Source organism: Streptomyces sp. M-16 (assembly GCF_052114405.1).
GTDB lineage: Bacteria > Actinomycetota > Actinomycetes > Streptomycetales > Streptomycetaceae > Streptomyces.
Genome location: NZ_JBFRER010000048.1, coordinates 1 through 56,496, shown reverse-complemented (window position 1 = coordinate 56,496; position 56,496 = coordinate 1). Strand labels below are relative to the sequence as shown.

Below are 56,496 nucleotides of genomic sequence, written 5' to 3'. Positions count from 1 at the left end.
GCCGCCGTGACGAACAGGGGCAGTAGCCCCGTACGCACAGCATCGTGAGGGGACGGCCGCCCTGCTGCGGCGGTCCCCTCACCCCTTTCGCCCACGGGCCGCCCGTCCTGCGACATGATGCCCGTGTGAGTGTGCTCCCCCTGGTCTTCACCAGCGGCTGGGCCAGCGGGATCAACGCCTACGCCGTGGTCCTCCTGCTCGGCGTCTTCGGCGCGACCGGCCTGACCGACGAGGTCCCGGCCTCGCTCCAGCGCACCGACGTCCTGATCGTCGCGGGCGTGCTCTTCCTCTGCGAGGTGGTGGCCGACAAGATCCCGTACGTGGACTCCCTCTGGGACACCGTCCACACCGTGATCCGGCCGCTCGCGGGTGCCGTGGTCGGCGCCCTGCTGGCCGGGCAGAGCGGCTCCCTCACCGACATCGCGGCCGGCGCGGTCGGCGGCTCCACCGCCCTGGCCAGCCATTTCGTCAAGGCCGGGACCAGGATGGCGGTCAATACCTCGCCGGAGCCCTTCAGCAACATCGCGGTCAGCACCGCCGAGGACCTCGGGGTGGCCGGCCTGGTCACCTTCGCCATGTTCAACCCGCAGGCAGCCGCCGTCATCGCCGCCGTCCTGCTCGCCCTGGGCCTGGCCCTCGTGGTCTACCTGTGGAGCCGCATCCGTCGCTTCCGCCGCCGCCGGGCCCGGCGCCGGGAGGAGAAGCACCTGGGGGCCGAGGTCCGCGCGGCCGCCGGCCCCCACCCGCCCGGCCCCGGGGGCACCACCGGTCCGACCCCCTGACCTCGCTCGATAGGCTCAGCCGCATGGCGAGAATTGCGGTGATCGGCGCCGGCATGGGCGCGATGGCGACGGCGGCCCGGCTGGCCGTGGCGGGGCACCAGGTGACGGTGTACGAGCGGGGGGACTCCTACGGCGGATCGGTCGGCCGGTACGAACAGGACGGCTTCTCCTTCGACACCGGCCCCGGGCTGCTGCACCTGCCCGCCGTCTACCGCGACCTGTTCGTGAAGACCGGCAAGCGGCCCCTGGAGGACCTCGTCGACATGGTCCAGCTGGACCCGGCCGTCCGCCACGTCCTCGGCGACACCACCGTCACCCTGCCGGGCGCCTCGCGCGGCGGGGTCGCCGCCGCCCTCGACGGGGCCTTCGGGAAGGGCGCGGGCGAGCGCTGGAACGCGGTCCTGGGGCGCGCCCGCGACACCTGGGACGCCACCCGTCGCCCCTTGCTGGAGGAGCCCCTGCGCCCCGACTGGCAGGTCCTGGGCCGCGACCCCTACCCGGCGCTCCGCGGCAGCGGCCTGCTGCGCCGCCGCTCGCCCTCGCTGGCGGAGGTGGCCTCGCGCGAACTGGGCGGCCACCTCGGGGAGCTGCTGGCCGGCCGGGTGCGGGCGTACGGGCTGGACCCGGACGCCGCTCCCGCATCGGCGGCCGCGCTGCCGTACATGGAGCAGACCTTCGGCAGCTGGTACGTCCGGGGCGGCATGCGCGAGCTGGCCACCGCGGTGTACGAGCGCTGCCTGGAGCGGAAGGTCACCTTCGCCTTCGGCACCCCGGTGCGGGAGGTCCTGGCGCGGGGCGGCCGGGCGGCCGGGGTCCTGCTGGGCGACGGCACCGAGGCGCCCGCCGACTCCGTCGTCTGCGGGATCGACCCGCGGCGGCTGCCGGCCAAGTCCGTGTCCTGGCCGCACGGCGGCGCTCCGGCCCGCGGGGACGGGGTGCCCGCGCGGCTGACCCTGCTGCTGGCCCTGCGCGGCTCCCGCCCGGCCGACGCCGTCCACCGCACCCTGGTGCACTCCCCCGGGCTGGACGTGACCGTGCTGCGCCCGGACGACCCGGCCACCCGGCCCGACGCCGACCACGAGGCGGTCACCGTGACCGCCGTGTGCGGCCCCGCGGGCGGGGCGCCGGTCCCGGACCCCGAGGAGCTGCTGGACCTCGCCGCGCGGGCCGTGCCGGGGCTGCGCTCACGGATGCTGTGGATGCGGGTGCGCACCCCGAAGGACGTGGAGGCGGCCACCGGCGCGCTCGGCGGTTCGGTGCCCCCGCCCGCCCTCGCCGGAGCGGGCGGTCGGCTGCTGTACCCGGCGAACACGACGGCCCTGCCGGGGCTGTACCTGGCCGGCGGCTGGGCCCACCCCGGCGGCGGGCTGGCGCACGCCGGGATGACCGGGGCCCTGGTGGCCGGGCTGATCGTGGAGGGGGCGGAGTTCCGGGGCTCCCAGTGAGCCCCGGAGCCCGGCGTCAGTAGCGGTACTGCCCCTGGTCGCCGTTGCCGTGGGCGTTGCCGTTGTTCTGGTACGGGTAGCCCTGCGGGTCCTGCTCCGGGTAGGGCTGCTGGTTGTCCGTGGCGCGCTGCTGCGGCACCCAGACCCCGCCGGGCGGGGTGTCCGTGGAGTACTGCTGCGCGGGGTCGGAGTACGCCGGGTAGGCGGTGTAGGCCGTGTAGTCGGGGTAGTTGTCGGGGGCCGGCGGGGTGACCGCGCCGCCGGTGCCGATGTACGGGTCCGAGTAGGCGGCGTAGACCTGCTGTTCGCCCGCCGGGTAGCCGGTGTAGTCGTAGCCGCCCTGGCCCTGCCCGGGGTCGTAGGAGGCCGCGTACTGGTGGGCGTCCTGTTCCGCGCCGGTGAAGGGCGAGGCGAACGGAGCGGTGGCGTCCGGCCGGTCCGGGGCGAAACTCTGTATCCCGTACGAGCCCGTCTCCTCGGGCACCGGCTGCGGGGTGAACACCTCGTCGGCGGGGCCGGGGCCCGCGTCGGCGGAAGTGCCGTCCGGGTCCTGGGATCCGTATTCCAGGTCGCTGACCTTGAGCTCCGGTGCCGGGCGCGGCGCTCCGCCGCTCCGGCGCCTGCCGCGCTGCTGCCGTACGGGCTCACCGCCGCGGCGCAGCGCCCAGCCGGCCACGAAGCCCTTGCGGAAGGACAGCGTCACCAGGGTCTGGCCGACGGCGAAGGCGGTCGCGCCCGCGGCGATCACGAGGACGGAGGGCAGTACCACCCCGGCCACCACGCCGAGGAACCCCGCGAAGGCGAGCAGGCGCCAGCGGAGCCGGGCCTTGTACTGCATCAGGACCTCGGCTAGCAGCCACAACGCGACGATGCCGAACGCGATGTAGAGGACCGTCATTCCCATGCAAGGCCCCTCTCGGTACGGCCGTCGGCGCGGGAACGGGGGACGGCCGCTCAGGCCCGCTGGTGCAGGCCCAGGTTCTCGTAGATTTCGAGGGTCGCCGTGGAATTGTTCAGCGTGATGAAGTGCAGCCCCGGGACACCCTCGGACAGCAGCCGCGCGCAGAACTCCGTGGCGAACTCGATGCCAATGGAGCGTACAGCGGCCGGATCGTCCTTGACGGCGAGCATGCGCTCTTTCACGTCCGCGGGGAAGACCGCGGTGCTCAGTTGCGGCAGCCGGTCGAGCTGCTTGATGCCCACAACAGGCATGACCTCGGGGATGATCGGGGTCTCGCAGCCCGCCTTGGCGACGCTGTCGCGCAGCCGCAGATAATTCTCGGGATCGAAGAACATCTGGGTGATGGCGTAGTCGGCGCCCGCACGGCACTTGTCCACGAAGTGCCGGATGTCCGTGTCCCAGTCCTCCGAACGGGGGTGCATCTCGGGGAAGGCCGCCACGCCCACGCAGAAGTCGCCGGACTCCTTGAGCAGGCGCACCAGGTCGGCGGCGTAGTCCACGCCCTCGGGGTGCTTGACCCAGGGACCCATGGGGTCGCCCGGCGGGTCGCCGCGCAGGGCGAGCATGTTGCGGATGCCGGCGTCCGCGAACTGGCCGATGACGTGGCGCAGCTCGGCGACGGAGTGGTCGACGGCGGTCAGGTGCGCGACGGGGGTCAGGGTGGTGTCGGCGGCGATCTGCTCGGTGGCGCGGACGGTGCCGCCCCGGGTGGAGCCGCCGGCTCCGTAGGTGACGGAGACGAAGCTCGGCGAGACCGCCTCGATGCGGCGGAGGGCGTTCCAGAGGTTGCGCTCGCCCTTCTCGGTCTTCGGGGCCCAGAACTCGAAGGAGTACGAGCGCCCGGACGCGAGGAGGTCGCGGACCGTGTGCGCACGGTCCGACCAGGTGGAAGCGGTACCAAAGGCCATACCGGCAGGTTAGACGCGCGCTCGTGGACTCCGAAGCGGTGTCCATCCATTGGACACGTTTTTGGACACTAGCCCAGTCGGGAGCGGATCCGCTTGGAGAGTTCGTGGGCGGCCGCGTGGGGATCGGCCGCCTCGGTGATGGCGCGGACGACCACGACGCGGGTGGCTCCGGCGTCCAGCACCTCGTCCAGGTTGGTGCCGTCGATGCCGCCGATGGCGAACCAGGGGCGGTCCTGGCCGAGGGAGGCCGTGTACCGGACGAGGTCGAGGCCGGGGGCGTGGCGGCCGGGCTTGGTGGGGGTGGGCCAGCAGGGGCCGGTGCAGAAGTAGTCCACGCCGGGCTCGGCGGCGGCGGCGTCGACCTCGGACTCGGCGTGGCAGGAGCGGCCGATCAGGACGCGGTCGCCGAGGATGGCGCGGGCGGCGGGGACGGGGATGTCCCCCTGGCCGAGGTGCAGGACGTCGGAGCCGATGGCGTGGGCGACGTCGGCGCGGTCGTTGACGGCGAGGAGCCTGCCGTGGCGGCGGGCGGCCTCGGCGAAGACCCGCAGGTGTTCGAGCTCCTCGCCCGCTTCCATGCCCTTCCCGCCCCCCCCCCCCCACGCCTGTGGATCAGCCGGTCAGAGGGCGAGCGCCTGGGCGCGTCGCTTCACCTCCGTGCCGCGATTCTCGCTCAGCGCCTGAGCGGGGGTGCCCGGCAGGGTGGGGTCCGCGGTGAACATCCACTCCAGGATCTCCTCGTCGGAGAACCCGTCGTCGCGCAGCACCGTCAGCAGGCCGACCAGGCCCTTGACGATCTTGTCGCCGTCGATGAAGGGGGCGGGCACCTGGAGGGAACGGTTCTCGCCGCGGCGCACGGCGAGCAGCTGACCTTCCTTGACCAGCTGGCGGACCCGGGTCACTTCGATGTCGAGCATCTCCGCGATGTCGGGGAGGTACAGCCAGGCGGGGACAAGGGCATCGATCTTTGCGTCAATCTCGGTCACGGGGACAAGCCTGCCATCTCGGGCCGACAGCCGGTACCCGAGCCACCCCGTCCGGGGACGGGGCGGGCCGGGCGCGGGTTCCGCGCGGGGCTCGCGCGGGCCCCGCGGGGGTCCGGCGCGGCGGGTCGGGACCGGGCGGAGCGGCGGTGGAGGGACGGCGGAGGCGTCCGGGAAGGCGCGCCCGGGAGGCCGTCCGGACCCCGCGAGGGGGCCCGTCAGGCGGTGGCGGACTTCAGCGGGACGTCCGGGTCGGCGACCTTGGACGGGTCGACGGGGACGGCCGATTCGATCAGCCTGCGCCCCTGCGCGAGGTCGCGGGGGCGGCCCACGGCCAGGACGGCGACCAGCGCGCCCTCCCGCAGCCAGCACACCGACCAGCCGGCGTCGTCCGGGCCGCCCCGCCAGAGCAGGGTGTCGGCGCCGCCGTGGTGGCCCGCGTACTGCACGAAGCGGCCGAACTGCTCGGACCAGAAGTACGGGACGGGGTCGTAGGCCTGGACGGGCTCCCCCGCGACGATGTTCGCCGCGACCGCCCGGGGGCCCTGCAGGGCGTTGTCCCAGTGGTGGACCAGCAGCCGGGCCCCGTAGCGGGCGGAGGGGAAGGAGGAGCAGTCGCCGACCGCGTACACCCCGGGCACCGAGGTGCGCAGGTACGCGTCGGCGGTGACCGAGCCGTCGGGCCCGCGCTCGATCCCGGTGCCGTCCAGCCAGCCCGTGGCGGGCCGGGCGCCGATGCCGACGACCACCGCCCCCGCCGCGAGCTCCCGGCCGTCGGCGAGCCGGACCAGCCCCTCCTCGATCCCGGCCACGGCGGCGCCGGTGATCAGGGTGGCTCCGGCCTCGGCGTACCACCGGGCCATCGGGGCGGCCACCTCGGCGGGCAGGGCCCCGGCCAGCACCCGGTCCGCGGCCTCGACCACCGTGACGGCGCAGCCGGCCCCGCGGGCCGCGGTGGCGAACTCGGCGCCGATCCAGCCGGCCCCGACGACCACGAGGTCGGGGGCCGCCGCCAGGACGGGGCGCAGCCGGGCGGCGTCGTCGAGGGTGCGCAGCAGGTGCACGCCCGGGACGCCGCCGGAGCCGGGCAGGGTCAGCGGTTCGGCTCCGGTGGCCAGGACCAGGGCCTCGTAGGGGACGGGTCCGGCCGGGGTGTCGAGCTCGTGCGCGGCGGGCCGTACGCCGGTGACCTCGGTGCCCAGGCGCAGGTCGATGCGGAGTTCCTCGAAGTCCACGTCGAAGGCCACGTCGAAGGCGGAGTCCTCGGCCTTGCCGAGCAGCACCGCCTTGGACAGCGGGGGCCGGTCGTAGGGCTGGTGGGGTTCGGCGCCCAGGAGGGTCACGGGGCCGGTGAAGCCCTGTTCGCGCAGGGCCACGGCGGTCTGCACGCCGGCCATTCCGGCGCCGACGATCACGACACCGGGCTTCGTCTGTTGCGTCTGCTCGCTCACCCGCCCCACCCTAGTGAACTGACGGTCCGTCAGGAACAGGGGGCGCGGAAGTGCCGGGGCGGCGCCGGGGCAGGCGCCGGGGAGTCAGCCTTACCCGGCACCCCCGCCGGGGTTAGTCTGGCCACCGTACCTATCGCGGGAGTCCGGGCGCACCGGGCTGAGAGGGAGGCTGGCCGGCCTCCGACCGTACGAACCTGATCCGGGTCATGCCGGCGAAGGGAGGGGCTGGACGCCCATGCACTCATCTCGGAAGGGATCCGCGGGAACCGCGGGATCCACCGGATCCGACGTCCTCGTCATCGGGGGCGGGATCATCGGCCTGGTCACCGCCTGGCGGGCGGCCCGGCGCGGACTGCGCACCGTACTGGCCGACCCCGACCCCGGCGGGGGCGCCGCCCGGGTCGCGGCGGGCATGCTCGCCGCCGTCACCGAACTGCACTACGGCGAGGAGACCCTGCTCGGGCTCAACGTGGCCTCCGCCGCCCGCTACCCGCAGTTCGCCGCGGAACTGGCCGAAGCCAGCGGCGGCCTGGACATCGGCTACCGGGCCTGCGGCACGCTCGCCGTCGCCCTCGACGCCGACGACCGCCTCCACCTGCGGGAACTCCACGCCCTGCAGCGTCGCTGCGGCCTGGAGTCACAGTGGCTCACCGGCCGCGAGTGCCGCCGCCTGGAGCCGATGCTGGCCCCGGGGGTACGCGGGGGGCTGCGCGTCGACGGGGACCACCAGGTGGATCCGCGGCGGCTCGCGGCCGCGCTGCTGGCCGCCTGCGAGCGCGCCGGGGTCGGCGTCCACCGGACGGCCGCCGCCCGGCTGCTGACCGGGGCCGACCGCGCGCTGGGCGCCGTACTGGAGGACGGTACGGAGCTCCGCGCCGACCAGGTCGTACTCGCCGCGGGCTCCCTGAGCGGGCGGCTGGAGGGGGTGCCGCCGGAGGTGGCGGTGCCGGTGCGGCCGGTGAAGGGCCAGGTGCTGCGGCTGTCGGTGCCGCCGGCGTACGCGCCGTTCCTGTCCCGGACCGTACGGGCCGTCGTGCGCGGCAGCCACGTCTACCTGGTGCCCCGCGAGAACGGCGAGCTGGTCGTCGGAGCCACCAGCGAGGAACTCGGCTGGGACACCACCGTCACCGCGGGCGGGGTCTACGAGCTGCTGCGCGACGCCCACGAGCTGGTCCCCGGGATCACCGAGCTCCCCCTGGTCGAGACCCGGGCCGGACTGCGCCCCGGCTCCCCCGACAACGCCCCGCTGCTGGGCCCGACCGACCTGCCGGGGCTGCACCTGGCCACCGGCCACTACCGCAACGGGGTGCTGCTGACCCCGCTCACCGGCGACGTGATGGCGGAGCTGCTGGCCACCGGCACCGTGCCGGAGGTCGCCCGCCCCTTCAGCCCCCGCCGCTTCTCCACCACGCGTCAGGAGTCCTACGCATGACCATCTCCGTCAACGGCGAGCCGCGCGAGATCGCGGCCGGCACCACCCTCGACGCGGTGGTGGCCACGCTGACCCGGGCGCCCAAGGGCGTCGCCGCCGCCCTCAACGAGACCGTCGTCCCGCGCGGCCAATGGCCGCACACCCCGGTGGGCGACGGCGACCGGGTCGAGGTCCTCACCGCCGTGCAGGGGGGCTGAGGACGATGGCCGACGACCTCTTCGCCCTCGGCGGACGGACCTTCTCCTCCCGCCTGATCATGGGCACGGGCGGGGCCCCGAGCCTGGACGTCCTCGAACGCTCCCTGGTCGCCTCCGGCACCGAGCTGACCACGGTGGCCATGCGCCGCCTGGACCCGACGGTGCAGGGCTCGGTCCTGTCCGTCCTCGACCGGCTCGGCATCGCGGTCCTGCCGAACACGGCGGGCTGTTTCACCGCGGGCGAGGCCGTGCTCACCGCCCGGCTGGCGCGGGAGGCCCTCGGCACCGACTGGATCAAGCTGGAGGTCGTCGCCGACGAGCGGACGCTCCTCCCGGACGGGGTGGAGCTGCTGGACGCGGCGGAGACCCTCGTCGACGAGGGCTTCACCGTCCTGCCGTACACCAACGACGACCCGGTCCTCGCGCGGAAGCTGGAGGACGTGGGCTGCGCGGCGATCATGCCGCTGGGCTCCCCCATCGGTTCGGGACTCGGCATCCGCAACACGCACAACTTCGAGCTGATCACGGAGCGGGCCGGGGTGCCGGTGATCCTGGACGCCGGGGCCGGCACGGCCTCCGACGCCGCCCTGGCGATGGAACTCGGCTGCGCGGCGGTGATGCTGGCCTCGGCGGTCACCCGGGCGCAGGCGCCCGTCCTGATGGCGGCCGCCATGCGGGACGCCGTCACGGCGGGGCGCCTCGCCTTCCGCGCCGGGCGCATCCCCCAGCGGCGCTTCGCCGAAGCGTCCTCACCTGCGGAGGGGCGCGCCGCCCTCGACCCGGAGCGGCCGGCGTTCTGAGGGGGGCCGGGGCGCGAGCGGGGCTTCGGGCGCGGGCGGGCCATCTCCCCCTCGCCCCCCGGGCCCGGGCGGCGGCTGCCCACCCCCCCTGGCCCGCGGGCCGGGGCGGCGGGGGAGGGACATCCCCCCGGACCGTCCGTTGGGGGGGTCCCGGCAGTCTTCGGCTTTTCGTGGCGGGCCGGTCTGTCAAGGGTGGCCGAAGGCCACCGCGAAGCGACGCGACGAAGGAGCGCCCTTGACAGCCCGGCCCGACGCGGAAGGACGATGGGACTGACGGGAAACCCCCAAACCTCCCTGAGACCGCCCAAGGGGACACCGCTCCCGGACACCCACCCGCACCCGGGAGGCCGGTGGGCAGCCGCCGGCCCGCCCCGGGGGGTCGAGGGGGAGATGGCGGGCCCGCGCCGCAGGCTCCGTACCGGCCCGCCATGTCACGGCTGCGCTGCAAGCGTGGGTACCCCGGACGGCTCAAACGCGTCGCCTCGTAGAATCGCCGGGTGGATACGACCCTGGAAGACCCCCTCGTCGGGCGCGTGCTCGACGGCCGCTACCGCATCGACGCCCGCATCGCGGCCGGCGGCATGGCCACGGTCTACCGGGCCGTCGACACCCGCCTGGACCGTGTGCTCGCGCTGAAGGTGATGCATCCGGCGCTCGCCGCCGACGCCGCCTTCGTCGACCGCTTCATCCGCGAGGCGAAGTCCGTGGCCCGCCTCGCCCACTCCAACGTGGTCGCCGTCTTCGACCAGGGCACGGACGGCCCGTACACGTACCTCGCCATGGAGTACGTGTCCGGCTGCACCCTGCGCGACGTGCTGCGCGAGCGCGGCGCGCTCCAGCCGCGGGCCGCCCTCGACATCTTCGAGCCGGTGCTGGCCGCCCTCGGCACCGCGCACCGGGCCGGTTTCGTCCACCGGGACATGAAGCCCGAGAACGTCCTGATCGGCGACGACGGCCGCGTCAAGGTCGCCGACTTCGGTCTCGTCCGCTCCGTGGACGCCGCGACGAACACCACCGGCTCGATCCTCGGCACCGTCTCCTACCTGGCGCCCGAGCAGATCGAGAACGGCGTCACCGACACCCGGGTGGACGTCTACGCCTGCGGCGTCGTCCTGTACGAGATGCTCACCGGCTCCAAGCCGCACACCGGCGGCACCGCCGCCCAGGTGCTCTACCAGCACCTGCACGAGGACGTCCCGCCCCCGTCGGCCGCCGTCCCCGGACTGCCCGCCGCCCTCGACTCCCTGGTCGCGGCCGCCACCGCCCGCGCCCCCGAGCTGCGTCCCACCGACGCAGCGGCCCTGCTCGGGCTGGCCCGGGAGGCACGGGAGCGGCTCAGCGACGCCGAGCTGGACGCCGTACCTCCGCAGGCCCTGGACGGGGAGCGGGCGGCCACCGAGGACCGCACCAGCGTGATCCCCCGCCCCGTGGAGGCCCCGCAGCCGGTGCACCACACCTCCCGGCTGGAGCGCCCGCAGCCGCCCGCGGCCCCCACGCCCCCCGCGTCGGGCCGCCCGCGCCGCGGGACGCTCCTGGTCGTCGCCGGGATCCTGCTGGCCCTCGGGCTGGGCGCCGGCGTCTGGTACATCAACTCCGGCCAGTTCACCAAGGTCCCCAACCTCCTCGGCAAGACGGAGGCACAGGCCCGCTCCCAGCTGTCGGCTGCCGGGCTCGGGGTGAAGCGGGTGGACCGGAAGTTCAGCGACGCCTTCGACCGCGGGACGGTCATGAACAGCGACCCGGCGGGCGGCCAGCGGATCCGCGGCAACGGGGCGGTCGTCCTCACCGTGTCCCGCGGCCCCGAGATGGTCAGCGTCCCCGACCTGAAGGGCCGGCCGCTGGAGGAGGCCAAGGCCGAGCTGACGAAGGCGGGCCTGGCGCCCGGCATCGTCACCCAGGCCTTCAGTCAGGATGTCGCCCAGGGCTCGGTGATCGAGACCAACCCGGCGGGCGGCAACAAGCGGGCGCCGGACACCGCGATCCCGCTCGTCGTCAGCAAGGGCCGCCCGATCCCGGTCCCGCCCGTCACCGGCAAGCCCCTCGACCAGGCGCGGGCCGCGCTGGAGGCCGTCGGGCTGACGGTGCAGACGGCGCCCGACCAGGTCAACTCCGCGTCCCCCGCCGGCACGGTCGCGGGCCAGTCGCCCGCCTCGGGTGCCTCGGCGGCGGCCGGCGACACCATCACGCTGACCGTGTCCAAGGGCCCCCGGCAGGTCCTGGTGCCGGACGTGACCAACCAGGACGTGGACCCGGCCCGCAAGACCCTGGAGGCCCTGGGCTTCAAGGTGAAGGTGGACCGGCCGTTCCTCTCCTTCAGCAACACCGTGGACACCCAGTCGGTGCCCGGCGGCCAGGGCGCCCCCGAGGGCAGCACCATCACCCTCAAGACCAAGGGACTGTGACGGACCGTGACGCGCAACCCCGTGGGCGGGCACGTCCCCGTCGCCGGCGGCCTCGCCTCCGTCGGCCTCCCGTACGCCCGTGAGATGGGCGCCGAGGCCCTCCAGGTCTTCGTCGCCAATCCGCGCGGCTGGGCCACGCCGACCGGCAACCCGGCGCAGGACGAGCTGTTCCGGGCCCAGTGCGCCGAGGAGTCCCTCCCGGTGTACGTGCACGCCCCGTACCTGATCAACTTCGGCTCGCACAACGGGGCCACGGTGGAGAAGTCGGTGGAGTCGCTGCGCCACTCGCTGCGCCGGGGCCGGGAGATCGGCGCACTCGGCGTGGTCGTGCACACCGGCTCGGCGACCGGGGGCCGCCCGCGCGAGGAGGCGTACGCGCAGGTCAGGGAGCACATGCTGCCGCTGCTGGACGAGCTGACGCACGAGGACGACCCGTTCCTGCTGCTGGAGTCCACCGCCGGTCAGGGCTCCTCGCTCTGTTCCCGGACCTGGGACTTCGGGCCCTACTTCGAGGCGCTCGACCACCACCCCCGGCTCGGCATCTGCCTGGACACCTGCCACATCTTCGCGGCGGGCCACGACCTGGCCGAGCCGGGGGGCACCAAGCAGACGCTGGACCTGCTGGTGGACACGGTGGGGCCGGGCCGGCTGAAGCTGATCCACGCCAACGACTCCAAGGAGGGCGTCGGCGCGCACAAGGACCGGCACGCCAACATCGGCCAGGGCCACATCGGCCGGGAGGCCTTCGCGGAGCTGTGCTCGCACCCCGAGACGGAGGGGGTGCCGCTGATCATCGAGACGCCCGGCGGCAAGGAGGGGCACGCCGCCGACGTGGCCCTGCTGAAGGAGCTGCGCGGCGCCCACTGAGCCGAAGATCCCTTGAGGGAATACCCCAGGGGGGTATACGGTTCCGTCCATCGGCAGAACCGTCACCCGGCTGTTTCCACCAGGGGGTCGTCATGGATCAGGCACACGCCCACCACGAACACGGGCACCACGGACACCACGGACACGGCAACCCGGAGCACCAGGAGCACGGCCACCACGGCCACGGGACCGTCGGCTGGGCCATGGCCGCCCGCGCCACCCTCCACTGCCTCACCGGGTGCGCCATCGGCGAGGTGCTCGGCATGATCATCGGAACCGCCCTGGGCTGGGGGAACGTTCCGACGATGGTCATCGCGATCGCCCTCGCGTTCTTCTTCGGCTACGCGCTCACCCTGCGCGGCGTCCTCGCCGCCGGAGTGGACTTCCGTTCGGCCGTCCGGGTGGCGCTGGCCGCGGACACCCTGTCGATCGCCGTCATGGAGCTGATCGACAACGGGGTCATCGCCCTGTGGCCCGGCGCCATGGACGCACAGCTCTCGGACGCCCTGTTCTGGGCGGCGCTCGCGCTCTCCCTCGCACTGGCCTTCGTCGTGACCACCCCGGTCAACAAGTGGATGATCGGCCGCGGCAAGGGCCACGCGGTCGTCCACCAGTACCACTAGGCCCGGCAGGGCCTAGAGCTCGGGGCCGTCGCCCGGTTCCTCCTGGTAGGAGTAGCGCTGCTCGCGCCAGGGGTCGCCGATGTTGTGGTAGCCCCGCTCCTCCCAGAACCCCCGGCGGTCCGCGGTCATGTACTCGATGCCGCGGACCCACTTGGGGCCCTTCCACGCGTAGAGGTGCGGGACCACCAGCCGCACCGGGAAACCGTGCTCGGCCGTCAGCAGTTCGCCGCCCATGTGGGTGGCGAAGACGGTCCGGTCGGAGGCGAAATCGGCAAGTCTCAGGTTGGAGCTGAAGCCGTACTCGGCCCACACCATCACGTGCGTGACCTGCGGCGCCGGCGGGGCCAGCGCCAGCACGGTGCGCGCCATGACACCGCCCCATTCGGCGCCCGGCATGCTGAACTTGGTGACGCAGTGCAGGTCGGCGACCACCGAGTCGAACGGCAGGGCCGCGAAGTCCTCGTGGTTCCAGCAGTGCTTCTCACCGTCGGCCGTGGCGCCGAAGACGCGGAACTCCCAGCGCTCCGGCTTGAACTTGGGCACGGGACCGTAGTGGGTGACCGGCCAGCCCCTCTGCAACCGCTGCCCCGGGGGGAGCTCGAACTGCTCTGCTCCCGGAGATTCCCGGCTTTCCGGCTGACCCATGTCTCCATGGTGACAGACGCGGCGGGGTGGTCACGACCAGCTCCGGCCCTATTCGGGCAAGTCGCAGCAACTCCCACTAAGGAGGCACTTACTGGACGCTCCCGGGTGGCGGTGCAAAGATGCGCGCACCTGCCCAGTCACCTAGCTGACATTGCTTGGAAGGAGCCTCTGCGATGCAGGGCGACCCCGAGGTCCTTGAGTTTCTCAACGAGCAGCTGACCGGCGAGCTCACGGCCATCAACCAGTACTGGCTGCACTACCGCATCCAGGACAACAAGGGCTGGACGAAGCTCGCCCACTACACGCGCGCCGAATCCATCGACGAGATGAAGCACGCGGACAAGATCACCGAGCGCATCCTGATGCTCGACGGTCTGCCGAACTACCAGCGCCTCTTCCACGTGCGCGTCGGCCAGACGCTCACGGAGATGTTCCAGGCCGACCGGCAGGTCGAGGTCGAGGCCATCGACCGCCTCAAGCGGGGCATCGAGGTCATGCGCGGAAAGGGCGACGTCACGTCCGCCCGGCTCTTCGAGGAGATCCTGGAGGACGAGGAGCACCACATCGACTACCTCGACACCCAGCTGGAGCTCATCGAGAGCATCGGCGAGCCGCTCTACATCGCCCAGCTGATCGAGCAGCCGGAGAGCTAGGCCGCTTCGGCGAGCGCGGGCTCGGGCGCAGGCTCGGAGCCGGCCGCGATCGCGGGAACGAGCCGCGAGTCGGCCGCCAGGACCGCCGCCCCGTCACCCTTCTCCAGCAGCTCCCGGCGCGGGCAGGCACCGCGGCCGAGGAGGCCCTGGATGGTGCGCACGCAGGAGCCGCAGTCGGTGCCGGCCTTGGTGGCCGAGGCGATCTGGCGCGGGGTGCAGGCCCCGGCAGCCGCGTGTTCCTTGACCTGCTTGTCGGTGATCCCGAAGCAAGAGCAGACGTACACGCGGTTCACCTCCCTGGTGCGGAACGGTTCTGCGAGCCATCCCCATTCGGTGAGGCTTACCTAACCGTACCCAAACCGCGGGTCGCCTGAAAGACCCGGATACGACGATGGGGCGCGGATCACATCGATCCGCGCCCCATCGTCGTAGGAAGCCACTTACTGATCGCGGTACATCTCGGCGACCAGGAACGCCAGGTCCAGGGACTGGCTGCGGTTCAGGCGCGGGTCGCAGGCCGTCTCGTAGCGCTGGTGCAGGTCGTCGACGAAGATCTCGTCGCCGCCGCCCACGCACTCGGTGACGTCGTCACCGGTGAGCTCGACGTGGATGCCGCCCGGGTGGGTGCCCAGGGCCTTGTGGACCTCGAAGAAGCCCTTGACCTCGTCGAGCACGTCGTCGAAGCGGCGCGTCTTGTGGCCGGAGGCCGCCTCGAAGGTGTTGCCGTGCATCGGGTCGGTGACCCAGGCGACGGTCGCACCGGACGCGGTGACCTTCTCGACCAGCTCCGGGAGCTTTTCGCGGACCTTGTCGGCGCCCATGCGGACGACGAAGGTCAGCCGGCCGGGCTCGCGCTCGGGGTCCAGGCGGTCGATGTAGGTGAGCGCCTCGTCCACCGTGGTGGTGGGGCCGAGCTTGATGCCGATCGGGTTGGCGATCTGCGAGCAGAACTCGATGTGCGCGTGGTCCAGCTGGCGGGTGCGCTCACCGATCCAGACCATGTGGCCCGAGGTGTCGTACAGCTTGCCGGTGCGCGAGTCCGTACGGGTCAGCGCGCCCTCGTAGTCGAGGAGCAGCGCCTCGTGGGAGGCGTAGAACTCCACCGCCTTGAACTCGGCCGGGTCGGTGCCGCAGGCCTTCATGAAGTTCAGCGCGTTGTCGATCTCCCGCGCGAGCTGCTCGTAGCGCTGCCCGGAGGGGGAGGACTTCACGAAGTCCTGGTTCCAGGCGTGCACCTGGCGCAGGTCGGCGTAACCGCCGGTGGTGAAGGCGCGCACCAGGTTCAGCGTCGAGGCGGAGGCGTGGTACATGCGCTTCAGCCGCTCGGGGTCCGGGATCCGGGCCTCTTCGGTGAAGGCGAAGCCGTTGACGGAGTCACCGCGGTAGGTCGGCAGGGTGACGCCGTCGCGGGTCTCGGTGTCCTTGGAGCGCGGCTTGGAGTACTGGCCGGCGATGCGGCCGACCTTGACGACGGGCACGGAGGCCGCGTACGTCAGGACGGCGCTCATCTGGAGCAGCGTCTTCAGCTTGGCGCGGATGTGGTCGGCGGACACGGCGTCGAAGGCCTCGGCRCAGTCGCCGCCCTGGAGCAGGAACGCCTCGCCCTTGGCGACGGCTCCCAGACGGGCGCGCAGCTGGTCGCACTCACCCGCGAATACGAGGGGAGGATACGACTCGAGGTCCGCGACGACAGCGCGCAGTGCCTCGGCATCGGGGTACGAAGGCTGCTGCGCCGCGGGAAGGTCTCGCCAGGTCGCCTGATGGGCGGGGGCTTGGGTTTCAGCGTTCACGGTCACCTCGTACACATTACGGCGTCACACGTCCCGTCCGGCCCCGCGCCCACCTGGTGAGACGGTGTCGCTCGAAGGTACGGGCCGCGAAAATGAACGGAATCCATGGTTCACATGTCGGTATAGAACGGATGCAGCGGGATCCCGTCCGCTTGGGCTAGGGTGCCTCGCATGTACGCACACTCCGACCAGAACTGGTGGTGGCCCGCTCCCGGCGGCCCACCCCTCGTGCGTACCCACTGACACGAGCGACGCGAAAGGCCGCCCCGAGGGGCGGCCTTTCGCGTTCGCGCGACCGGGCCGTCCCTCCCGCCGACAAGCCACCGGATCCGCAGGCCGCGGATCCACCGGAAGGACGCCCACACCATGCCCCAGTCCCAGGATTCACCGCTGCGGGTCCCCCGCTCCCAGGACGGCCCCTTCGACCCGAGCCGGCTCCTCGACGAGTCCTGCCCGCCGTTCGCGCTGCTCCGCCGGCGCACCCCGGGCCGTGACCACGACACCGTCGAGGTGCTGATCGGGCCGGTGCACGAGGCCGCCCGGCTGGCCGACCTGCCGGTCCGCGACCTGCCCACCCTCGCCCTCGTGCCCTTCCGGCAGATCCGCGAGCGCGGCTTCGACGTGCGCGACGACGGCACGCCGCTGAGCGTGCTGACCGCCGAGGAGGCCTACGAGATCCCCCTCGCGGCGGCGCTGGCGGCGCTGCCCGGCCACGACGTGCGGGTCGAGGACGGCGGCTTCGACGTCACCGACGAGGACTACGCGGCCACCGTCGAGCGCGTGATCCGCGACGAGATCGGGCGCGGCGAGGGCGCGAACTTCGTGATCCGGCGGACGTACGGGGGCCGGATCGACGGTTTCGGCCGGGCCGACGCGCTCGCCCTGTTCCGGCGGCTGCTGGAGGGCGAGCGGGGCGCGTACTGGACGTACGTCGTGCACACCGGGGAGCGGACCCTCGTCGGGGCGAGCCCGGAGGTCCACGTGCGGATGTCCGGCCGCACCGTCGTGATGAACCCGATCAGCGGCACCTACCGCTATCCCGCCGGGGGTCCGACCGCCGAGTCGCTCCTCGCCTTCCTCGGGGACCGCAAGGAGACCGAGGAGCTGTCGATGGTGGTCGACGAGGAGCTCAAGATGATGTGCACCGTCGGCGACATGGGCGGGGCCGTCGTCGGACCGCGGCTGAAGGAGATGTCCCACCTCGCGCACACCGAGTACGAGCTGCGCGGACGCTCCTCGCTGGACGTCCGGGAGGTGCTGCGGGAGACCATGTTCGCGGCGACCGTGACGGGCTCCCCCGTGCAGAACGCCTGCCGCGTGATCGAGCGCCACGAGAGCGGCGGCCGCGGCTACTACGCGGGCGCTCTGGCCCTCCTCGGCCTGGACCCCTCCGGCGGCCAGACCCTGGACTCCCCCATCCTGATCCGCACCGCCGACATCGCCCCGGACGGGACCCTGCGGGTGCCGGTCGGCGCCACCCTGGTGCGCCACTCCGACCCGCACGGCGAGGTGGCGGAGACCCACGCCAAGGCCGCCGGGGTGCTGGCCGCCCTCGGCGTGCGGGAGGCGGCGCCCCGCCCGGCCTTCGAGGGGACCCGGCTGGCCGACGACCCCCGGGTCCAGGCCGCGCTGGCGGCCCGGCGGGCCGGTCTCGCGCCGTTCTGGCTCCGGATGCAGGAGCAGCCCGCGTCGCTGACCGGCCACGCGCTGGTGGTCGACGGGGAGGACACCTTCACCGCGATGCTGGCCCACCTGCTGCGGGTCACCGGGCTGGAGGTGACCGTACGCCGCTACGACGACCCCGGCCTGCGGGCCGCGGCCCTGGCGTGGGAGGGCCCGGTCGTCCTCGGCCCGGGTCCGGGCAACCCGGCGGAGTCCGGCGACCCGAAGATGCGGATGCTGCGCGCCCTGGCCGGGGAGCTGCTGGCCTCCCACCGGGGCGGGATCCTGGGCGTCTGCCTGGGCCACGAGCTGCTGGCCGCCGAACTGGGGCTGCCGCTGGTCCGCAAGGCGGAGCCCGCGCAGGGGGCGCAGACGCGGATCGGCCTCTTCGGGGCCGAGGAGGTGGTGGGCTTCTACAACACCTACACCGCGCACTGCTCCGACGAGCTGGCCGTACGCCTGGCCGGCGAGGGGGTCGAGGTCGCCCGGGATCCGCAGACCGGCGAGGTGCACGCCCTGCGGTCGGCCGCGAGCGGGGTCGCGGGCGTGCAGTTCCACCCGGAGTCGGTGCTCACCCTGCGGGGCGCGGACCTGGTCCGGGACCTGCTGACGGGGGTCATGACCCCGGCCTGACCCGGCCCGGCCCGGCCCGGCCGGCCGGATCGGGCGGCCCGGTCAGGCGGACGGCACCAGCGTGTTCTCGGAGCGGCGGCCGGCCAGGTAGTCGGCGACGTTGCGGACGGTGGTGTCGATGATCTGCCCGACGGCGTCGGCCGTGTAGTAGGCCTGGTGGCTGGTCACCACGACGTGCGGGAAGGTGACCAGCCGGGCCAGGGTGTCGTCCTCGACGGCTTCGAGGGACTTGTCGAGGAAGAACACCCCGGCCTCCGCCTCGTACACGTCGAGGCCGATCCCGGTGAAGCGGCCCGCCCTCAGCTCGTCGACCAGGGCGGCGGTGTCGATCAGGCCTCCCCGGCTGGAGTTCACGAGGATCGCGTCGTCGCGCATGGCCTTCAGGGCGGCCGCGTCGATCAGGTGGTGCGTGGACTCCAGCAGGGGCACGTGCAGGCTGATCAGGTCGGACCGGGCGAGGAGCTCCTCCTTGTCCACGTACGTCATGCCCAGCTCCAGGCAGGCCGGGTTCCGGGCGACGTCCCAGCCCAGGAGGCCCATCCCGAAGCCGTGGGCGATCCGGGCGAAGGCCTCGCCGATCTTGCCGGTGCCGAGGATCCCCGCCGTACGGCCGTGGAAGTCGCGGCCCATCAGCCCGTTCAGCCGGAAGTCGAAGTCGCGGGTGCGGATGGCCGCCCGCACGACCTTGCGGTTGACGGCCAACGCCAGGGTCCAGGCGAACTCGGCCACGGAGTGGGGGGAGTAGTACGAGACGCGGCCCACGGTCATGCCGAGCCGGCGGGCCACGTCCAGGTCGATGTTGTTGAAGCCCGTCGACCGCTGGGCGATCATCTTCGTCCCGCCGGCGGACAGCGCGTTCAGGACCCTGGCGCCGAGGTCCGCGTTCACGCTGGAGGAGACGATCTCGTAGCCGGCGGCGATGGGGGCGGTGTCCTCGCTCAGGAAGACGTCGAGACAGCGGACCTCGTGGTGTCCGGCGAAAGCCCGCTCCAGGAGCGGCTTCTCGTCGGCGGTCACTCCGAAGGCCAGGATCTCCACGCGTGCTCCCGTACGTCGAACCAGTCGGACCATGGGTCGTTCGTCACGATACGACCCGTGGTCCGGCGGCGCCGGAAGGCTCGGCAGCCCTCAGCCGAAGAAGACCCCGACCTCCTCGTACAGCGCGGGATCGACCGTCTTGAGCTTCGCGGTGGCCTCCGCGATCGGCACGCGGACGATGTCCGTCCCCTTCAGCGCGACCATCGTGCCGAAGTCCCCGTCGCGCACCGCGTCGATCGCGTGCAGCCCGAAGCGGGTGGCCAGCCAGCGGTCGAAGGCGCTCGGGGTACCGCCGCGCTGGATGTGCCCGAGGACCGTCGTGCGGGCCTCCTTGCCGGTGCGCGCCTCGATCTCCTTGGCCAGCCATTCGCCGACGCCCGAGAGCCGGACGTGCCCGAAGGAGTCCGTGGTGGCGTCCTTGAGGACCATCTCCCCGTCGGTGGGCATCGCGCCCTCCGCGACCACCACGATCGGCGCGTAGCTCGCCTTGAAGCGGGAGGTCACCCAGGCGCAGACCTGGTCCACGTCGAAGCGCTGCTCGGGGATGAGGATGACGTTGGCACCGCCCGCCAGGCCCGAGTGCAGGGCGATCCAGCCGGCGTGCCGGCCCATCACCTCGACGACGAGGACCCGCATGTGGGACTCGGCGGTGGTGTGCAGCCGGTCGATGGCCTCGGTCGCGATGCCGACGGCCGTGTCGAAGCCGAAGGTGTAGTCGGTGGCCGAGAGGTCGTTGTCGATGGTCTTGGGCACGCCCACGCAGGGGATGCCGTGTTCCGCGTGCAGCCGGGCGGCCACGCCCAGGGTGTCCTCGCCGCCGATCGCGATGAGCGCGTCGACCTCGAACTTGGCGAGGTTCTCCTTGATGGCCCGTACGCCGTTCTCCGTCTTGAACGGGTTGGTGCGCGAGGAACCGAGGATGGTGCCGCCGCGGGGCAGGATCCCGCGGACGGCGGGGATGCCGAGCGGGACGGTGTCCCCCTCGACCGGTCCCCGCCAGCCGTCCTTGAAGCCGACGAACCCGTATCCGTACTCCTGCGTGCCCTTGCGGACGACCGCCCTGATCACCGCGTTGAGCCCGGGGCAGTCGCCGCCGCCCGTGAGCACTCCGACCTTCATGGAATCTCCCTTCGCCATGACGGTCACGCTAGTGGTGACGCAGGTCACGACAAGGGCCCTGGAGGGACCAATTCCGGTGAAAGTACGGGGCGTTGCGTACGCGTGTTCACTCGTACGGGGAAGTACGTACGACCGGTGTCACCCGTTATGCGTCGGCGTCGTCGAGCCCGCGCTCGATCGCGTACCGGACGAGCTCCACCCGGTTGTGCAGCTGGAGCTTGCCCAGGGTGTTCTGCACGTGGTTCTGCACCGTGCGGTGGGAGATCACCAGCCGCTCCGCGATCTGCTTGTACGAGAGCCCCTTGGCCACCAGCCGCAGCACCTCGGTCTCCCGGTCGGTCAGCTGCGGGGCCTTGGGCTCGTCGGCGGCGGGCGCCGGGACGGTGGCCAGGCGCCGGTACTCGCCGAGGACCAGGCCGGCCAGGCCGGGGGTGAACACGGGGTCGCCGGCCGCGGTGCGGCGCACCGCGTCGATCAGCTCCTGTGCCCCGGCGGACTTCAGCAGGTAGCCGGTGGCCCCGGACTTGACCGCCTCCAGCACGTCCGCGTGCTCCCCGCTGGCCGACAGGACGAGCACGCGCAGCGCGGGATCGGCGCCGACGAGCTCCTTGCAGACCCGCACGCCCGGCATGCCCGGCAGGTTGAGGTCCAGGACCAGCACCCCCGGGCCGGCGGCACGGGCCCGGCGCACGGCCTCCGGTCCGTCCCCGGCGGTGGCCACGACGTCGAACCCGGCGGCGGCCAGGTCGCGGGCGACCGCGTCCCGCCACATCGGATGGTCGTCGACGACCATCACCTTGATCTCGTGGAGGTCGTTCGGCTCGGTCACTGGGTTGTCCCCCTCGGTACTTTCAGTTCCACTTCGGTGCCCTGTCCGGGGACGGACACCAGCTCGGCGCTGCCGCCGAGCTCGCGCAGCCGTCCGCGGATGGACAGGGCCACGCCCATCCGTCCCTCGCCGGCCGCCTGGTCGAGCCGGCCGGCCGGGATGCCCGGACCGTCGTCCCGTACGGTCACGATCACCTCGTCCCCCCAGTCCTCGACCAGGATCCAGGCGCGGGCGCCCTCCCCGGCGTGCTTGCGGACGTTGTCCAGGGCCGCCCCGACCGCCGCGGCCAGCTCCCGCGCGGCGGGCACCGGCAGCGGCACCGGGGCGCCCGGCTCGGCGAAGCTGACCCGGGAACCGGCGTGCGGGGCGAGCAGGGAGCGCAGGTCCAGCTCGCCCTCGTCGGAGGAGCCGGGCTCCTCCACCTCGTACGTGTCCACCAGCGCGCCCAGCGACCCGTCGCGCGAGACCCGCGAGGGGTGCACCAGCCCGCTGGAGACCAGGGTGCGCAGCGCCACCTCCTGCTCGCCCGCCATCCGGCCGAGCTCGGCGGCCTCGCCGCCCAGCTCGGTGCCGCGCCGCTGGACCATGGCGAGGACCTGGAGGACCCCGTCGTGGATGTCGCGGGCGAGGCGTTCGCGCTCGCGGGTGGCGGCCTCGATCTCCAGGGCCCGGGCGAGGGTCGCCTCGCTGGCGCGGGCGACCTCGATGACGTAGCCGAGGGCTATGGAGGCCACCCAGACCAGCAGGACGTTGTGCAGGGTGTCCCGGGTGGGGTCGCCGCCGTGGATGACGATGTTGGCGACGGCCACCAAGGTCGAGGCGACCCCGGCCCAGCGCCAGCCGCCCTTGAGGGCGAAGGCGAGGACCGAACCGGCCGTCCAGATGCTGGGGAGGGTCGGGCCGCCCGCGGCGATCCGGGCGTGGGTGTCGGCGAGCGGGGTGAGCAGGACGCCCACCAGGGCGACGGTGAGGTCGGCGACGAGGAACCGGCGGGTGCAGGACGCGGCGCCGGCCGGCTTGCGCCGGGTGGCCACGGTCCAGACGGCGAGGACGGCGAGGTAGCCGGCCGCCGTCCAGGGCTGGTCGAACTTCCTGTACGCGGAGGCGAACAGCAGCACCGCGTAGACCATGGTGAGCAGCCGGTAGGCCGTCAGGGCCTGCCACAGCGGCTGCTCGACCGACATGCGCACGACGCGCTCGCGCTTCGCCATCTCCCCCACCCCCGGTCGGGCGGCACCGCCGCCCGCCCGTCCTACTGCCCGGCCTTGTCGCCCTTGTCCGCCTTCTCGGCCTTGGCGGCCTTCTCCGCGTCGGCGATCTGGCGCTTCGCGGCGGTGGCGTAGATGTCCACGTACTCCTGGCCGGAGAGCTTCATGATCTCGTACATGACCTCGTCGGTCACGGAACGGAGGATGAAGCGGTCCCCGTCCATCCCCTGGTAGCGGCTGAAGTCCAGCGGCTTGCCGATCCGGATGCCCGGACGCATCAGCTTCGGGACGACCTTGCCGGGCGGCTGGATCTTCTCGGTGTCGATCATCGCGACCGGGATCACGGGGGCGCCGGTGGCGAGCGCCACCCGGGCCAGGCCGCCAGGCTTGCCCCGGTAGAGCCGACCGTCGGGTGAACGCGTCCCCTCGGGGTAGATACCGAACAGCTCTCCGCGTTCGATGACCTCGATGCCGCTCTTGATGGCGGCCTCGCCCGCACCGCGCGCGCCGGAGCGGTCCACCGGGAGCTGGCCGACGCCCTTGAAGAAGGCCGCCGTCAGCTTGCCCTTGACCCCCGGGGAGGTGAAGTACTCCGCCTTCGCGATGAAGGTCACCTTCCGGTCCAGCACCGCGGGCAGGAAGAAGGAGTCGGAGAAGGACAGGTGGTTGCTCGCGAGGATCGCCGGCCCCTCCGCGGGAATGTTCTCGAGGCCCTCCACCCACGGCCTGAACGCAAGCTTCAGGGACCCGCCGATGGAGAACTTCATTGCGCCGTAGATCAACTCGAAAGCCTTCCTGTGTCTGTCGAACAGACCTTAACCCCTGGCTCCGCCCGGAGCGGCCCGACGACCCTGGTCGGTACCACCCCGGTCGCGTACGGTGAAGTCACACAGAGCAACGCACCCGCCAACCCCTCATGACCTAGGAGACCCTGGTGCCCGTCCTCCCTGGAGCCGAGCCGTTCCGCCACGAGGGCGGAGAGGTCGGCGTCCTCCTCTGCCACGGTTTCACCGGCTCCCCGCAGTCCCTGCGCCCCTGGGCCGACCACCTGGCCGCGCGCGGGCTGACGGTCTCCCTGCCGCTGCTGCCGGGACACGGTACGTGCTGGCAGGACATGCAGCTCACCGGCTGGCAGGACTGGTACGCCGAGGTCGACCGCGCGCTGCGGGAGCTCCTGGACCGGTGCGAGCAGGTCTTCGTCTTCGGGCTGTCCATGGGCGGCGCGCTGACCCTGCGGCTGGCCGCCAAGCACGGGGACTCGATCAGCGGGATCGTCCTCGTCAACCCGGCGAACAAGGTCCACGACCCGCTCGCCGTCGCCCTTCCGCTGGTCAAGCACGTCATCCGGTCGACGCCGGGCATCGCCAGCGACATCGCGAAGCCGGGCTCGGAGGAGGTCGGCTACGACCGGGTCCCGACCCGGGCCGCCGACTCGCTGCGCCAGCTCTTCCGGCTGGTGGACGCCGAGCTGCCGCAGGTGACGCAGCCGGTGCTGCTGCTGCACAGCCCGCAGGACCACGTCGTGCCGCCGGTGGACTCGGCGCGGATCCTGTCGCGGATCTCCTCGACGGACGTCACCGAGACCCTGCTGGAACAGAGCTACCACGTCGCGACGTTGGACTACGACGCGGAGCGGATCTTCGCGGACAGCTATGCGTTCGTCGGGCGGCTCGCGGAGAGCGTCGGCAGGGAGGGGGCGGCCAGCGGTGGCTGAGCACGAGGAGTCCTCGGGGGGTGTCCCCCCGCTGGACGAGGAAGCGGCGTGGGCCGCGATCGTCGCCGGGTACGGGCAGGAGCCGCCGGACCCGCCGGGGGCGAGGCCGTTCCGGCCGATCGAGAACCTGATGCTGCCGGAGGAGGACGTCAAGGCGGTGCCTCCGGTGACGGAGCGGGATCCGAAGGCGCCCCCGAAGCCGGAGCCGGAGCCGGGATCGGGATCGGAGCCTCCGGCGCTCGGCAGCTCGGTCACCTTCGCGCCGGGCGTGGGGACGGGCTCCCCCGCCGCCGCGCCGGGGCCGCGGGACCACGCGCCGGCGGAGCCGAAGGACGACGAGGGCCACTTCGTCCCCCCGGAGCCGGAGCTGCCGCCCGCGGACACGACGGCCAAGTTCGCGTGGCTCGCGGTGGTGGGCGGGCCGGTGCTGCTGCTCCTCGCGGTGCTGCTGCAGTGGGACATGACCTGGTGGCTGACCACCCTGGGCATCGGCGGCTTCCTGGGCGGCTTCGCCACCCTGGTGGCCCGGATGTCGCAGGACGACGACGAGGACGACGACCCGGGCCGCGGCGCGGTGGTCTGATCCTCCGACGCGCCGCTCGCACGGCTCGGCCCCGGCGGGGCTGGAATCGCCCCGGGGGCGATCCGGCCGCCGCCGGTCGGCATCCGGCCCCGGTCCGCAGGACCCGGCCCGCCGGCGTGTGAGGCGCGGGGGTCCGGGGCCGCCCCCCGCACCGGCGGGCACGGACCGCCCCTCCGGGGTCACGGGCTCACGGGGTGGCCGGGAGGCGCAGGGTGGCCAGGACCGGGAGGTGGTCCGTGGCCGTGTGGAGGTCGCGGGGTGTCACCCCGGCCAGCCCCTCGGGAACACCGCACGCCAGCACCTCCACCCCCGCCGAGGCGAAGACGGCGTCGATGCGGCGGTCCGGCGCCACCGCCGGGAAGGTGTCGGCGCCGCCCCACGGGGCCACCGTCCAGCAGTCCCGCAGGGTCTCGGTCAGCCGCCCGAAGGCCGGCCCCCCGGGGGCTTCGTTCACGTCGGCGGCCACGATCGCGTGCGGTGCCCCCAGTGCGGCGGCCCGTTCGGCCAGCATCCCCGCCTGAGCGGACCGTTCCGCACGGTCCAGGGACAGGTGCGCGCTGACGACCCCGACCCTCGCCGCCCCGAAGCGGACCACGGCGGTCGCGAAGCCCCGCCGGTGCAGTCCGGGGGTCAGGGGCAGCAGGACGTCCTCGGTCCGCTCCACGAAGGCCCGGAGGGAGCACATCAGCAGCGGACCGGCGGCCGTCGCTCCGCCGCTCAGCACCACGAGGTCGGTCTTGGCGGCCAGCCGGGCGGCGTGCTTGCGCCACCGGAAGAACCGCGGGGCTTCCTGGACGAAGACCAGGTCGGGCGCGCAGGCCCGGATGACCCGGGCCAGCGCCTCCTCGTCGTCGCGCAGGGAGCGGACGTTGTAGCTGAGTGCCCGGATCACGGCAGAACCGTCGGGCTCCGTAACAGACTTCGGCAACATGCCAGGCAACTTACGCAGTTGCCCGCCGCTCCCCCCAGGGCGCGACGGGCGGTCATGCGAAAGGATCAGCCCTGGCGGGCCAGGTCCGCGGCGCCGACGAGCCCGGCCTCGCCGCCGAGCTGCGCGGCCAGGACCTGCGCGTGCGGGCGCCAGGCGCCGCCGACCAGCCAGCGCTTGAAGGACTTGCGGATCGGGTCGAGGACGAGGTCGCCCTCGTCCGAGACCCCGCCGCCGACGATGAACGCCGACGGGTCGAAGAGGGAGGCCAGGTCGGCGAGGCCCGCGCCGGCCCAGCGGGCCAGCTCGCGGAAGGCGTCGACGGCCACCAGGTCGCCCTGCCGGGCCGCCTCGCTGATGTGCTTGCCCTCGATGCCCTCGGCGGTGCCGTCGCCGAGGGCGAGCAGGAGGGCCGCGTTCTCGGGGGTGGCGTTGGCGCGCTGCTTGGCGTAGCGGACGAGGGCACGGCCGGAGGCGTACTGCTCCCAGCAGCCCTGGCTGCCGCAGCCGCACAGCAGGCCGTCGGGGACGACCCGGATGTGGCCGAACTCGGCGGCGACGCCGAAGCGTCCGCGGCGCAGCTTGTTGCCGATGATGATGCCGCCGCCCAGACCGGTGCCGAGCGTGATGCAGATGACGTCCTCGTGGCCCTGGCCCGCGCCGAAGCGGTACTCGCCCCAGGCCGCGCAGTTCGCGTCGTTCTCGACGACGACCGGGAGGCCGATGCGCTGCTCGACCTTGTCCTTCAGCGGCTCGTGGCGCCAGTTGATGTTCGGCGCGAAGAGCACGGTGGCGCGCTTGTCGTCCACGTATCCGGCGGCGCCGATGCCGACGGCGTCGATGGTGTGGTTGCTGCTGACCTCGGACACGGCTGCGCAGATCGCCTCCGTCACTCCGTCCGCCGTCGGCGGGGTGGGCACCTTGTACGTCTCAAGGATGGTGCCCTCTTCGTCGACCACGCCGGCCGCGATCTTCGTGCCGCCGATGTCGACGCCGATGGTGAGTCCCATTAGTCCCTCGGTTTCCGGTCAAACCCCGCCACGGCCAACCGTACACGGGGCCGGCGGAGGTTCAGTCGAGATCGATCCGCTCGGCCGGCCCGGAATCGGGGCCCTCGTCGTCGCCCCGGCCGTCCCCTGCGCCGTCTCCTCCGGCGGGCCCTGCGGCGGGCCCCCGCGGGGCGGGCGGCTGGTCGCGGGTCCAGCGGCGCTCGTGGCCCTCGACCGCCGAGCGGTAGGCGGCGAGCAGCTCGGATCCGGCCGCGGCGAGGTGGCCGAAGACCTCGGGGTTGCGCTCGACGACGGGCTTGGCGGCGGTCTTCGCCTGGTTGACGAACTGGCGCACGGCGCCCTGGGCGGCGGCGCCGAGGAGCGGGTTGTCCAGGGAGGAGACCTTGTCGGCGACGGCCTCGAACAGCTTGAACAGCTCCTCGGCGGCCGTCCCGGTGCCACTGCCCCGCCCGGCTCCCGCGCCCTCCCGCGCCGCGCGACGGCGCTCCTGCTCGGCGGCGAGGTCCTCGGCACAGGCCTGCGCCCAGGCGTCGTCGGTGGGGCGGTCGGTGGCCTCGCTCATGGCGGACTCTCCTGCGGCGGCGGAACGTGCGGTACTGGCTACTTCCGACGGTACCCGAACGGTGGTACGGGCCTCAGCGCGCGCGGGGCCACAGCTGCGGGTCGGGGGTGAAGCGGACGCGCAGGACGCCGTCGTCGAGGGCGGCGCCGGAGACGGCGCAGCGGCGCAGGGCCGAGGGCAGCGGAACGATCCTGCGGTACGGGCCCACCGCGAGCAGCAGCTCGTCCCCGCGCCGGACGAGGTCCAGCTCGTCCTTGCGGGCCCGGGGCAGCGGGACCGCCCAGACGAGGATCCCGTCCTCGGCGAGCCGGTCCTCGACGCTCCAGCCCGCCCCGTCGCCGGTCCCCGGGGCCGGGGCCATGCCGTCGGCGGAGGCGAGGGGGGCCAGGCCGTCGGGGCCCCACGGGTCACGGCCCAGGTGCGCCGCCCCGACGACGGGCACCACCCGCTCCCATGCGTCCAGGAAGGACCGCTGCGCCGCCGCGATCCCGGCCACCCAGGGGTCGGCGGAGTCCCGCGGCACGAGCCGGTTGGCGACGAGGTCGTGGACGCGCAGCTCGTGCAGGGCGAGGCCGAGCACCCCGGTGCGCAGGGCGGCGTCGGCGGCGGGTCCGGGTTCGGCGACCAGCCGGACGGCGGTGGTGCGGGCCTCCACGACGGCCTGGACGGCGGCCAGCTCCTCGTCCCAGCGGGCGGCGGCCTCGTAGAGCCACTGCGCGGGCTGCGGCAACCCGGCGAGCTGGGCCAGTACGGGGCGCAGCGCGCGGGCCGCCTGCCGTTCGGCGGGGAGCAGCCGGGCGAGGTAGCGGCGCAGCTGGGCGGGGAGGGCGAGGGTGGTCAGCGCCTGGTGCAGCGGGGGCATGTCCACGACGACGAGGTCGGTGCCGGGGGCGGAGGCCGCCCGGCGCAGGGCGCGGAGCAGGGAGAACTGCTCGGCGCCGGGCAGTTCGGTGATCTCCTCGGCGCCGAGCGGGCGGCCGCCGAGCATGCCGATGAAGGCGGCGCCGCGGTCCTGGAGGGCGGCCAGCTCGGTCCGGAACTCCGCGCCGGAGTCGATCCGGGCGAGGCGCAGCCCCTCGGGGGCGGGGGCCCCGCGCAGGGGGTCCTCGGCGGACAGCAGGGACACCCGCCGCCCGTCCCGCACCGCGGCGAGCGCGGTGGCGGCGGCGACGGTGGTCCGCCCGGCCCCACCGGGCCCGGTGATCAGCAGGGTCTGCGGCATGTGGTGCGGGGCCTTCCTCGTTCTGGACGCGTCCGGGTCCGGACGCGCCGTGCGCGACGCGTCCGGGGCGGGGTCCGTCAGGAGGAGCTGGCCTCGACCCGCTTCTTCAGGCCGGCCAGCGCCCGGTCGATGATGACCTTCTCGGCCTTGCGCTTGATCATGCCCAGCATCGGGATCTTGACGTCCACGGTCAGCTGGTAGGTGACCTCCGTGTGCCGCCCGCCCTCCAGGGCCGCCAGCCGGTAGGAGCCGTCCAGCTGCCGCAGCATCTGGGACTTGTCCAGGGTCCAGCTGACCTCGTCCGCGCCCTTCCAGCTGTAGGCGAGGGTGTGGTCGTCCTTGATCGCGCCCGCGTCCAGCAGCAGCCGGACCTTCGCGGCGCGGCCCTCGGCGTCGGTGGCCAGTACCTCGGCCTCCTTCACCTCGCCGGTCCACTCGGGGTAGCGGGCGAAGTCGGCGATCACGGCCATGACGTCGGCCGGCGCGGCCTCGATCGTGATGCTAGAGCTGGTGTGTTCCGCCATCGCGGTCGCTCCTCCGGGGAGTGTTCGACAAGTGTGCGGGCGGCCCCCGGCCGCCGCGTGAAGGCTACCGCGCGTGCGGGTCCCGCCACTCCAGCGCCTCTCACCACTCCAGGGCCCACGGTCGCCCGGTGGCCGCGAAGTGGCCGACGTTGACGCACTCGGTGCCGCCGATCCGGGCCCGTCGCGCCAGCGGCTGGTGGACGTGCCCGAACAGCGCGTACCGCGGCCGGGTCCGCCTGATGGCCGCCAACAGGGCCTCGCTGCCCCGCTCGAAGCGGCGCGCGACGGTGTCGTAGCAGAGCTCGGGAACCTCCGGCGGGATGTGCGAGCACAGCACGTCCACCTCGCCGAGGGCCTCCACCTTGGCGGCGTACTCGTCCTCGTCGATCTCGTAGGGCGTGCGCATCGGCGTGGGCAGGCCCCCGCCGACGAAGCCGAAGACGCGGCCGCCGATCTCCACGCGCTGCCCGTCGAGCACGGTGGTACCGGGTCCGGCGTACTCGGGCCACAGACCCGGCATGTCGACATTGCCGTAGGTGGCGTACGTGGGACTGGGGAAGGCGGCGAACATCCGCGCGTACTGGCGGCGTACCGCTTCCTCGATCAGCCGCTCCCTGTCCAGCCCGTCCCACAGGCTCCGGCCGAATTCCCTCGCCTCCGCGAAGCGCTTCGCGGTGCGCAGGGCGACGATCCGGTCGGCGTTCTCGACGCCGAACAGATCGGGGAAGATGCCGCGCGAGTGGTCGGCGTAGTCGAGGAACAGCACCAGGTCACCGAGGCAGATGAGCGCGTCGGCGCCCTCGCCGGCCCGGGCCAGGGCCTCGGTGTTGCCGTGGACGTCGCTGACGACGTGGACCCGCGTACGACTCTTCGTGCCACCCATGCCGCCACCCTAGGGGTGGCGGGCCCGGCCCCGGTAGAGGGTGCCCCGGAGGCGGCCGGACCTGCGGTTACTTCCGAGTCTCGAACCGCGTCGACTACTGTCGGCAGGGCGGTTCCGGGCCTGGCGGTGTCTGGGCAATGGAGGGCGATGTACAGAATGTGACGCACGGAACATCTGGCCGGTTCCCTCTATCCGGAACCCACTACCGGTGGGTAACGTCCGGTCGGTCCACACGGTGGCGATGGCGCCCAGAGGAGCAGCAGTCTTGCGCGAGTTCAGCCTTCCGGCCCTGTACGAGGTCCCTTCGGACGGGAACCTGACGGATCTCATCCGCCGCAACGCCGCCCAGCATCCCGACACCGCCGTCATGAGCCGCAAGGCCGACGGCCGGTGGCAGGACGTCACCGCGACGCAGTTCCTCGCCGAGGTGCGGGCCACCGCCAAGGGCCTGATCGCCGCGGGCATCGAGCCCGGCGACCGGGTCGCCCTCATCTCCCGCACCCGTTACGAGTGGGTGCTGTTCGACTTCGCGATCTGGAGCGCGGGCGCCGTCACGGTCCCGGTGTACGAGACCAGCTCCGCCGAGCAGATCCAGTGGATCCTCGGCGACTCCGGCGCCGTCGCCGTCATCACGGAGAGCCCGGCGCACAGCGCGAACGTGGCCGCCCTGCGCGACCGGCTGCCGGAGCTGCGCGAGGTCTGGGAGATCGACCAGGACGCCCTGACCACGCTGAAGACCGCCGGAGCCGGGGTCACCGACGCCGAGGTGGACGCGCGCAGCGCCCTCGCGAACGCGGACGACCCGGCCACGATCGTCTACACCTCGGGCACCACCGGCCGACCCAAGGGCTGCGTGCTGACCCACCGCAACTTCTTCGCCGAGTGCGGCAACGTGGTGGAGCGCCTGAGCCCGCTCTTCCGCACCGGCGAGTGCTCCGTGCTGCTCTTCCTGCCGGCCGCGCACGTCTTCGGGCGCCTGGTGGAGGTGGCGGCCGTGCTGGCGCCGATCCGGCTGGGCTGCGTACCGGACATCAAGAACCTCACCGACGAGCTCCAGTCCTTCCGGCCCACCCTGATCCTCGGTGTGCCGCGCGTCTTCGAGAAGGTCTACAACTCGGCGCGCGCCAAGGCCCAGGCCGACGGCAAGGGCAAGATCTTCGACGCGGCCGCCGAGACGGCGATCGCGTACAGCCGCGCGCTGGACGCGCCCGGCGGCCCGTCCTTCGGGCTCAAGCTCAAGCACAAGATCTTCTCGAAGCTGGTCTACGGCAAGCTGCACACGGTCCTCGGCGGCCGCGGCGAGTACGCGATCTCCGGCGGAGCCCCGCTGGGCGAACGCCTCGGCCACTTCTTCCGCGGCATCGGCTTCACGGTGCTGGAGGGCTACGGCCTGACCGAGTCCTGCGCGGCCACGGCCTTCAACCCGTGGGACAAGACGAAGATCGGTACGGTCGGACAGCCGCTGCCCGGCTCCGTGGTGCGCATCGCGGACGACGGCGAGGTGCTGCTGCACGGCGAGCACGTCTTCAAGGAGTACTGGAAGAACGAGACGGCCACCGCCGAGGCGCTGACCGACGGCTGGTTCCACACCGGCGACGTCGGCACCCTCGACGAGGACGGCTACCTCGCGATCACAGGCCGCAAGAAGGAGCTCATCGTCACGGCGGGCGGCAAGAACGTCGCCCCCGCGGTGATCGAGGACCGGATCCGCGCGCACGCGCTGGTCGCGGAGTGCATGGTGGTCGGCGACGGGCGGCCGTTCGTGGCCGCGCTGGTCACCATCGACGAGGAATTCCTGGGCCGCTGGGCCGCGGAGAACGGCAAGCCGGCCGGGGTGACGGCGGCGGAGCTCCGCGAGGACGCGGAGCTGATCGCCGCCGTCCAGAAGGCCGTCGACGACGGCAACGCGGCGGTTTCCAAGGCGGAATCGGTGCGGAAATTCCGCATTCTGCCCTCCCAGTTCACGGAGGAGTCGGGCCACATCACGCCCTCGCTGAAGCTCAAGCGGAACGTGGTGGCGAAGGACTTCGCGGACGAGATCGAGGCCCTGTACCGGGGTTAGGGGCCGCTGCCGGCCGGGACGTGGTCAGCGCGGGTCCTCGGCGAGGATCCGCTCCACGTTCCGTTCGGCGAGCGCGGTGATCGTCACGAACGGGTTCACGCCCAGCGAGCCGGGCACCAGCGAGCCGTCGACCACGTACAGGCCCCGGTAGCCCTTGGCCCGGCCGTAGGCGTCCGTGGCCTCACCGAGGACGCAGCCGCCCAGCGGGTGGTACGTGAAGTCGTCGGCGAAGGGCCGGTTGCCGCCGAAGAGGTCGTAGCGGTAGATCGTGACGTTCCTCCGGTTGATGCGGTCGAAGAGGTTGCGGGCGGCGGCCACGGACGGGGTGTTCTGGTCCCGGGTCCACTGGAGCCGCGCCGAGTCGGTGGCGGCGTCGTAGGTGAAGTGGCCGCGCTCCGGGTTCTTGGTGATGGCCAGGTACATCGAGATCCAGTGCTCGATGCCCATCGGGAGCGGGGCGATCTCCGCGAAGACGGGGTTGGCCGCGTTGTCCCAGTCGTCGATGCCCATCGCCGGCATGGTGGCCTGGTTCGCGCCGACCGTGTCCCAGAGGTGGTTGGCGCGGGCGGTCATGACGTTGCCGTTGTGGCCCCAGCCGAGGCCGACCTTCTCGCTGAGGCCGGGCAGGGTGCCCTTCTCGCGGGCGCGCAGCAGGATCTCTGTGGTGCCGAGGCTTCCGGCGCCGAGGAACAGCTGCCTGCAGCCCAGTTCGCGGAGCTGGGTGATCCGTCCGGTGACGTCGCTGGTCAGCACGGTGAGGACGTAGCCGCCGGCCGGGTCGGTCCGTACGCCGACCACCCGCTGCATCGTCTCGATGGTGACGTTGCCGGTGCCGAGGGCGGCGGCCAGGTAGGTCTTGTCGACGCTCTTCTTGCCGTGGTTGTTGCCGTAGATGACCTCGCCGGCGAGGGCGGACTTCGTGGCCGTGCCGGCGGCCTCGCGCTTCATGTACTCGAAGTCGTAGACGTTGGGCACGAAGGTGGTCTTCAGGCCGGTGTTCCGGGCGTGCTTGCGGGAGACGCGGGCGAAGCGGTACCACTCCGTGGACTCGAACCAGGCGGGGTCGATGTCGTTGACGCCGAGCATGGCGCGGGCGCGCGGGTAGTAGGTCCCGTACATCTCGTCCGCGTCGACGCCGGGCAGCACCTCGGTGAAGTACGAGCGCTTCGGGGTGGGCGACATCCCGCGTTGACCAGGGAGCCGCCGCCGACGCCGCGGCCGACGTAGACCGACATGTCGCCGTAGTTCACCCGGTCCAGGACTCCCGGGTACGGGCTGATGTCCCGGTTGACGACGTCGAGCCAGAGGAACTGCGCGAGCGGGGCCTCGGTGCGGGTGCGGAACCACATGGAGCGCTGGTCGGGCGCGGAGGTGGAGGGGAAGACCTTGCCGTCGGGTCCGGGGGTGTCCCACAGCCGCCCCATTTCGAGGACGACGGTCCGCACCCCGGCCTGCCCGAGGCGCAGCGCGGCGACGGCCGATCCGTAGCCGGAGCCGACGACGATGGCGGGGGCGTACTGTGCGGCGGCGGGTTCGACGGCGGCCGCGGAGGAGAGCCCGATGCGGGTGAATCCGAGGGCGGCGGCCGTCTGGAGTGCGGCGAGGCCGAATTGACGGCGCGTCAGCTTGGGTGTCATGGGCGCATGATGAGCGGATCCGGCCGAACCGGCCATAACCCGTGCTGCCACGCATGTGAGTGACAGTCGGACATGGCGCGACCGCGCCGGGCACCGCCGCCGGCCCGCGCGGCGGCTACAGCAGCTCGCGCAGGCGGTCGGCGAGCAGGTCCCAGCGCCACTTCTCCTCGACCCAGGCCCGCCCGCGCTCGCCCATCCGGCGCCGCAGCTCCGCGTCCTGGAGGAGGGCGACGATCCGCTCGGCGGCCTCCTCGGCCTCACCGCCCCGGACCACCCAGCCGGTCTCCCCGTCGAGCACCGCGTCCGGCGCCCCGCCCGAGTCGCCCGCGACCACCGGCAGGCCCGTCGCCGAGGCCTCCAGGTACACGATCCCGAGCCCCTCCACGTCCAGCCCGCCCCGCCGGGTCCGGCAGGGCATCGCGAAGACGTCCCCGGCGCCGTAGTGGGCCGGCAGCTCCGCCCAGGGGACGGCCCCGGTGAAGACCACGGAGTCCGCGACCCCGGTACGCGCGGCCAGCGCGCGCAGGTCCGCCTCGTACGGGCCTGCGCCCACGACCAGCAGCACCGCGTCCGGGACGGCCGCCAGGATCCGCGGCATGCCCTCGATCAGCGTGTCCTGCCCCTTGCGCGGGACCAGCCGCGAGACGCACACGACCACCGGCCGGTCGCTCAGTCCGAGGCGGGCCCGGACCTCGGCGCCGCCCGATCCGGGGTGGAAGGTCTTCTCGTCCACGCCCGGCGGGAGCTGGACCATCCGGTCGGCGGCCCGCTGCGTGAGCGCCGAGGCGATGCGCGAGCGCGTGTACTCCCCCAGGTAGGTCAGGGTGTCCGTGCCCTCGCCGATCCGCCGCAGCAGCTGCCGCGCGGCCGGGAGCTGCGCCCAGCCCGCCTCGTGCCCGTGGGTGGTGGCCACCAGCCGCCGCGCGCCTGCCCGGCGCAGTGCCGGGCCCATCAGGCCCAGCGGGGCCGCCGCCCCGAACCACACCGACTCGCAGCCGTGTTCGCGCAGCAGGGAGACCGCCCGGCGGGTCACCCGGGGGGTCGGCAGCAGCATGGTGGTGCGGTCGCGGACCACGGTGAAGGGCTGCTCGGCGTCGAAGGCGGCGGTGGCCTCGCGGCCCTCGGGCCCGTGCTTCCAGGTGGAGGCGTAGACGACGACCCGCTCGGGGTCGAGGCGCAGTGCCATGTTGTGCAGGAAGGCCTGGATGCCGCCCGGGCGCGGCGGGAAGTCGTTGGTCACGATCAGCGTCTTGTGCATCGCTGCCAACGTACCGGACGACGTCAGCCGAGCTCGTGCCGCAGGGCCTCCTGCCAGGCCCGCGTCAGTCCGGGCAGGTCCGTTCCCAGTGCGCCGTCCAGGGCGGTGGGCAGGGGCTGGTGGCCCGCGTCCCCGTAGAGCCGTACGAGCGCCGCCTCGCCCCACCGGTCGGCGACGAGCCGGCAGGCCAGCCAGGCGCCCTCGTAGGCCCACGCCATGGCCTCAGCGTCCCCGCCGAAGGCGAACGCGGCGTCGGACGGGAGCGCGGGCGGCAGCTCGCCGGCCCGCACGGCCCGGCCCAGCGCGGGCGCCGCCCCGGCCGGGGTGGCGGGGGTGCCCCGGTAGGCGACCCAGTCGGCGAAGCCCTCGGAGAGCCACTGCGGGGTCGAGGCGGAGGTGGCGGCGCGGGTCGCGACGTGGGTGACCTCGTGGGTCAGGACCACGCTCCGGCCGGCCGCGGTGAGCTCCGCGTACCCGGCGGGGTTGATCACGACCCGGTCGGCGGGGGCCGGCGTGGCGCCCACCCGGCCGGTGGTGACGGCGCCCATGCCCCGGTACGCGTCGGCGGGCCGGCCCAGCAGCGCGGCCATCGCGTCCAGGGAGGCGGGGACCAGCACCACGGCCCGCCGCGCCCAGTCGCGCGGCCAGGCCGCGCTCACGGCGGGCACCGCCCGGTCGGCCTCCCCGGCGATCCCGGTCAGCGTCGCCTGGTCCTGGCCCACGCCGAGCACCAGGGAGTGCTCGCCCCGGACCACCGCCACCGGACCCTGGTCCCACAGCTGGGGAGGGGCTCCGGGGGCGGGCCGGTCGGCGGTGACCCGCCAGGCGGCGCCCTCCCGCGTCAGCTCCACCTCGCGGGCCGACCCGGCGGGGGCGCCGTCGTAGCCGGTGAGCCGGTAGCGCRGCTCGGCCCGCACCAGGGCCCGTGCGCCGTCCGGCCGGACCGAGGTGACCTCGTAGGACCAGCCCTCCAGCGGGATCCCGGCGAGCCGCTCGGGCGGCCGGCGCGACCAGGCGGCGACGGCCTCCCGGATCCCGGCCTCCGCCGTGGTCCCGGCCGCCGCGGGGGTGCGGGCGGCCGGCCGCGCGCACCCGGCCACCGGCAGGCAGAGCAGCGGGCACAGCAGGAGCGGCAGCGCGCGCGGCAGCAGGCGCGGGGATCGGCGGACCGGAATCATCAGCCGATCGTACGCACGGTCCGCCTCAGGGGCGGGTCACCGCGGACACCGGCATCATCCCGACGGGGTCGTAGCGCACCCGCGCACCCGGATAGGGGGCGTGCACCACCTGGCCGTTGCCGACGTACATGGCGACGTGGCTGGCGTCGGAGCGGTAGGTCACCAGGTCCCCGGGCCGGGCCTGCGAGAGCGGCACCCGCCGGCCCGCGTACCGCTGTGCCTGCGAGGTCCGGGGCAGTGCGACGCCCGCCTGGCGGTACGACCACACCATCAGTCCGGAGCAGTCGAAGCCGGAGGGGCCGGTGGAGCCCCACACGTAGGGCTTGCCGACCGCCGCGCGGGCCGCCATCACGGCGGTCATCGCCCGGCCGGAGGGCCGGCCGCCGTCGTCGTCGAAGGACGGGTCCGGCAGCGCGTCGGCGCGGCCGCCCGAGCGCGAGGCCCGCTCGTAGTCGGCCCGCTCCGCCGAGGGCATCGCGTTGAGCAGCTGCCGGGCGGCGGCGAGCTTGGCCGTGACGGACCGCTTCTGGGTGGCCACCTCGGCGCGCAGGGCCTCCAGTTCGGCGAGCTTGCGGGAGGCCTCCTGGCGCTGCTGGGCGATCCGGCGCTGTTCCTCGCGCAGTTCGCCGAGCCGGTGGGCCTGGCGGCCGCTCAGCCGGTTGAGGACGGCGGACTTGTCGAGGTAGTCCCCGGGGTCGTCGGACAGCATCAGCTCGACGGTGGGATCGAGGCCGCCGGAGCGGTACTGGGCTCCGGCGAAGGCGCCGAGGACCCCGCGCATGGTGTTGATGCGGTCCTGGCCGCGGGCCACCGCGTCCTGGGCCCGGCTGATCTCGGCGCGCAGCCCGTCGGCCTTCTCACCGGCCGAGTTGAACTTCTCGGTGGCCTGCTCGGCCTCCTCGAAGAGCCGGTCGACCTGGGCGCGGGAACCGGTGGAGGGGTCGTGCGGGAGCCCGGGGGCCGCCTGCGCGGACGCGCCCGCCAGGGCCACCGCGGCGGTGGCCGCCGCGGCGGTGAAGACGGTGACCTTGATGCTCCGGTCCAGGCCGCTGAGCCCGGTCCGGCGATGGGACGCCACGTGGAACCGCTCCCTTGCGCTGCGCGGGACCGGGTCCGCCCCCCGTGGACGGCCGAGTGCCGGGTTCCGCGCTGGCAGACAGTAGCGGCGCCACCACGCGCCGACCAACGACCTGGGGCGGGCACACACGGTGACGCCCCACCGGAGACGCAGGTCACCGGCGGGGCGTGAGGTCAGGGCGGGTCCGCGCAATTCGCCCGGATGGGCGGTGTGCGGCGCGTCCCCCCGGACCCGGGGAGGACGGGATCAGCCGACGCGGACGCCGAACTGGAAGGGCATGTTCTTCATGGCCTCGTACCTGACACCGCTCCTGGGGTTGGCGGCGTGGAAGACCTGGCCGTTGCCCGCGTAGAGGCCGACGTGGTGCAGGTCGTCGTAGAAGAAGACCAGGTCTCCGGGCTGGAGCTGGCTCATGCCGATGCGCGTGCCGTCGTTGACCTGGGTGAAGGTGGTGCGGCTGATCTGGACGCCGGCCTGCGCGTACGCCCACTGGGCCAGGCTGGAGCAGTCCCAGTACGCCATGCCGGTGGAGCCCAGGTTGTACCCCTTGCCCTCCTGGGTCACCGCGGCGGCCAGGGCGGCCGCGGCCCGCCCGGAGCCCTTCACCGCACCGGGCTTGGCGCCCCCGTCGGCGGCCTTGGCGGCCTCCTCGCCCGCCTTGGCCTCCTCGTTCTTCAGCTGGCCGCGCTCCTCGGCGGTGAGCGAGTTGAGCTGGGCCTGGGCGGCGGCGAGCTTGTCCTGGGCGGTCTTCTTCTTCTCGGCCAGCTCCTTGCGGACGGCGTCGAGGTCGGCGAGCTTGCCGGAGGCCTCCTGGCGCTGCTGGGCGAGGATGCGCTGCTTGGCCTGGATCTTCGTTATCGCCTCGACCTGCTTGCCGCTCAACTGCTGGAGCGTGGAGGCCTTGTCGAGGTAGGTCTCCGGGTCGCCGGACAGCAGCAGCTCCACGGACTGGTCGAGGCCGCCGCCGCGGTACTGGGCGGTCGCCATCGAACCGAGGACGTTGCGCAGGCCGTTGAGCTCGTCCTGGCCGCGTGCGACCTGGTCCTGGAGCTGGGCGATCTCCTTCTCCAGCTTGTCCTGGCGGTCCTTGGCCGCGTTGGCCTTCTCGCCCGCCTGCTCGGACTCCTCGTAGAGGGCGTCGACCGTGGCCTTGACCTCGTCCTTGTTCGGCTTGTCCGGGGCGGCCATGGCCGACTGGGAGGAGAGGGCGACGGCCGCGGTGGCCAGTGCCGTGAGGACGCTCACGCGGGTGCGGGTCGGCGGCTTGGGTCGACGGTGGGACGCCACGAACGCGAGCTCCTTCAGACTGGAGCCACCGAAGAGGGTCACACTCGGCAGCGCACCTCCGCCCGCACCCCGAATGGATGAACGACCGCACGAAGGTTTGAACAGACCCTAGTGACCCGCCGGTGATGAGTTCAAATCCCCGTACGAAAAATTCCGCTTCCCGACCGGCTTCTTTACCGTCGGCGCACGCTGCGTACCGGCGAATTGACGGTGCGTCCCCCGCAGGCACCGCCAATTCCGGCATTGCACCCAGCAGTTACGAAAGGAACCAAAGGGGCATCGGCTACGAAACCCTCGACAGCCGCTTCAGCAGCAGCGCCGAGGTCACCGGCCGGGCCCCCGCCTTGGCGACGCCGTCGGCCACCTCGCGGTCCGTGGAGACCACGACCACCGGCCGGCCGGGCGGCTCGGCCCGCACCAGCTGGCGGATCAGCTCGTCGGCCGTCACCCCGGCCTTGGAGAACAGCACCCGCACCCCGCGCGGCGGCGCGAGCAGCACCGGGGCCGCCAGCTCCGCCCCGTCGAAGACGCAGGTCATCTCGGCGCCGGTCTGCGCGGCCAGCATCGACAGGCCGCCCAGCAGCCGCAGCCGCTGCTTCTCCAGCGGCATCGTCGGATAGCCGGTCTTGGTCACGTTGTAGCCGTCGACCACCAGATGCGCCTGGGGCAGCGCCAACAGCTGGTCCAGCAGCGCCGGATCGGTCTCCGACAGGGCCCGCGCCGCGATGTCCTTCGGGGTCATCCGGCCCGGCTCCACCGCGTCCACGGTGTCGGCCGGACGCGTCGAGACCGGCGGCAGCGCCAGCTCGCGGCGCAGGCCCGCCGCCGCGTCCAGCACGGTGTCCAGCAGCAGCCGGAGCCGCATGTCCTCGATGCTGCGCCCCTCGCGGGTGGCCCGCCGCGAGGTCTCCAGCGAGGACTCCACCTCCGCGAGCCGGGACTTCAGGCGCCGGGACTCGCTCTCGGCGACGGCCACCTGCGCGGCCGCCTCGGCACGGATCCCGTCGACCTCGGCGGTCACCTTGCGCAGGGCCGCCTCGCCCCTCTTCACATCGCTCAGGGCACTGCGCAGCTTGCGCTGAAGCGATTCCGCTTCCTTGCGCGCGAAGTCCAGTTCGGCCCTCACCTGGTCGCCCCCGGCGCGCTGGTGCTCCCGCGCCTGGGCCAGCTCCGCCCGCAGCCGCTCCAGCTCCCGGCGGGTCTCGTCATCGACCCGCTCGGCGTCGGCGCGCTGGGCCTCCTCGCCCGCGGCGGCCACCAGCTTGACCCATCCGGCCGGACGCAGCACGTACGCGGCGGCCGCCACGTCCAGCGGATCCGCCGCCGCGGGCGGGGCCCCGCCGTCCAGCGCCCCGGCCAGCTCCGGCTGCGCCTCGCGCAGCTTCTCCGCGACCCGGCTGCGGAAGACCCCGTCCGTCTCCACCGCGGCGGCCATGGCGTTGCCCGCGAACTTGGCGCGACGGGTCGGGGTGAACCGGGCGTACTGCCGCAGCTGCGCCGGGAGGTCCGCGACCGTCAGTCCGCCGAAGGCGTCCGAGACGAGCGCGACGACCCGGCGCCGCACGCCCTCCGGCAGCGGGCGGTCGAGCACCTCGGCGGCGTCGCCGGCCACGTCGGCCGTCTCAGCGCCGCTTGCTGGCTCCACAATCCGTCACCCCTACCGTGATCTACTGTGGGCCCGGCTCCCTCAGGAGTCCGCGCCCGGCCTGTCCACGAGCTCGATCTGGTCCACCGCGTTGCACCAGCGACAGCGGACCGACTCGATGGTCTCACTGACCACCTCGCGCTCCTCGACCTTGGGCTCCCCGGCCAGGTCCAGGTGGACGTACTCCACGACCTTCGACGAACGGGTGACGTCGAACCGCGTGAGGTTGCCGCACAACGTGCAGCGCCACCGGGTGGTGTCGGTCGGCAGGGGAACCGTCATCAGGTCGCTCTCTCCTTCATAACTCATTCAATTAAAGCCTTCCGCGGCAGTGCACGGACCGCGCACGTAACCCTACGGCCTGGCACCGCCCTCGGGCGGGTCCGTCTGCGTCATGCTCTGCTGCATGATCGTAAAGTGGCTGACGGTACGCGAGGCCGCCCGGGGCCCGGTGGTCACGTACGCACTGATCGCCGGCTGCTGCCTGGCCTTCCTGCTCGGCCCCGCCTCCGGCCTGAATCCGGCCTTCGGCACCGGCGACCGGCTGCTCACCACGGGGACGGCGTACTTCCGGCACTGGGGGGTGGTGCCCGACGAACTCTTCTCGGGGGCCGCGCRCCCGCTCCTCACCCCGCTGACCGCGCTGTTCGTCCACGGCAGCTGGCTCCACCTGCTCGGGAACATGCTCTTCCTGCACGTCTTCGGCGCGATGACGCAGGAGCGGATGGGCCGGGTGCCCTTCCTCGTCTTCTACGTCTGCACGGGGTACCTGGCGCTGGCGGCCTACGCGGCGGCCAACGCCTCCTCGGACCAGACCCTGGTCGGCGCGTCCGGCGCGATCTCGGCAGTCCTGGGGGCCTTCCTCTGCCTCTTCCCGAGGGCCCGGGTGACGAGCCTGTTCCCGTTCCTGCTCTTCCTGCCCCTGCGCTTCCCGGCCTGGATCGTGCTGATGTTCTGGTTCGTCCTCCAGTGGCTGGCCGCGCAACGCGCGGAGAGCGGGCCGGGGGTGGCCTACCTGGCGCACGTGGTGGGCTTCTCCGTGGGCTTCCTCTACGCATGGGCGCGTTATCGCCGTACCGGCAAGAGGCGCTCCGTCCTGGCGGAATGACCGGTCGCCCGACGCGGCGTGGGTGCGCACCGGCCGGTACCAGGAGCGCAGGTGACGATGACGGGGGCTTTGGTGACCCTACGGATCACGTCTTAAAGTGGGGCGACCAGTGACGGCCCACCTAGGGAGACAGCCAGCCATGATCACCGCGATCGTGCTCATCAAGACCAGCGTGGACCGCATTCCCGAGATCGCCGAGTCCATCGCCGCGCTGGACAGCGTCAGCGAGGTCTACTCCGTCACCGGTACGTACGACCTGATCGCGCTGGTCCGCGTCGCCCGCCACGAGAACCTGGCCGACATCATCCCCGGCCGCATCAGCAAGATCCCGGGGGTCGAGGCCACCGACACGCACGTGGCGTTCCGCACGTACTCCCAGCACGACCTGGAAGCGGCCTTCGCGATCGGCCTCGACGCGTAGCACCTGGCCGGCGGGGTCACAGGGGCCCGGTTTCCGCGCCCGGTACCGGCCCCCTCAGGCTCCGCCGAGCCCCGGCAGGCTCTCACCCGGCCGGGCCGGGCGGCCCTCGGCCAGCCAGAAGACGTAGCCGCGCAGCTGGTCCGCGAGACCGCCGTCGATGTGCGCGACGTACTCCCGGGCACCGCCGGCGGCCTCCCGCTCCTCCCCGCTCTCCGACAACGACCACCTCCGGTCCAGACGGACGGCCCATTCACGGACCCGGCCGCGCTCCCGCCACCACTCACGAACGAGCTCCGGGGTCCAGTGCCGGTCACCGTCACAGGCGTAGCCGTCCATCGGATCCTGTGCGGCGGCGCCCACAACCGCGAGCGTCTCCGCCACGTCCCGCGGCTGACGGTAGACGAACTCCGCGCCCCGCTCGTCCTCGTAGAGCACGTTCGCCGGGGCGATCAGCCGGCCCATCCAGCAGCTGTCGGTGCCGGCGCCGTAGAACGGCCCCGGCACGTTGCGCCAGTCGCGCTCACGCCACCGGTCGGAGCGGCGGTTCCACCATCCGCCGTACACCGGATCCGGCAGCCAGGTGCCCCCGTCCGGCGCGGGCAGCGGTCCGGTCTGGGCGGCGCGGGCAGCCGGCAGCGGGTCCCAGTAGGGCACGGTCCCCACCGGTTCAGACGGCCGGAACGCAGCGGCCCTCTTCGGTGCGGTACTGCCACTTGGCGCCGTCCGCGACCAGTTCCCCGACGGCCCGGACGAACCGCTCGACGTGCTCGTCGGGGGTGCCCGCGCCGAAGGAGACCCGGATCGCGTTGAGCGAGCGCTCCCCCGGCGCGGCCTCCGGGGCGCCGCACTCGCCCGGCTCCTGCGGCTCGCTGCCGAGGAGGGTGCGGACCAGCGGGTGGGCGCAGAAGAGGCCGTCGCGCACGCCGATCCCGTACTCGGCGGACAGCGCGGCCGCGAAGTGCGAGCTGTTCCAGCCGTCCACCACGAAGGAGATGACGCCGACGCGCGGGGCGTCGTCCCCGAAGAGGGAGAGCACGCGCACGGCGGGGACGCCGGCGAGGCCTTCGCGGACCTTGGCGATGAGGTGGTTCTCGCGGGCGACCAGGTTCTCGAACCCCGCGTCCTTCAGGGCGCGGCAGGCCGAGGCGATGGAGTAGACGCCGATGACGTTCGGGGAGCCGGCCTCGTGGCGGGCGGCGGTGGTGTGCCACTCGACGTCGACGCCGCCGTCCTCGCGGCGGGCCACCGTGCGGGAGGCGCCGCCGCCGGCCAGGTACGGCCGGGCGTCCTGGAGCCAGTCGGCGCGGCCGGCGAGGACGCCCGAGCCGAAGGGGGCGTAGAGCTTGTGGCCGGAGAAGGCGACCCAGTCCACGTCCAGCTCCCGGACGGACACGGGGTGGTGCGGTGCCAGCTGGGCGGCGTCCAGGACGATCCGCGCGCCATGGGCGTGCGCGGCGGCGGCGAGCTCCTTGACCGGCCACAGCTCACCGGTGACGTTGGAGGCACCGGTGACGCACACCAGGGCGGGGCCGTAGGGGTCGCGGTCGGCCAGGGCCCGCTCCAGGGCGGCGACGGCCTGGGCCGGGGTGCGCGGGGCGTTGAGGTAGGTCACCTGCGCGTCGCCCCAGGGCAGCAGCGAGGCGTGGTGCTCGGTCTCGAAGACGAAGACCTGGCAGTCGGCCGGCAGGACGGCGGCCAGCAGGTTCAGCGAATCGGTGGTCGACCGGGTGAAGACCACCTGGTCGCCGGGGCGGCAGTCCAGGAACTCCGCGACGGTGACGCGGCTCTGTTCGAACAGGTCGGTGGAGAGCTGCGAGAGGTACCCGGCCCCGCGGTGGACGCTGCCGTAGTACGGGGCGTACGCGGCCACGTCGTCCCAGACCCGCTGGAGGGCGGGGGCGCTGGCCGCGTAGTCGAGGGCGGCGTAGGTGACCTCGCCGCCGGTGACGAGCGGGACGGTGACATCGCGGCCGAGCACGGGCAGCGGCTGGGCACAGGCGGGGTCGACGGCGACGGCGACGTCGGTGGCGGCGGAGTTCAGGAATGCGGACATGGCGGTGTCTCCCGGCAGGCAGGGCTGAATGGCTTCGGTGTGCCCGTACGCGGGTACGGCGGGACGCGACGGCGCCGGCCGGCCACAGGGGTACGGGAAGGCCTCGGAAAGGACGTGGGGGTACGCCTCAACGACCCTGATCCGAGGGGTGAAGAAGGGGCGGAGTCGCCCTATCGCATTCGCTTGCTCACGGAAAAAGCTCCTCGAAGACCCAGGACCCCTGGTATCGAGGGATCCGCGCTTGCCGTAGACCTCGCTGCCTACGGCCTGGTCATCACCCGGGGCACCCCGCCACGGAAGGAGGGTTGCCGGACAGCAAGCCGGGGCCTAAACGCTGTCACTCGTGACCTGGTCAGCATCCTGCCACAAGATCCTCCACGCGCAAGACCCCGGTCCACGATGTGGACCGGGGTCTCCTTCTGAACGCCGTGCTCGCACCGCTCGGCCGCGGGCGGCCTCCCGGGCTTCGTCCGGCTGCGCCGGCCTCCGGCCGCCGGGAGGCGCCGCGCGGCCGCGGCTAGGCGTTGCTGGCGGCAGCCCAGCGCTCCAGGGCCGCGCGCGCCGCCCCCGAGTCGATCGACTCGGCCGCCCGCGCGATGCCGGCCGACAGCTGCTCCTCCAGGGACCCGCTGCCCGGGTCCAGCGCCACCAGGGCCGCCGCCGAGTTCAGCAGGACGGCCTCGCGCACGGGGCCCGTCTCGCCGGCCAGCAGCCGGCGGGCGACGTCCGCGTTGTAGGAGGCGTCCTCGCCGCGGAGCGCGGAGACGTCCACGATCTGGATCCCGATGTCACGCGGGTCGAACGTCTGCTCGGTGACCGCGCCGTCGCGGACCCACCACACCCGGGAGGTGGCCGTCGTGGTGAGTTCGTCCATGCCGTCGTCGCCCCGGAAGACCAGCGCCGAGGAGCCGCGCTCCGCGAGCACCCCGGCCACGATGGGGGCGACCCGGGCGTCGGCCACGCCCGTGGCCTGTGCGCGGACCTTCGCCGGGTTGGTCAGCGGGCCGAGGAAGTTGAAGGTGGTCCGGATGCCCAGCTCCTTGCGGGCCGCCGCCACGTGCCGCAGCGCGGGGTGGAACTTCACCGCGAAGCAGAAGGTGATGCCGGCCTCCTCGGCGACCTCCACCACCCGGGCCGGGGTGAGGTTGAGGTTGACGCCGAGCTTCTCCAGCACGTCCGAGGAGCCGCTCGCGGAGGACGCGGCCCGGTTGCCGTGCTTGACCACCTTCGCGCCGGTGCCGGCCACCACGAGCGCCGACATCGTCGAGATGTTGACGGTCTTGGCCCCGTCCCCGCCGGTGCCGACGATGTCCACCGTCCGGCCCGGCACCTCGATCAGATTGGCGTGATCGTACATGGCACGCACCATGCCGTTGATCTCCGCCACCGTCTCCCCCTTGGCCCGGAGCGCCACCATGAAACCGGCGATCTGCGCGTCCGTGGCCTCGCCCCGCATGATCCGGTCCATCGCCCAGGCGGTGTCGTCCGTGGTGAGGTTCCGGCCGGTCAGGAGGGCGTCGAGGAGGCCCGGCCAGCCACGGGCCGCCACGCTGTCGCCGCCTGCCGGGGTCACAACGTTCATGGTCCGCTCCTGCTGCTCGGAAAAGTTCCACGTCGAATGGGGAAGGATCTCAGCCTATCCAGCCCGCGAGACGGCGAAGAGCCCCGTCCAGACACTGGACGGGGCTCTCACCGTGGCGACACCAGGATTGGCCGAAACCGATCCCTCAAGCTGTCTTACCGGAGATCAGTGGTGGCCGTGGCCGCTCTGGATCTCCTTGTACTCCTCCACCGTGGGCTTCGGAATGTGGGTGTTCTCCCCGTAGAAGCCCTTGCTGAGCTTCGCGCGGAGCTTCTCGCCGGCTCCCACCTTGCGCTCGACGCCGTTCTCGTCGACCGTCGGGCCGATCTCGATCGGCTCGTACTGCGTGTGCGAGGTGAGGGTGTGCAGCTTGCCCTGCGAGAGCGGCTCGTGGACCTCGACGAACTCACCGTGCGGCAGGCGCTTGATGATGCCGGTCTCGCGACCGTGCAGCACCTTGTCGTGGTCCCGGCGCTGGAGGCCGAGGCAGATCCGCTTGGTGATCACGAAGGCGATGACCGGGCCCACGAAGAAGCCGATCCGCGCGAACCACGTGATCGAGTTGATCGACAGGTGGAAGTACTGCGCGAACATGTCGTTGCCACCGGCGATCAGCAGGATCACGTACCAGGTGAGCCAGGCGACACCGAACGCCGTACGGGTCGGGACGTTGCGCGGGCGGTCCAGGATGTGGTGCTCGCCCTTGTCCTTGGTGACCCAGGCCTCGATGAACGGGTACACCGCGATCGCGGCGAGGACCAGCGGGAAGATCACCAGCGGGACGAACACGCCCAGGACCAGCGTGTGGCCCCAGAGGTTGATCTCCCAGCCCGGCATGGCGCGGATGAGGCCCTCGGAGAAGCCCATGTACCAGTCGGGCTGCGCACCGGTGGACACGTGGTCCGGGCGGTACGGGCCGAGCGCCCAGATCGGGTTGATCGACGCCAGCGCCGCGATGGCCGCGATGACACCGAAGACCAGGAAGAAGAAGCCTCCGGCCTTGGCCATGTAGACCGGCAGCAGCGGCATGCCGACGACGTTGTTGTTCGTCTTGCCGGGACCCGCGAACTGCGTGTGCTTGTGGTAGAAGACCAGGATCAGGTGGGCCACCAGCAGGCCCATCATGATGCCGGGCAGCAGCAGGATGTGGATCGAGTAGAACCGTGCGACGAAGTCGCCGCCGGGGAACTCGCCGCCGAAGAGGAAGAACGACAGGTACGTGCCGACGACCGGCACGGACAGGATCGCGCCCTCCATGAAGCGGACACCGGTGCCCGAGAGCAGGTCGTCCGGCAGGGAGTAACCGGTGAAACCGGTGAACATGCCGAGGACCAGCAGCAGGAAGCCGAAGACCCAGTTGACCTCGCGCGGCTTGCGGAAGGCGCCCGTGAAGAACACGCGCATCATGTGCACGAGCATGGCCGCGACGAAGATCAGCGCCGCCCAGTGGTGGATCTGCCGGATGAGCAGACCGCCACGGACCTCGAAGCTGATGTTCAGGGTCGAGGCGAAGGCCTCGGACATCTGGACACCCTGCATCGGCACGTACGAGCCGTGGTACACGACCTCGTTCATGCTCGGGTGGAAGAACAGCGTCAGGTACACACCCGTGAGGATGATGATGATGAAGCTGTAGAGGCAGATCTCACCGAGCATGAAGGACCAGTGGTCCGGGAAGATCTTGCGCATGTTGGACTTGGCCAGGCTGTAGATGCCCAGGCGGCCGTCCGCCCAGTCCGCTACGCGCTCGCCGGCCGGCGCTTTGCGCGCCGCGTTGGATTCGGTGGCAGTGCTCATCCGCGCTCCCAGAAAGCAGGACCGACGGGCTCTTCGAAGTCGCCGTGCGCTTCGAGGAAGCCTTCGTCATTGACGCCGATCCGCAGCTGCGGAAGCGCGTGACCGGCCGGGCCGAAGATGACTCGGGCGCCGTCGGAGAGGTCGAAGGTGGACTGGTGGCACGGGCAGAGCACGTGGTGCGTCTGCTGCTCGTACAGGCTGATCGGGCAGCCGACGTGGGTGCAGATCTTGGAGTAGGCCACGATGCCCTCGTGGGACCACTCCAGCTCCTGCTTGTCCTTGATGTCCTCCGGCTTGATGCGGACGATCATCAGGGCGGCCTTGGCGATCTGCGTCTGGAAGTCGTGCTGCTCCTCCTCCAGGCCTTCCGGCCGGGCGAAGGTCAGCGACCCGACGAGCACGTCCTCGGGACGCAGCGGCTCGTTCGTGTTGTCGTTGATCAGCAGCTTGCCCTTGGCCCACACGGTCTTGCGCAGCTTGACCTCGGGCAGCGGGCCCAGGTCGCGCAGCAGCATGACGCCGGCGAGCGGCACCATGGCCATCGCGCCGATCAGGGTGTTGCGGATCAGCGGGCGGCGGCCGATGCCGGACTCGTTCGCGCCGTCGGCGAAGTCCTGCAGGACCTTCGCCTTGACCTCGGCCGGGGCCGCGATCTCGTGGCGGTCGTCGGCGACCTCGACATCGGACATCAGGGTGCGGGCCCAGTGGACCGCGCCCGCGCCGATGCAGAAGAGCGCCGTGCCCAGGGTCAGACCGAGCGCGAAGTTCAGCGCGCTCACCTTCCCGATCGGGAAGATGAAGACGATCTTGTCGACCGGGAGGGTCACGTACGCGACGATGAAGCCGATCGTGGCCAGCATCGACAGCGTGAACAGCATCGCGACCGTACGCTCGGACCGCTTGGCGGCCCGCTCGTCGATGTCCTGGATGCGCGGCTTGTGGACCGGAAGGCCCGGGTCGGCGAACGGATCGTCCGCGACCGCTACGCCACCGTGGTGCGCGTCGCCCTGCTCGCTCGGCAGGTGCTTCTCTTCGGGAATGTCTTGGCTACTCATGACTTCTTGGCCTTAGCGGTGTGGGCCGCGACCCAGACGGCGACAGCGATCAGCGCACCCAGACCGAAGATCCAGCCGAACAGACCCTCGGAGACGGGGCCGAGGCCGCCGAGCTTGAGGCCACCGGGGCTGGTCGACTTCTCGCCGTTGACGTTCTGGAGGTACGCGATGATGTCCTTCTTCTGCTTCTCCGGCATGGTGCTGTCGGGGAAGGAGGGCATGTTCTGCGGGCCGGTGAGCATGGCCTCGTAGATGTGCTTCGGCTCGACGCCGTCCAGGTTCGGGGCGTACTTGCCGAGCGTCAGGGCGCCGCCCTCGCCGGTGAAGTTGTGGCACTGCGCGCAGTTGTTGCGGAAGAGCACACCACCGTTGGCGATGTCGGCACCGGCCGGGTCGTACTGCTTCTCGGTGGGCACGATCGGGCCGGCACCGAGCGACGCGACGTACGCGGCGAGCTGGTCGATCTGGGCCTGGGAGTAGATGACCGGCTTCCTCGGCACCTGGGCGCCGGGCTGCTGGGCGGGCATGCGGCCCGTGCTCACCTGGAAGTCGACGGCCGCGGAGCCGACGCCGACCAGGCTGGGGCCGTCAGTGGAACCCTGACCGCCGGTTCCGTGGCAGCTTGCGCAACCCACGGCGTAGAGCTTCTTGCCCTCCTCGATGGCGAGGGACTGGGCGGTTTCATCGGCCTGCGCCTTGCCCGCGGGCGCGAAGGCGGCGTACAGCCCCCCCGTGACCGCCAGCGCGAAGAGTAGAACGACGACCGCCGCCAGCGGATGGCGTCGTCGTGCGGAGAGCTTTTTCACGGATTACCCCGGTGTCAGGATCTTCTGCGTCGGTGTTTCTGGATGGAGTGCCGGGCGGTGCCCGGCGACGTGTTCGCTACTTGATCAGGTAGATCGTGGCGAAGAGGCCGATCCAGACGACATCGACGAAGTGCCAGTAGTAGGACACGACGATGGCCGACGTGGCCTGTTCGTGGGTGAACCTCTTGGCCGCGTACGTCCGGCCGAGGACCAGCAGGAAGGCGATGAGACCGCCCGTCACGTGCAGACCGTGGAAGCCGGTGGTCAGGTAGAAGACCGAGCCGTACGGGCCTGACGAGAGAGACAAGCCCTCGTGCTTGACCAGCTCGGTGTACTCGAACACCTGGCCGCCAATGAAGATCGCACCCATGACGAACGTGATGATGAACCACGTCCGGAGCTTCTTCACGTCACCGCGCTCGGCGGCGAATACGCCGAGCTGGCAGGTGAGCGAGGAGAGCACCAGGATCGTTGTGTTCGTCGCCGAGAAGGGCAGATTCAAGGCCGAAGCCTGTTCTGTCCAGTACTCGGAGCCTGTCACGGATCGCAGGGTGAAGTACATCGCGAAGAGGGCCGCGAAGAACATCAGCTCGGAACTCAACCAGATGATGGTTCCGACGCTGACGAGGTTCGGCCGGTTGACCGTCGGGTGCGCGTGCCCGGTATCTACTGTCGTTGCTGTCGCCACGACCGACATTATGTCGGTCGCTTATCCCGCCCTCACCCCGGGGGGTGCCGTTCGGAGTGTCAGGGGCGTGTGCAAGGCCCGAACGGCCCATCAGATCCCCCTCCCGGCCTCTTGCGCGAGGCTGCCGGAACCGATGTTGACGACCGGTCGGACGGAGTAGCATCCCGCGCAACATCAACGTGATTCACGTGACACGTGGAGGAACGAAATGCGGGCGACTGCGCGGGTTCTGGTGTACAGCGACGACGCGGGCACCCGGGAGCAGGTGCGGCTGGCGGCCGGGCGCAGGCCGGCGGCCGACCTGCCGCCGGTGGAGTTCCTGGAGTGCGCGACGCTTCCGGCGGTCCTCAAGGAGCTGGACGCGGGCGGCATCGACGCCTGTGTGCTGGACGGGGAGGCCGTCCCCGCCGGGGGCATGGGTGTGTGCCGGCAGATCAAGGACGAGATCTTCCGGTGTCCCCCGGTGCTGCTGCTGATGGGGCGCCCCCAGGACGCGTGGCTGGCCACCTGGAGCCGCGCGGACGCCGCCGTCACCCTTCCGGTGGACCCGGTCGAGTTCCCGGAGGCCCTGGCGGGCGTGTTGCGGACCCGGCTGGGCTCCAGCGCCGCCTGAGCCGTTCTCCGGCCGGCTTCGCCTCCGGGGCCGCCCACGTCGGCTCCGGGCGGGCGGGCGTCCTCGGAAACCGCTCGTCCCTCGCGATGCCCTCCGGGCGCCCGCCCGCCTTCGCCGACGCGGCCCCTGCGGCCCGGCCGGCCGCGGGGCTCAGACCTGGGGCCTGAGGCGGGCTTGGTCCATGGGGTTGCGGCCTTCCTGGGTGCCCTTCAGGAGGGCGCTTCCCTCGCGCCAGTCCTTCCAGTCCATGTTCCAGTCGCCGTAGCCGTTCCCGAAGGTGTCCATGTCCTCGCCGATGCTGTTGATCACACGGACGATGTCGCCCTCGGTGATGTTCTCGTAGAACCAGGCGGCGTTGCCGGTGCTCATGCCGGTGCACCCGTGGCTGACGTTCTCGTAGCCCTGGGAGCCGACCGACCACGGCGCGGCGTGGACGTACTCGCCGCTCCACGTCACGCGGGTGGCGTAGTAGACGGGCAGGTTGTAGTACTCGCTGCCGCCGATGCCGACGGTGTCGCCGCGCATCTGGACGAAGTACTGCTTGCCCAGCACCACCTTGACCCCGTTGCGGGTGGAGAAGCCGGGCTTTCCGGTGGTCACCGGAATGGTGTTGATCACTTCTCCGTTGCGCTTGAACGTGAGGTAGTGCGAGGAGGCGTCCGTGGTGACCTCCACCCGGTCCCCGATCTCCAGCTTCAGCGGCTTGGAGGCGGCTCCGTGGAGCTCGTCGGAGATCCTGACGCCCTCCAGGTTGCTCTGCACGGAGACGGTGGAGTGGGCGGGCCAGTAGTCCTTCGGGCGGTAGTGCAGGTTCTTGTCGTCCACCCAGTACCAGGCGCCCTCGACGTTGTCGGGCGTGTCGACGACCAGGGCCCGTTCGATGATGGCGCGGGCGGCCTTGTCCTTGACCGGCTCGTTGAGTTCGGCCGTGATGGGCTGTCCGACGCCGTACTTGCCCTCGTCCGGGCCGAATTCGACCTTGAGGACCTTCTTGGCCGGGGTGGTGTCGAAAGCCAGCGTGCGCTGCCCTGGAGCGCCGCGTTCGTCCTCCGTGCTCACGGTGACCGTGTAGCGCACGCCCGCGGCCATGGGGACGGTGCTGTGCCAGCGGTCGCCCTTGGCGGAGAGTTCACCCGCCAGCCGCCGTCCGTGGGTGTCCACGGCCATCACGTCGGTGATGCGCGCGGTCGTGCCCTTGACGGTGACTTCGAGCGGCTTGTCGGGGTCGGCGGGGCGTCCGCCGGTGGCCTGGTTGAAGGCGACGTGCTCGCCCGCGTCGTACGGGCGGACAGACAGCGGGTTCTTCTCGCCGGACCCGCATGCGGTGGCGCCGGCCCCGAGGGACGCGACCAGCAGGGAGCAGCTGAGTACCGTCCAAAGACGCGGTGAGTGGTTCATGGAGCCAACGCTATGAAGATATGACAAATACGGCGCGCGGGGTGACTGCAAACGAGGGGCCCGGACTCCTCCGAAAAGGTGTCCGGGCCCCTCAGGTCCTGCTGTACGGCCGCGAACTACTGGTTCGCGTTCTCACCGCGGTAGTACTCGTACACCCAGCCCCACAGGCCGATCAGGATCAGCGGCGCCGAGAAGTACATCAGCCACCAGCCGAAGATGACGCCCATGAAGGCGAAGGCGCCACCGACGGCCAGCGAGAGCGGCTGCCAGCTGTGCGGGGAGAAGAACCCCAGCTCGCCCGCCTCGTCGGCGACCTCGGCCTCCAGGTTGTCCTGGGCCATCTCGTCCACGCGCTTGGCCGTGAAGGCCAGGTAGTAGCCGATCATGGCGCTCAGGCCGAAGGCCAGCGCGAGAGCGGTGGTTCCGACCGGCTCCTTCGACCAGACGCCGTACACGACGGTCATGATCAGGATGAAGGCGGCGAGCCAGAGGAACATCTTGCCCTGGATCTTCACTTGCCGGCCTCCTTGCCACCGGTGACGGCCTTGGTGCCGGCGCTGTGGTCCTCAAGGTGGTCGAGGGCCGCGATCTCCGGGTGGTGCAGGTCGAACGCCGGGGATTCGGAACGGATCCGCGGCAGGGTGAGGAAGTTGTGCCGCGGCGGCGGGCAGGAGGTCGCCCACTCCAGCGAACGGCCGTAGCCCCACGGGTCGTCGACCTCGATCTTCTTCCCGTACTTCGCCGTCTTCCAGACGTTGTACATGAAGGGCAGCATCGACAGGCCGAGCAGGAACGAGCTGATCGTGGAGATCGTGTTCAGCGTCGTGAAGCCGTCGGCGGCGAGGTAGTCCGCGTAACGACGCGGCATGCCCTCGACACCCAGCCAGTGCTGGACCAGGAAGGTGCCGTGGAAGCCGACGAACAGCGTCCAGAAGGTGATCTTGCCGAGGCGCTCGTCCAGCATCTTGCCCGTGAACTTCGGCCACCAGAAGTGGAAGCCGGAGAACATCGCGAAGACCACGGTGCCGAAGATGACGTAGTGGAAGTGCGCGACGACGAAGTACGAGTCGGAGACGTGGAAGTCCATCGGGGGCGAAGCCAGGATGACACCGGTCAGACCACCGAAGGTGAAGGTGATCAGGAAGCCGATGGCCCAGAGCATCGGSGTCTCGAAGGWSAGCGAGCCMYKCCACATSGTKCCGATCCAGTTGAAGAACTTCACACCGGTCGGTACCGCGATCAGGAAGGTCATGAACGAGAAGAACGGCAGGAGCACGCCGCCGGTCACGTACATGTGGTGGGCCCACACGGTCACCGAGAGGCCGGCGATCGAGATCGTCGCCGCGATCAGACCGATGTAACCGAACATCGGCTTGCGGGAGAAGACCGGGATGACCTCGGAAATGATTCCGAAGAACGGTAGCGCGATGATGTACACCTCTGGGTGTCCGAAGAACCAGAAGAGGTGTTGCCACAGCAAGGCGCCGCCGTTGGCCGCGTCGAACACGTGCGCACCGAACTTGCGGTCGGCCTCCAGCGCGAACAGCGCGGCGGCCAGCACCGGGAAGGCGAGCAGGACCAGGACACCGGTCAGCAGCACGTTCCAGGTGAAGATCGGCATGCGGAACATCGTCATGCCGGGAGCGCGCATGCAGATGATCGTGGTGATGAAGTTGACCGAGCCGAGGATCGTACCGAAGCCCGAGAAGGCCAGACCCATGATCCACATGTCGGCGCCGATGCCCGGCGAGCGGACGGCGTCCGACAGCGGGGAGTAGGCGAACCAGCCGAAGTCGGCCGCACCCGAGGGGGTGACGAAGCCGGCCACCGCGATGGACGAGCCGAAGAGGTACAGCCAGTACGCGAACATGTTCAGCCGCGGGAACGCCACGTCGGGCGCGCCGATCTGCAGCGGCATGATCCAGTTCGCGAAACCGGCGAACAGCGGGGTGGCGAACATCAGCAGCATGATCGTGCCATGCATGGTGAAGGCCTGGTTGAACTGTTCGTTCGACATGATCTGCGTGCCCGGACGGGCCAGCTCGGCGCGCATGAAGAGCGCCATGATCCCGCCGATGATGAAGAACACGAACGACGTGACCAGGTACATCGTGCCGATGGTCTTGTGGTCGGTCGTGGTCAGCCACTTCACGACCACGTTGCCCGGCTGCTTGCGCCGCACCGGCAGCTCGTTCTCATACGAGTCGGCGGCGGCACCCTGGGATTCGTTGAGGATGCTCACAGTTTGTTCACTTCCGCATTCCGGGCCGGGTCAGTCTGCTTGATGCCGGCCGGGAGGAAGCCGGTCTGCCCCTTCTCCGCCAGCAGCTTCAGGTGCGCCCGGTACTCCTCCGGCGAGACGACCTTCACGTTGAAGAGCATCCGGGAGTGGTCGACACCGCAGAGCTCGGCACACTTGCCCATGAAGGTGCCCTCCTGCGACGGGGTGACCTCGAAGACGTTCGTGTGGCCGGGGATGACGTCCTGCTTGAACAGGAAGGGCACCACCCAGAAGGAGTGGATGACGTCGTTCGACGACAGGATGAAGCGGACCTTCTCGCCCTTGGGGAGGTAGAGGGTCGGCCCCGGGTTGTTGGTTTCCGGGTTCCGGTCGCCGGGGACGCCCTTCTCGTAGACGCCTTCGGCGCCCGCGGGGAAGTCCTTGGTGAAGCGGTCCGGAATGGTGGCGATCTCCTTGGGGACCTCGCCCGCCTTCGGGGTGGCCGCATCGCCGTCGACGTTCTCGACGTAGTTGAAGCCCCAGCTCCACTGGAAGCCGACCACGTTGATCGTGTGGGCCGGCTTGGTGAGGGCGAGCAGCTTCGACTCGTCACGCGCGGTGAAGTAGAAGAGCACCGAGACGATGATGAGCGGGACCACGGTGTACAGCGCCTCGATGGGCATGTTGTACCGGGTCTGCGCAGGGACCTCGATCTTCGTCCGGCTGCGCCGGTGGAAGATGACGCTCCAGATGATCAGGCCCCACACCAGGATGCCCGTGATGAGAGCAGCTGCCCACGACCCCTGCCACAGGGACAGGATGCGAGGCGCCTCCTCCGTGACCGGATAGGGCATTCCGAGGCGGGGGAAGTCTTGCCAGTTGTACGAGCAACCAGTGGCGGTCGCCAGGACCACGCCCGCAGTCAGCGCCTGCAGCAGCTTCCGCCGCATCGGGCGCCGCGGCGAGCGGTCGGAGCCGTAGGGACTCACGTAGCGCCTTCCCGAGAGTCTCGGCCCGCGCGGCCGGCCGCGGCCGTGTTCGGGTCGGTCGCCGGCCCTGACGCAGGCAGGGGTTTGGATGTTTATGCGGACCAAACCCTACTGGACGCTATTTGGGGTCGCGCGGGGAGGGTGCCCAACGCGCCGCTACTGCCCCCGAAGGGATGGATCCGCCGTACGGGGGACGGGCCATCCGGCCCTGAATGGCGGGCTCCGGACGACATCTGACGGCCCCTGACCCCGGCCGTCCGCGGCCTCCGGTTAGCGTGGCCGGATGCCCTACTTCGACACCGCCTCCGCCGCCCCGCTGCACCCCGTGGCCCGTCAGGCGCTGCAGGCCGCCCTCGACGAGGGCTGGGCGGACCCGGCCCGACTGTACCGGGAGGGGCGGCGCGCCCGGCTGCTGCTGGACGCGGCGCGGGAGGCGGCGGCCGATGCCGTGGGATGCCGGGCCGACGAGCTCGTGTTCACTCCATCGGGGACGCACGCGGTTCACACGGGGGTGGCGGGGGCCCTGGCGGGACGCCGACGCGTCGGCGGGCATCTGGTCGTATCGGCGGTCGAACACAGTTCTGTACTGCACGCGGCGGACGCGCACGCGGCCGCCGGGGGCACGGTGACGGAGGTTCCGGTCGACCGGCTGGGCGCCGCCTCGCCCGACGGGTACGCGGCCGCCCTCGGCTCCGGCACCGCTCTGGCCTGCCTCCAGTCGGCCAACCACGAGGTGGGCACGGTCCAGCCGGTGGCGGAGGTCGCCGAGGTCTGCGCGGCCGCCGGGGTGCCGCTGCTCGTGGACGCGGCGCAGTCCCTGGGGTGGGGCCGGGTGGACGGTGCCTGGTCGCTCCTCACGGCGAGCGCCCACAAGTGGGGCGGGCCGCCCGGGGTCGGGCTGCTCGCCGTCCGCAAGGGGGTCCGCTTCGCACCGCAAGGCCCCGCAGACGAAAGGGAGTCGGGCCGCTCCCCCGGCTTCGCCAACCTCCCCGCGATCGTCGCGGCGGCCGCCTCCCTGCGGGCGGTACGGGCCGAGGCCGAAGCGGAGGCGGCCCGGCTGCGGGTGCTGGTCGACCGGATCCGGCGCCGGGTGGCCCGGCTGGTGCCGGACGTGGAGGTGGTGGGCGACGCCGAGCGCCGGCTCCCGCACCTGGTGACCTTCTCCTGCCTGTACGTGGACGGCGAGACCCTGCTCCACGAGCTGGACCGCGCCGGGTACTCGGTCTCCTCCGGGTCCTCCTGCACCAGCTCCACCCTGACCCCCAGTCACGTGCTGCGGGCGATGGGAGTGCTGTCGGAGGGAAACGTACGGGTGTCCCTGCCGATGGGGACCTCGGCGGACGAGGTCAACGGTTTCCTGGAGGTGCTGCCGGGGGCGGTGGCCGGGATCCGCGAGAAGCTGGGCGTGGGCGAACCGGCGTCCGTCGCCCCGGTGGCGGAATCCCTGGAACTCGACGCCCTCGGCCTGCGCTGCCCGCAGCCGGTGATCGAGCTCGCCCGCGCCATCGGGCGGGTTCCGGTGGGGGGCACCGTCACCGTCCTGTCGGACGACGAGGTGGCCCGGCTGGACATCCCGGCGTGGTGCGCGATGCGGGGGCACGTCTACGTGGGGGAATCCCCGCGCCCCACGGGCACGGCCTACACGGTCCGCCGCACGCTCTGACCGCCGGCGGGTCCGCGCCGGGCGGCTGCCCCTGCCCTGGCCGGGCGAGGCCGGGGGGCCGGGCCGGGGCCGGGTGAGGCCGGGGGGCCGGGCCGGGGCCGGG

The 56,496-nt window shown here is 72.2% G+C and carries 53 protein-coding genes, 2 pseudogenes and 2 riboswitches (1 of these 57 only partly in view); of the genes and pseudogenes, 18 read left to right on the top strand and 37 right to left on the bottom strand.

Annotation, left to right across the window (positions count from 1 at the left end; all coding sequences use genetic code 11):
- From AB4039_RS22350 to AB4039_RS22340, 3 genes are all read left to right on the top strand, one after another.
- A protein-coding gene (locus tag AB4039_RS22350) for a DUF3040 domain-containing protein (protein ID WP_030227982.1) crosses the window boundary here: on the top strand, positions 1–26 show its 3' portion. The gene continues 376 nt to the left of window position 1, outside the view; only the last 26 of its 402 coding nucleotides appear in the window; its start codon lies beyond the left edge, outside the window; the stop codon is at positions 24–26.
- Between the two features lie 99 nt (positions 27–125).
- Complete coding sequence (locus AB4039_RS22345; protein ID WP_442271633.1) at positions 126–782, top strand: DUF4126 domain-containing protein; 657 nt, start codon at positions 126–128, stop codon at positions 780–782.
- Positions 783–805: 23 nt separating this feature from the next.
- Positions 806–2,227 (top strand): phytoene desaturase family protein, encoded by a 1,422-nt coding sequence (locus AB4039_RS22340; protein ID WP_266838594.1) that lies wholly within the window; start codon positions 806–808, stop codon positions 2,225–2,227.
- 16 nt (positions 2,228–2,243) lie between these two features.
- Here the strand turns inward: AB4039_RS22340 and AB4039_RS22335 are convergent, their stop codons facing one another.
- The 5 genes and pseudogenes from AB4039_RS22335 to AB4039_RS22315 form a co-directional block, all read right to left on the bottom strand.
- Positions 2,244–3,131: a hypothetical protein gene (locus AB4039_RS22335; RefSeq protein ID WP_442271632.1), complete on the bottom strand. Its 888-nt coding sequence runs from the start codon at positions 3,129–3,131 to the stop codon at positions 2,244–2,246.
- A gap of 50 nt (positions 3,132–3,181) precedes the next feature.
- On the bottom strand, positions 3,182–4,096 hold the full coding sequence (metF, locus tag AB4039_RS22330; protein ID WP_266838596.1) for a methylenetetrahydrofolate reductase [NAD(P)H]: 915 nt from the start codon (positions 4,094–4,096) through the stop codon (positions 3,182–3,184).
- Between the two features lie 68 nt (positions 4,097–4,164).
- Positions 4,165–4,680: pseudogene (thiE, locus tag AB4039_RS22325) on the bottom strand (thiamine phosphate synthase); the annotation flags it as partial.
- A 36-nt stretch (positions 4,681–4,716) separates the two neighbouring features.
- The gene (locus AB4039_RS22320; RefSeq protein ID WP_030227969.1) at positions 4,717–5,082 is read right to left on the bottom strand and encodes an Rv2175c family DNA-binding protein; all 366 of its coding nucleotides are present in this window, start codon (positions 5,080–5,082) and stop codon (positions 4,717–4,719) included.
- A gap of 215 nt (positions 5,083–5,297) precedes the next feature.
- On the bottom strand, positions 5,298–6,530 hold the full coding sequence (locus tag AB4039_RS22315; protein ID WP_442271631.1) for an NAD(P)/FAD-dependent oxidoreductase: 1,233 nt from the start codon (positions 6,528–6,530) through the stop codon (positions 5,298–5,300).
- 125 nt (positions 6,531–6,655) lie between these two features.
- Positions 6,656–6,768, top strand: a riboswitch (TPP riboswitch).
- Here AB4039_RS22315 and thiO point away from each other — a divergent pair.
- The 6 genes from thiO to AB4039_RS22285 all read left to right on the top strand — a co-directional run bounded on the left by thiO (position 6,766) and on the right by AB4039_RS22285 (position 12,851).
- A complete protein-coding gene (gene thiO / locus AB4039_RS22310) occupies positions 6,766–7,962 on the top strand; it encodes a glycine oxidase ThiO (protein ID WP_266838598.1) in 1,197 nt (398 codons plus the stop codon). (Overlaps the previous riboswitch by 3 nt.)
- A complete protein-coding gene (thiS, locus tag AB4039_RS22305; protein WP_266838599.1) occupies positions 7,959–8,159 on the top strand; it encodes a sulfur carrier protein ThiS in 201 nt (66 codons plus the stop codon). Before thiO ends, thiS begins: the two co-directional genes overlap by 4 nt.
- 5 nt (positions 8,160–8,164) lie before the next feature.
- On the top strand, positions 8,165–8,959 hold the full coding sequence (locus AB4039_RS22300) for a thiazole synthase (protein WP_442271630.1): 795 nt from the start codon (positions 8,165–8,167) through the stop codon (positions 8,957–8,959).
- A gap of 497 nt (positions 8,960–9,456) precedes the next feature.
- Entirely contained in the window at positions 9,457–11,361 is a 1,905-nt protein-coding gene (gene pknB / locus AB4039_RS22295; protein WP_442271629.1) for a Stk1 family PASTA domain-containing Ser/Thr kinase, read from the top strand.
- Between the two features lie 6 nt (positions 11,362–11,367).
- Complete coding sequence (locus AB4039_RS22290; RefSeq protein ID WP_266838602.1) at positions 11,368–12,228, top strand: deoxyribonuclease IV; 861 nt, start codon at positions 11,368–11,370, stop codon at positions 12,226–12,228.
- A 92-nt stretch (positions 12,229–12,320) separates the two neighbouring features.
- Positions 12,321–12,851 (top strand): DUF4396 domain-containing protein, encoded by a 531-nt coding sequence (locus tag AB4039_RS22285; RefSeq protein ID WP_442271628.1) that lies wholly within the window; start codon positions 12,321–12,323, stop codon positions 12,849–12,851.
- Between the two features lie 12 nt (positions 12,852–12,863).
- Here the strand turns inward: AB4039_RS22285 and AB4039_RS22280 are convergent, their stop codons facing one another.
- Positions 12,864–13,496, bottom strand: a complete 633-nt coding sequence (locus AB4039_RS22280; RefSeq protein ID WP_266838604.1) for a sulfite oxidase-like oxidoreductase — start codon at positions 13,494–13,496, stop codon at positions 12,864–12,866.
- 173 nt (positions 13,497–13,669) lie between these two features.
- Here AB4039_RS22280 and bfr point away from each other — a divergent pair, with 173 nt between their 5' ends.
- On the top strand, positions 13,670–14,149 hold the full coding sequence (gene bfr, locus AB4039_RS22275) for a bacterioferritin (protein WP_266838605.1): 480 nt from the start codon (positions 13,670–13,672) through the stop codon (positions 14,147–14,149).
- On the opposite strand, the gene AB4039_RS22270 is transcribed toward bfr, so the two are convergent.
- Positions 14,146–14,433: a (2Fe-2S)-binding protein gene (locus tag AB4039_RS22270; RefSeq protein ID WP_266838606.1), complete on the bottom strand. Its 288-nt coding sequence runs from the start codon at positions 14,431–14,433 to the stop codon at positions 14,146–14,148. The genes bfr and AB4039_RS22270 overlap by 4 nt on opposite strands.
- A 156-nt stretch (positions 14,434–14,589) precedes the next feature.
- Positions 14,590–15,954 carry a class II 3-deoxy-7-phosphoheptulonate synthase gene (locus tag AB4039_RS22265; RefSeq protein ID WP_384934187.1) on the bottom strand — a complete coding sequence of 455 codons (1,365 nt, stop codon included), beginning with the start codon at positions 15,952–15,954 and terminating at the stop codon, positions 14,590–14,592.
- Positions 15,955–16,305: 351 nt separating this feature from the next.
- Between AB4039_RS22265 and AB4039_RS22260 the strand changes: the two genes are divergently transcribed.
- The gene (locus AB4039_RS22260; protein ID WP_266838608.1) at positions 16,306–18,234 is read left to right on the top strand and encodes an anthranilate synthase family protein; all 1,929 of its coding nucleotides are present in this window, start codon (positions 16,306–16,308) and stop codon (positions 18,232–18,234) included.
- A gap of 42 nt (positions 18,235–18,276) precedes the next feature.
- Here the strand turns inward: AB4039_RS22260 and AB4039_RS22255 are convergent, their stop codons facing one another.
- From AB4039_RS22255 to AB4039_RS22235, 5 genes are all read right to left on the bottom strand, one after another.
- A complete protein-coding gene (locus tag AB4039_RS22255) occupies positions 18,277–19,272 on the bottom strand; it encodes a 2-hydroxyacid dehydrogenase (protein WP_442271627.1) in 996 nt (331 codons plus the stop codon).
- A 90-nt stretch (positions 19,273–19,362) separates the two neighbouring features.
- Entirely contained in the window at positions 19,363–20,391 is a 1,029-nt protein-coding gene (locus AB4039_RS22250; protein WP_266841580.1) for a 6-phosphofructokinase, read from the bottom strand.
- Positions 20,392–20,536: 145 nt separating this feature from the next.
- The gene (locus AB4039_RS22245; RefSeq protein WP_266841581.1) at positions 20,537–21,184 is read right to left on the bottom strand and encodes a response regulator transcription factor; all 648 of its coding nucleotides are present in this window, start codon (positions 21,182–21,184) and stop codon (positions 20,537–20,539) included.
- Positions 21,185–21,216: 32 nt separating this feature from the next.
- On the bottom strand, positions 21,217–22,431 hold the full coding sequence (gene macS, locus AB4039_RS22240) for a MacS family sensor histidine kinase (RefSeq protein ID WP_442271626.1): 1,215 nt from the start codon (positions 22,429–22,431) through the stop codon (positions 21,217–21,219).
- Positions 22,432–22,472: 41 nt separating this feature from the next.
- Positions 22,473–23,195: a lysophospholipid acyltransferase family protein gene (locus AB4039_RS22235; RefSeq protein WP_266841582.1), complete on the bottom strand. Its 723-nt coding sequence runs from the start codon at positions 23,193–23,195 to the stop codon at positions 22,473–22,475.
- 167 nt (positions 23,196–23,362) lie between these two features.
- On the opposite strand from AB4039_RS22235, the gene AB4039_RS22230 reads away from it, so the two are divergent.
- A complete protein-coding gene (locus AB4039_RS22230; protein WP_266838611.1) occupies positions 23,363–24,142 on the top strand; it encodes an alpha/beta fold hydrolase in 780 nt (259 codons plus the stop codon).
- The gene (locus tag AB4039_RS22225) at positions 24,135–24,725 is read left to right on the top strand and encodes a hypothetical protein (protein WP_266838612.1); all 591 of its coding nucleotides are present in this window, start codon (positions 24,135–24,137) and stop codon (positions 24,723–24,725) included. The genes AB4039_RS22230 and AB4039_RS22225 overlap by 8 nt, the downstream gene beginning before the upstream one ends.
- Before the next feature lie 187 nt (positions 24,726–24,912).
- Here the strand turns inward: AB4039_RS22225 and AB4039_RS22220 are convergent, their stop codons facing one another.
- The 6 genes from AB4039_RS22220 to AB4039_RS22195 all read right to left on the bottom strand — a co-directional run bounded on the left by AB4039_RS22220 (position 24,913) and on the right by AB4039_RS22195 (position 29,854).
- Entirely contained in the window at positions 24,913–25,656 is a 744-nt protein-coding gene (locus AB4039_RS22220; RefSeq protein ID WP_442271625.1) for an endonuclease/exonuclease/phosphatase family protein, read from the bottom strand.
- A 65-nt stretch (positions 25,657–25,721) separates the two neighbouring features.
- On the bottom strand, positions 25,722–26,663 hold the full coding sequence (locus AB4039_RS22215) for an ROK family glucokinase (protein ID WP_266838614.1): 942 nt from the start codon (positions 26,661–26,663) through the stop codon (positions 25,722–25,724).
- Between the two features lie 61 nt (positions 26,664–26,724).
- Complete coding sequence (locus AB4039_RS22210) at positions 26,725–27,225, bottom strand: DUF5304 domain-containing protein (protein WP_442271624.1); 501 nt, start codon at positions 27,223–27,225, stop codon at positions 26,725–26,727.
- 73 nt (positions 27,226–27,298) lie between these two features.
- A complete protein-coding gene (locus AB4039_RS22205) occupies positions 27,299–28,447 on the bottom strand; it encodes an ArsA family ATPase (RefSeq protein WP_266838616.1) in 1,149 nt (382 codons plus the stop codon).
- A 77-nt stretch (positions 28,448–28,524) separates the two neighbouring features.
- Positions 28,525–28,971, bottom strand: coding sequence for an SRPBCC family protein (locus AB4039_RS22200; RefSeq protein ID WP_266838617.1), 447 nt, complete (start codon positions 28,969–28,971; stop codon positions 28,525–28,527).
- A gap of 100 nt (positions 28,972–29,071) precedes the next feature.
- Positions 29,072–29,854, bottom strand: a complete 783-nt coding sequence (locus AB4039_RS22195; protein WP_266838618.1) for a metallophosphoesterase — start codon at positions 29,852–29,854, stop codon at positions 29,072–29,074.
- 265 nt (positions 29,855–30,119) lie between these two features.
- On the opposite strand from AB4039_RS22195, the gene AB4039_RS22190 reads away from it, so the two are divergent.
- Positions 30,120–31,916: an AMP-dependent synthetase/ligase gene (locus tag AB4039_RS22190; RefSeq protein ID WP_266838619.1), complete on the top strand. Its 1,797-nt coding sequence runs from the start codon at positions 30,120–30,122 to the stop codon at positions 31,914–31,916.
- 24 nt (positions 31,917–31,940) lie between these two features.
- Here AB4039_RS22190 and AB4039_RS22185 read toward each other — a convergent pair.
- The 7 genes and pseudogenes from AB4039_RS22185 to AB4039_RS22155 form a co-directional block, all read right to left on the bottom strand.
- Positions 31,941–33,553 (bottom strand): annotated as a pseudogene (locus AB4039_RS22185) (GMC oxidoreductase).
- 115 nt (positions 33,554–33,668) lie between these two features.
- A complete protein-coding gene (locus AB4039_RS22180) occupies positions 33,669–34,811 on the bottom strand; it encodes a glycosyltransferase family 4 protein (RefSeq protein WP_266838621.1) in 1,143 nt (380 codons plus the stop codon).
- Between the two features lie 23 nt (positions 34,812–34,834).
- Entirely contained in the window at positions 34,835–35,989 is a 1,155-nt protein-coding gene (locus AB4039_RS22175; protein ID WP_442271623.1) for a hypothetical protein, read from the bottom strand.
- A 25-nt stretch (positions 35,990–36,014) separates the two neighbouring features.
- Positions 36,015–37,067 (bottom strand): NlpC/P60 family protein, encoded by a 1,053-nt coding sequence (locus tag AB4039_RS22170; protein WP_266838622.1) that lies wholly within the window; start codon positions 37,065–37,067, stop codon positions 36,015–36,017.
- 246 nt (positions 37,068–37,313) lie between these two features.
- Positions 37,314–38,354, bottom strand: coding sequence for a C40 family peptidase (locus AB4039_RS22165; RefSeq protein WP_266841584.1), 1,041 nt, complete (start codon positions 38,352–38,354; stop codon positions 37,314–37,316).
- A gap of 283 nt (positions 38,355–38,637) precedes the next feature.
- Positions 38,638–40,002, bottom strand: coding sequence for an NYN domain-containing protein (locus AB4039_RS22160; RefSeq protein ID WP_266841585.1), 1,365 nt, complete (start codon positions 40,000–40,002; stop codon positions 38,638–38,640).
- A gap of 39 nt (positions 40,003–40,041) precedes the next feature.
- Positions 40,042–40,281, bottom strand: coding sequence for a hypothetical protein (locus tag AB4039_RS22155; RefSeq protein WP_249771655.1), 240 nt, complete (start codon positions 40,279–40,281; stop codon positions 40,042–40,044).
- Between the two features lie 124 nt (positions 40,282–40,405).
- Between AB4039_RS22155 and AB4039_RS22150 the strand changes: the two genes are divergently transcribed.
- On the top strand, positions 40,406–41,107 hold the full coding sequence (locus AB4039_RS22150) for a rhomboid family intramembrane serine protease (RefSeq protein WP_442271622.1): 702 nt from the start codon (positions 40,406–40,408) through the stop codon (positions 41,105–41,107).
- A 139-nt stretch (positions 41,108–41,246) separates the two neighbouring features.
- Positions 41,247–41,528 (top strand): Lrp/AsnC family transcriptional regulator, encoded by a 282-nt coding sequence (locus AB4039_RS22145; protein WP_008738815.1) that lies wholly within the window; start codon positions 41,247–41,249, stop codon positions 41,526–41,528.
- Between the two features lie 54 nt (positions 41,529–41,582).
- Here AB4039_RS22145 and AB4039_RS22140 read toward each other — a convergent pair whose 3' ends face one another.
- From AB4039_RS22140 to ctaE, 7 genes are all read right to left on the bottom strand, one after another.
- Complete coding sequence (locus AB4039_RS22140) at positions 41,583–42,191, bottom strand: ferredoxin (protein ID WP_442271621.1); 609 nt, start codon at positions 42,189–42,191, stop codon at positions 41,583–41,585.
- Between the two features lie 4 nt (positions 42,192–42,195).
- Positions 42,196–43,581, bottom strand: coding sequence for an aminotransferase class V-fold PLP-dependent enzyme (locus AB4039_RS22135; protein ID WP_442271620.1), 1,386 nt, complete (start codon positions 43,579–43,581; stop codon positions 42,196–42,198).
- 232 nt (positions 43,582–43,813) lie between these two features.
- Positions 43,814–43,930: riboswitch (SAM riboswitch) on the bottom strand.
- Positions 43,931–44,098: 168 nt separating this feature from the next.
- A complete protein-coding gene (gene trpD / locus AB4039_RS22130) occupies positions 44,099–45,163 on the bottom strand; it encodes an anthranilate phosphoribosyltransferase (RefSeq protein WP_266838626.1) in 1,065 nt (354 codons plus the stop codon).
- A 165-nt stretch (positions 45,164–45,328) separates the two neighbouring features.
- Positions 45,329–46,960, bottom strand: coding sequence for a cytochrome bc1 complex cytochrome b subunit (qcrB, locus tag AB4039_RS22125; RefSeq protein ID WP_266838627.1), 1,632 nt, complete (start codon positions 46,958–46,960; stop codon positions 45,329–45,331).
- Entirely contained in the window at positions 46,957–48,015 is a 1,059-nt protein-coding gene (qcrA, locus tag AB4039_RS22120) for a cytochrome bc1 complex Rieske iron-sulfur subunit (RefSeq protein ID WP_266838628.1), read from the bottom strand. The genes qcrB and qcrA overlap by 4 nt, the downstream gene beginning before the upstream one ends.
- Positions 48,012–48,821 carry a cytochrome bc1 complex diheme cytochrome c subunit gene (gene qcrC / locus AB4039_RS22115; protein ID WP_266838629.1) on the bottom strand — a complete coding sequence of 270 codons (810 nt, stop codon included), beginning with the start codon at positions 48,819–48,821 and terminating at the stop codon, positions 48,012–48,014. The genes qcrA and qcrC overlap by 4 nt, the downstream gene beginning before the upstream one ends.
- A gap of 76 nt (positions 48,822–48,897) precedes the next feature.
- A complete protein-coding gene (gene ctaE / locus AB4039_RS22110; protein ID WP_266838630.1) occupies positions 48,898–49,518 on the bottom strand; it encodes an aa3-type cytochrome oxidase subunit III in 621 nt (206 codons plus the stop codon).
- A 199-nt stretch (positions 49,519–49,717) separates the two neighbouring features.
- Here ctaE and AB4039_RS22105 point away from each other — a divergent pair, with 199 nt between their 5' ends.
- Positions 49,718–50,122 (top strand): hypothetical protein, encoded by a 405-nt coding sequence (locus AB4039_RS22105; protein WP_266838631.1) that lies wholly within the window; start codon positions 49,718–49,720, stop codon positions 50,120–50,122.
- Positions 50,123–50,272: 150 nt separating this feature from the next.
- On the opposite strand, the gene AB4039_RS22100 is transcribed toward AB4039_RS22105, so the two are convergent.
- The 4 genes from AB4039_RS22100 to ctaC form a co-directional block, all read right to left on the bottom strand.
- Positions 50,273–51,520, bottom strand: coding sequence for a L,D-transpeptidase family protein (locus AB4039_RS22100; RefSeq protein ID WP_266838632.1), 1,248 nt, complete (start codon positions 51,518–51,520; stop codon positions 50,273–50,275).
- 116 nt (positions 51,521–51,636) lie between these two features.
- Positions 51,637–52,035, bottom strand: coding sequence for a cytochrome c oxidase subunit 4 (locus tag AB4039_RS22095; protein WP_030233183.1), 399 nt, complete (start codon positions 52,033–52,035; stop codon positions 51,637–51,639).
- On the bottom strand, positions 52,032–53,762 hold the full coding sequence (ctaD, locus tag AB4039_RS22090; RefSeq protein ID WP_442271619.1) for an aa3-type cytochrome oxidase subunit I: 1,731 nt from the start codon (positions 53,760–53,762) through the stop codon (positions 52,032–52,034). Before ctaD ends, AB4039_RS22095 begins: the two co-directional genes overlap by 4 nt.
- Positions 53,759–54,730, bottom strand: coding sequence for an aa3-type cytochrome oxidase subunit II (gene ctaC / locus AB4039_RS22085; protein WP_266838633.1), 972 nt, complete (start codon positions 54,728–54,730; stop codon positions 53,759–53,761). Before ctaC ends, ctaD begins: the two co-directional genes overlap by 4 nt.
- Before the next feature lie 283 nt (positions 54,731–55,013).
- Between ctaC and AB4039_RS22080 the strand changes: the two genes are divergently transcribed.
- Positions 55,014–56,393, top strand: coding sequence for a cysteine desulfurase/sulfurtransferase TusA family protein (locus AB4039_RS22080; RefSeq protein WP_266838634.1), 1,380 nt, complete (start codon positions 55,014–55,016; stop codon positions 56,391–56,393).
- The last annotated feature ends 103 nt before the right edge of the window (positions 56,394–56,496 follow it).

Bases quoted from the DNA above. Each gene is read 5' to 3' on its own strand.
- AB4039_RS22280 (WP_266838604.1), bottom strand. From the start codon at position 13,496: ATGGGTCAGCCGGAAAGCCGGGAATCTCCGGGAGCAGAGCAGTTCGAG.
- AB4039_RS22250 (WP_266841580.1), bottom strand. From the start codon at position 20,391: ATGAAGGTCGGAGTGCTCACGGGCGGCGGCGACTGCCCCGGGCTCAAC.
- AB4039_RS22260 (WP_266838608.1), top strand. From the start codon at position 16,306: ATGCCCCAGTCCCAGGATTCACCGCTGCGGGTCCCCCGCTCCCAGGAC.
- bfr (WP_266838605.1), top strand. From the start codon at position 13,670: ATGCAGGGCGACCCCGAGGTCCTTGAGTTTCTCAACGAGCAGCTGACC.
- AB4039_RS22235 (WP_266841582.1), bottom strand. From the start codon at position 23,195: ATGAAGTTCTCCATCGGCGGGTCCCTGAAGCTTGCGTTCAGGCCGTGG.
- ctaE (WP_266838630.1), bottom strand. From the start codon at position 49,518: ATGTCGGTCGTGGCGACAGCAACGACAGTAGATACCGGGCACGCGCAC.
- qcrB (WP_266838627.1), bottom strand. From the start codon at position 46,960: ATGAGCACTGCCACCGAATCCAACGCGGCGCGCAAAGCGCCGGCCGGC.
- trpD (WP_266838626.1), bottom strand. From the start codon at position 45,163: ATGAACGTTGTGACCCCGGCAGGCGGCGACAGCGTGGCGGCCCGTGGC.
- AB4039_RS22105 (WP_266838631.1), top strand. From the start codon at position 49,718: ATGCGGGCGACTGCGCGGGTTCTGGTGTACAGCGACGACGCGGGCACC.
- AB4039_RS22220 (WP_442271625.1), bottom strand. From the start codon at position 25,656: ATGTTGCCGAAGTCTGTTACGGAGCCCGACGGTTCTGCCGTGATCCGG.
- AB4039_RS22100 (WP_266838632.1), bottom strand. From the start codon at position 51,520: ATGAACCACTCACCGCGTCTTTGGACGGTACTCAGCTGCTCCCTGCTG.
- qcrA (WP_266838628.1), bottom strand. From the start codon at position 48,015: ATGAGTAGCCAAGACATTCCCGAAGAGAAGCACCTGCCGAGCGAGCAG.
- AB4039_RS22335 (WP_442271632.1), bottom strand. From the start codon at position 3,131: ATGGGAATGACGGTCCTCTACATCGCGTTCGGCATCGTCGCGTTGTGG.
- AB4039_RS22210 (WP_442271624.1), bottom strand. From the start codon at position 27,225: ATGAGCGAGGCCACCGACCGCCCCACCGACGACGCCTGGGCGCAGGCC.
- AB4039_RS22145 (WP_008738815.1), top strand. From the start codon at position 41,247: ATGATCACCGCGATCGTGCTCATCAAGACCAGCGTGGACCGCATTCCC.
- AB4039_RS22135 (WP_442271620.1), bottom strand. From the start codon at position 43,581: ATGTCCGCATTCCTGAACTCCGCCGCCACCGACGTCGCCGTCGCCGTC.
- AB4039_RS22215 (WP_266838614.1), bottom strand. From the start codon at position 26,663: ATGGGACTCACCATCGGCGTCGACATCGGCGGCACGAAGATCGCGGCC.
- AB4039_RS22205 (WP_266838616.1), bottom strand. From the start codon at position 28,447: ATGCCGCAGACCCTGCTGATCACCGGGCCCGGTGGGGCCGGGCGGACC.
- thiO (WP_266838598.1), top strand. From the start codon at position 6,766: ATGCACTCATCTCGGAAGGGATCCGCGGGAACCGCGGGATCCACCGGA.
- AB4039_RS22200 (WP_266838617.1), bottom strand. From the start codon at position 28,971: ATGGCGGAACACACCAGCTCTAGCATCACGATCGAGGCCGCGCCGGCC.
- macS (WP_442271626.1), bottom strand. From the start codon at position 22,431: ATGGCGAAGCGCGAGCGCGTCGTGCGCATGTCGGTCGAGCAGCCGCTG.
- thiS (WP_266838599.1), top strand. From the start codon at position 7,959: ATGACCATCTCCGTCAACGGCGAGCCGCGCGAGATCGCGGCCGGCACC.
- metF (WP_266838596.1), bottom strand. From the start codon at position 4,096: ATGGCCTTTGGTACCGCTTCCACCTGGTCGGACCGTGCGCACACGGTC.
- AB4039_RS22245 (WP_266841581.1), bottom strand. From the start codon at position 21,184: ATGGTCGTCGACGACCATCCGATGTGGCGGGACGCGGTCGCCCGCGAC.
- AB4039_RS22285 (WP_442271628.1), top strand. From the start codon at position 12,321: ATGGATCAGGCACACGCCCACCACGAACACGGGCACCACGGACACCAC.
- AB4039_RS22300 (WP_442271630.1), top strand. From the start codon at position 8,165: ATGGCCGACGACCTCTTCGCCCTCGGCGGACGGACCTTCTCCTCCCGC.
- AB4039_RS22180 (WP_266838621.1), bottom strand. From the start codon at position 34,811: ATGCACAAGACGCTGATCGTGACCAACGACTTCCCGCCGCGCCCGGGC.
- AB4039_RS22195 (WP_266838618.1), bottom strand. From the start codon at position 29,854: ATGGGTGGCACGAAGAGTCGTACGCGGGTCCACGTCGTCAGCGACGTC.
- AB4039_RS22080 (WP_266838634.1), top strand. From the start codon at position 55,014: ATGCCCTACTTCGACACCGCCTCCGCCGCCCCGCTGCACCCCGTGGCC.
- AB4039_RS22340 (WP_266838594.1), top strand. From the start codon at position 806: ATGGCGAGAATTGCGGTGATCGGCGCCGGCATGGGCGCGATGGCGACG.
- AB4039_RS22155 (WP_249771655.1), bottom strand. From the start codon at position 40,281: ATGACGGTTCCCCTGCCGACCGACACCACCCGGTGGCGCTGCACGTTG.